Consider the following 55142-nt stretch of genomic DNA (forward strand, 5'->3'; position numbering starts at 1 on the left):
CTATCCTCGCGGTCTGCTGCCGGAGAAAAGCGCACGAGGTGTACCGAGGTTGTGGCTCCCGAGTCACCCGGGCAGGCACGCAATCGCTAGAGCTGACTGCGCAGTATGTTCACCAGTACAGGTGCGAAGGGCTCCAGCTTGCCTTGTTTGGGCTGGCTCAGATCTTCGATCAGCATTGTCAGCAATTGTGCATCATCTTCCAGCGCCAGTGCCTGCTGATCATCGCCATAGTGGGTCCAAATCAGGCTATCCACCAGCTGTTTACGCTTGGCAACCAGCACCTTGTTGCTTTGCTCCGTATCACCCAGATTGAGTACCCGGATCGCCTCTTTGGCTCTTTCCGTCAACCCCTCAACCCGACCACTCCATTTAAAGCGCAACTCGGTTTCGCACTCAGGCATCAGCGGGGTCAACGGCAGAGGCTGCGAGCCATGGGCGGCATCGCACTGTTTCGGTGTTTTGCAACTGGCTACCAGATTGCTGAAATCCATGGTGCGCTTAGGGGCGAGATCCCTAGCCTCAACATGCTCGTTCATGGTGTCTTCACTGGTGCCGCTGATGGCTTGGCAACAGTAGGCGCAGAGATGGAATTGCTCAGTAGTGCAAGCCTCCCGGATCTGCTGGCGAATTGCCTGACCCTCTTCATCGTTGGGTAGGTCGTGATATCGAGCATGAGGATTTTGACGTTTGAATGCCGCCAGACTTGCAGGTTCTTGTCCCTTATAAATCTTGCGCACGGCGCAGCTCCTCTTTGCGCAGCAGCAGGCTTGCCTTGGTCAGTTCCAGATTGTTGGCAGGCAGGTCAGCTTTCAGCTCGGCCAGCAAGGCATTGGCCTTATCGAAACGCCGATCTTGAATCAGATCGAGCAAGTCGTTGAGTCGGCTTGCCACTCGCTCATTGCGAATAGCGGTATCCATCACCTCCAGCAGCACCGAGTTCGCATCCTGACCATATTGGGACGGCACTTCGGTGAGTTCACCGTTATCAAGCGAATAGACCAGTACATCCTTGCAATCGCTGATCACCAGAGGGGAGTGGGTGGTCAGCACAAACTGACAGTTGGGGAAGGTATCAGTGAGCCGCTGGATGATAGTACGTGCCCACTGGGGATGCAGGTGCATGTCCACCTCGTCGATCAGCACCACCCCATCGCCGTGCAGCGGATTTTCCAGCTCCGGATTCATCATTGCGAGGCGGCGGGCAATATCGCCCACCAGTGCCATCAGGGATTTCTCCCCTTGCGACAGTTGCAACACATTGAGGGTCTGACCCTCCTTGTCGATGGACATATGCAGACGCGGCTTACGGCGGACCTTCAGATTTTTAAATCCGGGCATAAAGTTGGCGATAGCTGTGCGCACCGCCGTCAACTGACGATCTCTGGCTGATGCCTGTGTCTGTTGCAACTTTTGCCAAAGATCAGGACCGAGTAAATCTTGAAGTTCATTAAGAACTTCAGTAGGGATTACCGACTCGTTTTCGCTATCTTCCCGCTCGCGAAACCACTCAAAGAAACGACGAAAGTCGACTCCTTGACTCAGCGAATTGTCATAACCATCGAGTTGGCGAAATGAATGTTTCTCTTTGATCTTGAGGGGAATATCCAGCACCACCCGCTCGACAGGATAGAAGGCGATCAGGGGCACGCTGACATTTTCCTGCTCTGTCAATCGTGCTCGATACTCATCGGCCAGCTTGCTGGCATCAACCAATATGGATTGCTCGTTGCTCTTGCGGCCTGCACGGGTCCTGGTGAGTGACCAACGGTATTCGCGTTGCTGATCGTGTAGTTGAAGAGAGACCACAGCGGTATTGGCGCCATTGAGGATGACCTCTTCCGGGATGGGGCTGCCGCTGCCTTTGTCGCTACGCATACGGGCAACAAACCAGCTGAGCGAGGTCGCCAACGATTTGAGTACCGAGGTCTTGCCTGCGCCATTGTTGCCGATCAGCACAGTCACATTCGAGTTGACGCGCTCTGTGGGGGCAAACTCGATGGCAAGACGCTCAAAACGCCCCAGATTTTCGAGGGTGAGTTGTTTGATTTCCATGCTCTATTCCTAATTCTGCTGCCAACACGACCTTATCTCGCCGGCACTTGGCTTACAACCCGTCGAATGTTGCCGATGGCTGCCCATCATACGAGCGGGTTAGTCCGTTGTGCGAGTCTTGCTGGTCCCACGCTTACCTTTTTTGCCGCTGGCGGTGGCCCGCTCGGTTTGAATGCGGGCCAGCAGGGCGGCAGTTTCTCGTGCGTCCGATTACGCTTCGCTAATCGAACCTACACCGCGGATGTTTTAGTTGCCCGTTTGCGCGGCTTGGTAGTGGCCCGCTCGGCTTGAATGCGGGCCAGCAGGGCGGCGGCACTATTGTCGCCACTGATCAAGTCCGGGTTGGCTGCGCGCCAGTCGGCGGTCAGCTCGCCACGAAATGCCTTGGCCAGAATGGCCTGGGTCAAGTTATCGACCCGCTCTTTGGCCGCCTTGGCCTGCTGCTCGATGGTATCGGCATAAGCAAAGAGTTGTTCTACGCGACGGACAATTTCGGTTCCTGATTACCCATGACCCTCAGCCAGCTTCAAGAGCCGATATGGCATCGGAGGGCTTGCCATGACTGCATGCCCCAATTCAACCAACATGCTCTTGAGGTCAAAACGATGATTAAACCGGAAGCAGTATTCCGCAAGATGCCTTGGTAAATGCTTCGCTCCGAGCTTATGACAACTGCCCCGCAGCGAGTTCTTCACATTCTGCGTATTCCGGCGAAGTTGAACAGCCATTCCGGCCAACGTGAACACCCTGATCCTTAACGCGCTCACGTCACCCCGTTTCTAACTCGAGTGTTCAGATTGGGTCAACTCACTTCTCCTCTTTCTCATCGATTCTCCCTTCAGTGACAGCCGGTGAGCGTTGTGCATCAGCCGGTCCAGGATCGCATCTGCCAGGGTGTTGTCCCCCAGGCTCGCGTACCACTCTTCCGTTGGCAGCTGACTGACTGACCACTACCGTCGAGTATTTCCCGTACCGATCATCCATGATCTCCAGCAGGGTGTTGCGCTGCTCGGCATTCACTGCTTCCAGTCCCCAGTCATCGAGGATCAGCAGCTCTACATCAAACACAAAGGAGCGAAGCAGTGCAAAGAAAGGGCAGCTGTCCATGGTAACGCTCCATTTCTGAATACTTGAAATAAGTATAGAGATGCCACCAATACGCTTCGGGAACAGCGCCATGAACGAAGCAGCCGCAGGCTGCTTCGTTTTCAGTTAACTGCCTAAAAAATCAGCGACGCTGCTTTTGATAACCGCTTACTGCTAATGCGACATAGTCCTTGCATGATTTTGATTAAACTGGCAGGTTTAGAACATGAATCAATATTCACCGCAATAGCATCGGATATAGTTGTGATTCAGACCGTCTACGGTGTGGTAGTGAGACAAGATGCTCAAGAAGGTAAGTGATCCAGAATCTTGTTGCAGAACTGCAAGTATCTGCCTTTATCGAAACACGGCTCGAATCCGAAACCAAACTGTTTGGTACTGCCAAAGGTTAGAACCGCAACCGGTCAAAGGTGCAGCTGCGGATCAGTACTAGGCAAACACGCAATTTGAATCTGAAAGTTCTCAAGTGGGACAGGCGCTTCAACATCTCCTCACAGCAGCAACCACAGGAGGATTTGATGACCCAGCAGGCCGAAAGCAGTGAGCAGATGGAGCAATCCCTGATCGACATCGCTGTCGAGAGTTGGCGTTTCTCGCGTCTGTTCGGAAAGGTCGTCAGCAAACTCGATGCGGGTGAGTCGGGTCGTTACGTCAATCAGCTCCGCTACTTCCAGAAGAAGGTCGAGGAGAGCCTCGACTCGAGTGGCCTCAAGCTGGTCAACGTCGAGGGGCATCCCTACGACGCTGGCATGGCGGCATCGGCATTGAACCTCGGGGACTTCGGCCCTGACGACGTGTTGCTCGTCGATCAGATGGTGGAGCCAATCATCATGGGGCCGAACGGCCTGCGCAAACAAGGCACGGTAATGCTCAGGAAGGTGGAAGCATGAAGTACGTCGGTATCGACCTAGGCACGACCAACAGTGCCATCTGCTCCTTCGACGGCGAGTCGATCCGGCTCTACAAGAGTCCAGAACAGCACGACGTCACGCCGTCGGCCATCTTCATCGACCGGCGCGGCAACAAGTACGTCGGTTCGCGCGCCTACAACAATGCCGCCCGCAATCCAGACAATGCGGCGGTGCTGTTCAAGCGGCTCATGGGTACGAGCACGCCGGTCAAGCTGCCGGCGGTGAACCTCACCATGACACCAGAGGAATGTTCTGCCGAGGTGCTGCGTGCGCTGTACGGCTACCTGCCGGAAGAGATCCGGGGCGATGGCGACACCGGCACTGTCATTACGGTTCCAGCCGCGTTCAACCAGATGCAGAAGGACTCGACGATGGCTGCCGCTGATGCGGCTGGGCTCGGGCGAGTGGCCTTGATGCAAGAACCTGTGGCCGCCGTGATGAGCGTCATGCGGCAGCGAAAGAATGACGGCGTGTTTGTCGTTTATGACCTCGGCGGTGGAACGCTCGACATCGCAATTGCAGAGAGTATTTCCGGTCGCGTCACACTTCTCGCGCACGGTGGTATCGCCATGTGCGGCGGCCGCGACTTCGATCGGATTCTGTTCGACAACATCGTGAAGCCGTGGCTGCTGGAAAACTTTGATCTTCCGGAAGACTTGACGACCAACCCACAGTTCAAGTCTCTCCTGCGTATGGCCACATGGGCGACAGAGAAGGCAAAGATCGAGTTGTCGCAGAAGGAAGAAGCCGTTGTCAGTCTGCCCGAGACCGAACTCGGTGTCCGCGATCAGTCTGGTGAGGAGATCTATATCGATATCACCATTGATCGCAAACGATACGACGGTCTGATCGGGCCGAAGGTGGAAGAGTCCATCGTGTCCGCCCGCGAAACCCTCGAAAAGGCTGGATTGAGCCCACACGACGTCGAGCGTGTTGTCTTTGTGGGAGGCCCAACCCACTACAAGCCTTTGCGTGACAAGGTGGCCTTCGAGCTCGGTATCGCGCCGTCCACCGATGTGAATCCAATGACCGCCGTTGCGGAAGGCGCAGCGGTCTTCGCCGAGTCCATCGATTGGGCGTCGCAAAGCCGTGGACGTAAGAGCGCCCGAGGAGCCATCAGCGCCGGTGGCGCGCTTGATCTGTCGTTCAACTACATCGCGCGCACGCCGGACTCGAAGGCAAAGATCGTCGCCAAACTGGGAAGTTCTGCTCCGGCCGGAGTCGAGTTTCAGATCGACAGTCTGGACACCGGGTGGTCCTCCGGACGCATCGCACTGAAGGATGGCGCAGGTATCGAACTCAACCTGACCAAGCCTGGCGATAACACCTTCAAGGTGTTCGTGTTCGATTCCAACGGTGGGCCCGTGTCACTGCGCGAAGACAAGATTGTCATTGCACGCACCGCCGCTAGCATCGATGCAATCCCGGCATCGCATTCCGTCGGCGTGGAAGCGCGCGACAAGGTGGGCGGTCGCTTGAGCTTGGATTATCTCGTTCGTGAGGGCGATCAGCTGCCCAAGAAAGGCAAGAAGACCTTCAAGGCAGGCGAGTCTCTCAAGGCTGGAAGTGCCGGGTCGATCAAGTTCAAGTTGTGGGAGGGCGATATCTCCGACCCCATCAACGACAACCGCTTCATCGGCATGTTCGAGATCAAGGGAACGGATTTCGACGACGGCGTCATTGCCGCCGGTGCCGAGCTGATTTGCGAGTACGAAGTGCTCGACTCCGGCAACATCGTTCTGGAGGTTTCAGTCCCTTCAATCAGCGGTTCGTTCCAGAGCGGGCGTAACTTCTACTCGAGCCAGGAAGGCAAGGTCGACTACACCAACCAAGCGAAGAACATCCAGGAACAGTCGGACCACACCTTGCAGCGGCTCGACGAGATGGCGTCCAAGGTCGATGACCCACGTCTTGAGCAGGCCCGCGAGAAGCTTGAGCAAGCGAGCACCATCAAAGCTGACGAGGCCGACCCCGAGACGGCCAAGCAGGCGATGGATCACGTCCAGGAGGCCAAGCGGCTGCTGGCGCTGACCCGCAAGGAGCATCTGAAGGACATTCGCCAGCTGGAACTGGACAAGGCAGTCGATTTCTTCGACAAGGTCGTGCGCCAGCATGCCAGACCCACCGAAGCCTCGTCTTTCGACAACTTGGTCAAGACGGCGCAGCGCGCGATTGACAACAACAGTGGCGACTTCGAGTCGCACCTGGATGATCTGCGCGGTCGCAACTTCATGATCCTGTGGCGTCAGGACTGGTTCGTCATCGAGCGCTTCAAGTGGCTGGCCGAGGATACCTACCTCTTCCCAGATGCCCGCGAGCATGCCCAGCTGGTGGCTGCGGGAGCGGAGGCGTTGAAGGCCAATGACATCGACAAGCTTCGTGCTGTAGTAGCCCATCTCGACTCCATCCGCATCGGTTCTGCGGGTGAGGACGACATGCTTGCTGGCGCGAACATCGTGCGGAGTTGACCCATGGCACTCGATGCGTGGCTTCCCATCGGTTTCAAGTTGCCCGACGGTGCGAAGGCGCGCGTCGCCCTGTTTGAAGGGGCGGACTGGCAGATTCTTGAGACCCAGGGTGGTGGGCGGGCGCTCGTTGTACGCGAGGCGCTGGCTCAGCATTGGGTAGATGCCGGGCTGATCGATGATGAGACCTTCAACGTCTTCCAGTTCGGCGATCAGCAGCTTCGGTCCATCTCGTGTGGTCCGAGCCAGACGCTGTGCCCGGTCAGCGAGGCGAGATCACCCGATACCAAGGCTGAGGCGCTCGCCTTTGCTCTTGCATTGAAGGCAACACGCGATATCGATGCGGATTCGGCGCTCCAGGATGCGCTCTACGTTGAGAAGATCACGCGGCTGCTGCCAACCTACAGCATCAGCTCCAGAACTGGCGATGATGTCGTGCTCGGCTACTGGCTGACGGGCGGCACCAGCATTCCGGCCACGTCCTTCCGCCGTCTCCGCCAGACCATGAGCTGGCTGGGCGCGAGCCACCTTAAGGATGTCGTGCAGGCGGCGGGCTTCGACGTCGCGGAAATCATCCCGTTGGAGCGCAAGCCAGCGGCTCCTGCCAAAAAAACGGAGGCTGCTCCTGCCGAGAAAGTGGAGGAAGTCGAACGCGCCGAGCCGGAGCCCAACAAGGTCTTCGAACTCGCCGGGCGTCCCGAACTGGCGACCTTCTTCAACGAGCACATCGTCGACATCATTCTGCACCGCGACCGCTACAAAGCGCTCGGTATTGAATTCCCATCAGCCGTGATCCTGTACGGCCCTCCAGGTACCGGCAAGACCTTCGCGGTCGAGCGACTGGTTGATTTCCTCGGCTGGCCGAGCTTCCAGATCGACGCATCCAGCGTGGCCAGCCCTTACATCCACGAGACCAGCAAGAAGGTCGCACAGGTGTTCGACAAGGCGATGGAAAACGCGCCATCAGTTCTCGTGATCGACGAGATGGAGGCGTTTCTTGCTGACCGCGAAATGGGATCGGGCCATCACCGCGTCGAAGAGGTGGCCGAGTTCCTGCGGCGTATCCCGGAGGCCGTGAAGAACGAGGTACTGATCATCGCGATGACGAACCGGATCGACATGATCGACCCCGCCATCCAGCGCCGGGGACGCTTCGATCACGTCATCAAGGTGGACTTTGCAAGCGAGATCGAGGTGCAGTCGCTCCTGGACAAGCTGTTGTCTGCTTTGCCAAAGGAGTCGGATGTGGACTCCAAGCCGCTGGCGCAAGATCTCGCTGGAAGACCGTTGTCTGACGTCGCTTTCGTTGTGCGGGAAGGTGCAAGGCTCGCAGTACGCTCGGGCAAGGACAGGCTGGACCAGGCCAGCCTGCTGGCTGCCTTGCGCACGACACCTGCACGGGAACGTGAAGGCAGCGAAAAGCGGAGCATAGGATTTATCTAAGGGAGATACTGGTGGCAGCGGAGGAAGAAAACAACAAGAAAAATGAAGGCAAAGGCTTCGCTGGCCTTTCCTCGCTCGTGTCCGACGTAGACACGACACCGCCGCCCCCTGCGCCTAAGACGGAATCAGCCGGCTCTACGACGTCCACCGGACGCCCAGCCGCGCAGACTGCTCAACCGCAACCGCAGCAGCCGACTCAGCGTCAGACGTATCAAGAGCCTCCACAACCGTCGTCTGGCTCGTCTGGCGGCAAGTGGTTGCTGGGCATAGCTGCCGTCGTTGGCCTGCTTTGGCTCATCGGCCAGTCCAACAAGCCTACAAGTTCACCGGCTACAGCCTACTCACCGCCCGCGCAGAGTGCAGCGCCGAGCTATTCGCCGCCTGCTCAACCGCAAGCCCCCTCCGTGCCACAAGAGTCAAAGCCGCCAGTTGGCCAGGACTTGGTATTTTCAATGGCTCAGATTCGGTATTGCCTAGCCGAAGATATCCGCATAGAGGGCGCGAAGGCCGCCCTCAACAACTACAGCGACTCCGATGTCGATCGGTTCAACGCCATGGTGGCTGACTACAACAGCCGTTGCAGCTCATTTAAGTATCAGACTAACAATCGAGGGCGCAATGATTTGAATAGTGCCCAACGAGACATTGAGCCGTACCGGAGCCAACTTCAGGCAGAAGGCAGGCGCCGATTCACTCGCCGCCCATCCACGGGTTCCCTGTCGGCACCAGCACAAGCGCGTCCTGCTGCGGATGAGACGGTACGTGCCGTTCAGCAGAAGCTCAATGAGCTTGGCTACAGCGCCGGCCTCGCCGATGGGCTGATGGGAAGGGGCACTCGTGCCGCCATCATCGCTTTTCAGCAAGACAGAGGTTTGGCCGCCACGGGTGCCGCAGATCAAGCGTTGCTTCTCCAGCTTCAGCAAGCTCCTAGCCGCTCGTCACGCCCACAGCCAGATAGCCGTCCAGCCACCACATCTGTGCAGTTGTCAGCTGCAGAATCTGCATCGCTAGAAGCGGCATGCTCGACTGACAAATATGTGAATGGGCCGGCTGCTTATCGTGCATGTGTTGAAAGGCAGAAGGCAGCTTTGGCCGCAGGTGTAAGACGACCGAATTTAAGCGCCCTGTCCTCCGCCGAGCAGCAATCTATTGAGGCGGCATGCTCTACAGACAAGTACGTCAACGGACCTGCTGCTTATAACGAGTGCCTAGCGAATCAACTTGCAGCAATGTCCGGTCAGGGAGCTAGACGTCCTGATTTGTCCCGACTCTCATCCTCTGAGAGGCAATCGATTGAAGCTGCGTGCTCAACGGATAAGTACGTCAACGGACCAGCGGCTTACAACAGATGCCTCAACAATCAACTCGTGGCGTTGGAACGACAGGGTGGGCGACCAGATTTGTCAAGACTTTCAACTACGGAGAGAAATTCAATCGAGGCCGCCTGCTCAACAGATAAGTATGTCAATGGTCCGGCCGCGTACAACCGCTGTCTGTCTCAGCAGTTGGCAAGACTACGTAATTAGCGGACGGGCACAGTCATGGGCATGGCAATTTGTTTTAAATGTGGTTCAGAGAAGTCAGGCGCATTGCTCGCCTGCGGTGCATGCGGAACCACTCCTCGATTAAACAGCGAGCTGGCTTTGTCACTCGTGCTTACTGATCACCTTTCGTCGAAAACGCAGCTGGCACATTACAGCCACGAGCTTCGCAATCATTTAAAGCTTTCCGTGCCATCTGATGCATTGGCTCAGGCGCAAGAAGCCTTGAAGGACCCGCAGCTCATGACGATGCTCGGCGCTCAACCAGCATCAAGCGCCTCGGCGGCGCCAGTGCCAACAGCGGCGTCCTCCCGCCCAACCGCTGTGCCTCCTGTGCAATCGGCCAGGAATACCCCATCTCCGCGAGCACGAGCTCAACGCACACTGAAGACGACCGCGCTCCATCAGACGCCCTTCGCGATTCTCGGCGTGACCACTCGCGACGACCGCAGGCGAATCGTTGAATTGGCTGAAGAGAAGTCTTTGGAGCTGGACCACGATGTCTGCCAGAAGGCACGGTCTGATCTAACGAATCCACGCACCAGGTTAAGCGCGGAGATTGCATGGCTCCCCGGCGTTTCTCCACGAAAGGCATCCCAACTCGTTGAAGGTCTGCTCCATGATGCTATGGCGGTCAGGGAGGAATCTGGCCTGCCCACGCTTGCACACTTGAATTTGCTCGCCGCCGCCTTCGAGGCGGTGGATAGCGAGCACGATGCGGAAGACCTGGCCAGTTTCATTCAGGAGGTTGCTTACCTCGTGGATGAGATCGATCCCGAAGATGTCCTGCGCGACATTAATGAAGACCGCGCTGTCTCCGGCTTCCCGGAGGTCCGGGCACTCGATCAAATTGAAGCCGAACTGGCGGAACGTAAACGGTACTACCGCAGCGCCATCAAGGACGCCCTCGACAGGCTGCCATCGACGACGCTTGTGCAGGTCATGACGGACACGGTGGAGGGGGTTGCGTTGGGCGGCGAGGATCACGCGCCCGAACTGATCGATGACCTCGTCGACAGCTACGAAGTGGAAACCCAAGGCTTCCTGCTGAAGGAAGCTGAGAACGTCCACAAGCTGATCAAAGCCGCCCGTGAATCGGCGAACTCGGGTGAAGCTGCCGTCAAGCCGTATGTGGACAAGCTTGATGCCGTTGCGCGCAATTGGGACAAGGTCGCCCAGCCTATCCAGCTGAGTGCCAAAGCGCGCGGCATCGATCATGAAGCAAGCCGTGACCTGGCCTACGAAATACGTAGCCTCGCCATCGACCTGTTCAACACGCATGACATGTTGACGCAGTCCCAACGGCTGATTGGCCTGCTTCAAGAGTTGTTTGCCGAGCTACCTGAAGTGTCTGAGCGCGTTGAGCAAGATGCGGATGCGCTTGCCGAGATCTTCCATGAGCGGAAGCAAGCGGTAGCACGCAGAGACGAATGGGCGCGTGAGATCACCTACCGCGCTGAAATTGGTGTGATGTTCAAGGACACCCTGAGCATTTCGCCCGATGGCATCTCGTGGAAAGGACAGAGTTTTTCTCTGGACTCGATCACCCGAGTTCGCTGGGGTGGCGTGCGCCACTCCGTCAACGGCGTGCCGACAGGGACGACCTACACCATTGCCTTCGGAGACAAACGCTCCGAGGCGGTTGTCGAGCTAAAGAAAGAGGACATCTACAGCAAGTTCATTGACAAGCTCTGGCGAGCCGTGTGCGTCCGCCTGCTGGGTGAGATGCTGGAAGCGCTGAAGGATGGGCGGGACCTGTACTTCGGCGACGCACTCCTTCACGACGATGGCATCACCTTGGTGAAGCACAAATTCCTAGGTGCCAATGAAAGGGTGCGGTGCACGTGGGGGCAGGTGCAGATATGGAATGCTGATGGATCGTTCTGCATCGGGTCCAAGGACGACAAGAAAACCAATGTCGGCATTTCCTACATTCACGTCGCAAACACGCACATCATGGAGCAGCTCATTCGCATGGCTTTCAAGAAGCCCGGACTGCGCCGACTGAGCGAACTGCTGCAATGACGTAATCCATTCGACTTTGGGGGCAGCTTATATGGGATTTTTATCAAACCTCTTCGGGGGCAACAAAGAAGACAAGGCGTTACGAGAGGCGCTTGCGCACATCCATCGCATCCTGAATGACGAAAAGTTCCAGTTGGAGCTCGTTCATCCAATGATGAAGGCGATGCTGGAATCTGCGCCTGCCTACGACAAGAGCCCAAACGGGTCTGGGCCATTTGGCTTTACTGAGACGAACCCGATCCCGGTTAACGGGCCTATCGGTCAACTGGCATATCTGTCCAGACTCGAAACGCAGTCGGGGCAGCGCATCCTTTTTCATCGCCTCGGGGCCATCGATAAAGTGGACGTGTTCGAGGCCGTGACATTCGACGGAAGCGGATGGTTCATCTTTTTCGTTGACCTCTACCATCCACGGCGCTCGCGCCTTACCCCAGACGGCTTCCGATTCACGAAGGATGTCGCGCAGTTCTCCGGCTTCCACAAGTTCTGCGAGAATTTCCCATACGATTTCGTCGAGAAGAAGGCGTCTGAGCGGGAGTCTGGCTTGAGCATGGCGTACATCGCCATCAGCAAGGTGTCTGACCAAATCCAGAATCGTGTTTTCAACAGGCCATTGGCCCACAAGGCCAAGCTCGACCTCGTGAAAAGCCGCTTGTCGAGCTTCCAGACCCAATAGGCGGTGGTGATGAAGAAGACCCTGCTGGCCACGCTTGCCGCATTGATCACCCTTCAGGCCGGGCCAGTTCTGGCTGAAAACTATGAGGTGAGTCTGACCCGCAAGGGCAGCAACGTTTACAAGATCGACGGCAAAGACATCATCATCCAGACGCGCTACTGCTACGTCTATGCCTACTCTGAAGAGGCCATTTTCAAAGCGTCCGGCTACGGCGGAGAGCTGATCTTCTTCGACAGTAAGGACAAGTGCGATGTGAAGGCGGTTTTTGGCCTGTCGAAGCAGAAGCCTGGTAAGTACGTGGTGACGGTCAGTCGTGAAGATGATGATTGGTACGAGGTCCTCGGAACAGATTCGTACATCAAGACATCGACCTGTCTCTCCCTTGCGCTTGGCGAAGAAGCCTATCTGACAATGTCGGCGTCCGGTTTCGGACAACTTCGCTTCGAAGACGGAGACGACTGTATGGTCGAAGGCGTCTATACGAAGCTGCGGCTTTGAAGAGGACATGAAGAGCCGTGGCTGCTGACGACAAACAGAATGGAAACGCCAAGGGCTTCTCAGGCCTTTCGACACTTGTTTCGGATGTCGACGAAGGCAGTCCAGCCCGCCAGCCTACGTCGCAAGTAACTCCGCCGCCCAGCTCCGCTCCGGTTCCCGAATCGCCGCCCAGACAGGTCGAGGAAGCCCAGGCTGCCTCGACTGTTCTACAGCCGCCCAAATCAAAGAACGACGGCTCATCAGACGTGGCGACCGGCAAATGGATGGTCGGTATCGGCTTGGGCATCGGGCTTCTGCTCATTGCCTTCGTCAACTCGACCAAGAACGAGCCCACCCGCTCGGCGACGGCACCAGTTGCTCAAGCCCCCGTCACTGCGGTCCCGACATATTCACTGCCAACGGTTGCGCCAGTCACGCAGAGTCGGCAGGCTGCCCAAGAGACAGTTATCCAGCAACGAGCGGCTACAGTGTCGGTGAACGTGCTTGGTCAGCAGGTCCTGTTTTCGAATCCAAGTGGCTATTGCACGCCGGGTGAGTCGGCGCGCGAAGTCGAGCTCATGGACTTGGCAAAGCGTTCCCTCGCAGAAGGTTCGCGCCTCGTGCATGCAGCAGTCCTTTGTTCCGAGCTGGAGGACTACAGGATGGGGCGAAGGGAAATGCTGGATCACTGGCTGCAAATCCAACTTATCGGCCCGAAGGGGAATTTCCAGCGAATCGAGATGCCGCGAGAGGCATTCCTTTCCGGCCTTTCCAAGTCGACTCCTCGGGTGAATTCTGCCGAGCTCAATCGACGGCTGAAAGCGTCGTTCGAGAATAGCGACGTCGCGCTAACAGACATGAAGTTTGAACCGATTGGGCGGGACGGGAACGCGGTCTATTTTTCCATGCGGATGAACATGAGCGTCGGGGAAAGCAGCCGCCCAATTTCGGGAATCAGCGCAATCACGCTCCTGAACTCCCTGCCGCTCTCGATCAATGTTTATGAAGGAACCGGTTCGCCACAGAGCCGGGGCCAACTGCAAGCTATCCAGCAGGAGTTGCTGAACAGCCTCCTAACCGAGAACTGATGATGAACAAAGCAAGAACAATATTCTCCGCCCTGTGTTTCTGCTTGTTGGCTGCGGTCGCCTTGCCGGTCGCCGCACAGACTCCGGGCTATACCAAGCTCAACGTCAAGGGACGAGTTCAGATTGAAGTGCCAAGCGACTGGACGATCAGTGATGCGGAACAGCGCAGGCGTGTAAAGGAGTTTGCGGAGAAAGTCACCGGAGTTGCCATTGATCACGTGGCGTCGCTTTCGGTGCAGTCCTATCCAGCACCCTCACGGGTGTTTGTCCGGGTGTCGTTCATTCCAATGGAGCCGCCACTTACTCAAGCGGACGTTAGGCAGGAAGTTCAGGCCAATAAGCAACAGGTATTGAAAGATTTGGCGGATGTCTGGCGCGAGGAGTCCCCAACGATGTGGGCGGGGATGGCGAAGTACGGAATGAAGGAGGTCGGACGCCCCAGCTTTGCCGTTGAACCAATTGGAGGCCAGACCGCCCTGATCATTCGCTACGGACGCACATCATCGGCCAACTCGGCAGAGACGATGAGGGTAGCTCAGTACCACGTGCCTCTGGGCGCCGAGAAAGCATTGATCACGCTTTCGTACATTGAAGGGGATCAGCAGGCAATCTCTGCCCACAATCGATTGAAGAACAGCATCGTGATTCGATAAGAAGAACAGGAACAGGAACAGCCAATGGCCTACGAAGATCCCAATGCACCGTCGCCAAGCTTCGACGGGTTCACCCAGGAGCCAAAATCATCCGTTGATCAGAGCAAAAGTTTTCTTGGGGGGCAACATCACCCATGGAGACGATTGTTCGCACGGACGGTGGACATTTGCACTGCAGGGTTTCTGTTGTTGCTTCTGTTGATATTCGCGTTGAGCGCAACGATGCCAGGACAGGCGGCGGGCTTCGCCAAGGCAATAGAGAATCCCATCATTGCCGGTGTCGTGCTGTATCTGGTGTGGGTGCCTGTGGAATCAGTGTTTCTCTCGTTGTTCGGAACGACGCCAGCGAAATGGCTGTTCGGTATCAGGGTGGCCCATCCGAGCGGGGCCCTGCTGTCCTTTCCAGAGGCGCTAAACCGATCTTTTCTCGTCTTTCTCCAGGGTGTAGGGCTTGGCATTCCATTCGTCGCATTATTCACGCAACTGTTCGCGTATCGGCGTCTCACGAAAACCGGCACGACGTTGTGGGATACATCCGCCGGTGCAGTGGTGCTCCACAAAAAATGGGGAGTGGTTCGTGCGCTTGTGTGTACCGCCGCAGTCTTTGGCGTGCTGATTTTGATTAGCGCATTGAACGCCGCAGGAAATCGATAACCACACTAGGAGAAGCCAATGGCTTACGAAGATCCGAACGCACCGTCATCTGCGCCGGCGCCCACAACGACGCCAGCAGCAGCCACGCCCGAGAAGAAGCCTGGTTCATGGGACTGGCTTTGGCCGTCCATTCTGGCCGTTATCATCGTCAAGCTGTTTGGCCTTGTCGGCGGGCTGGTTGCCTTTGGCAGCTATTACTGGCTGAAACCAAAGCTCGGAACATGGGGGGCTGTCGCCGCTTCCGGTGTCATTGGCGTTGTTGTCGCAATTGGCCTCTTGGCGATGATCCGCTGATAACTACTGGCTCGACTATGAGAGGAGGAGCATCACTTCCGCCTCGCGACGGGCTACGAGCCACAGCATGACCTTGCCACCACAATGAACCAATCGTCGCAGCTATGGCCCATTCTCGTTGGTTAATCGGCGGTTAGAGGGCTGTTTCGGTTGAAATCGAATTGCACTGTCAGTGCCAACAATAATTCTGTGATCTGGGTGGTATCACCTAACCAAGTGATCTTATCCAGTACCAGAGAGCCATCGAGTTTTCGTGGGTCACCCTGGTAGCGAAATCCTGACTCGATGGAGCGGAAAAAGGCAATGCGCGCGGCGACGTTGGGTGTTACCCCAGTCATGCTTTTTAGCCGTTTTGTCAATCAGCATCGAAAAATGACCAGGGATCAGCGTCCAAAATTGACCAGGGTTAGCTGGCTGATTTCATCCTCTGTTTGAAGCGGTAGGAGTCGTTTCCGGTCTCGATGATCTCGCAGTGATGGGTGATCCTATCCAGCATTGCCGTCGTCATCTTCTCATCCGTAAATACCTTGCCCCATTCGCTGAAAGCCAGGTTGGTGGTCAGGATCAGGCTGGTGCGCTCGTACAACTTGCTGATCAGGTGAAACAGCAGGGCGCCACCGCTTTCGGCAAACGGCAGGTAGCCCAGTTCGTCCAGGACCACCGCATCGACATTGACCAGCCGGTTGGCAAGCTGTCCGGCTTTGCCTGCCGCCTTCTCCTGCTCCAGTTGGTTGACCAGATCCACCACACCGTAGAAGCGCACTCGCTTGCCCCGGCGTACGGCGTTGCGCCCCAGAGCGATGACAAGGTGGGTTTTACCTGTCCCGGTTCCGTCGATCAGCACGATGCGCTTCTCAATCAGTCCGACATACTCCTGCGCCTCACGGCTAAAGCTGGAGGTGGTGATAAAGACCCCTTTGCGGGCCTTGTGCAGATCCAGCGCCCCCGCGAAGGACTGGATCTCGGGACGCCCCACGGTTTTGTCGGTGTAGCGCTTTGCCTGCAGGTAGATGGAGTCGAGCCCCAACCGGTCTTCCTTGATGATGCCATCGATGCCGCCATCGCTTTGGTAACGGGTGGTGCGGGCGGCATCCTGCTGGCTGCCGCCATAGCCCATGGCCACCATCAGATCGACCACCAGCTGTTCAAAGAAACGAGGGGAAAGGCCCAAGATCTCGGCAAGCAGGTCATCGGCAAGGGAGCGATTGATGGCAGATAGTGCCTGCTCAATCTGCTCTTGAGGGGTGCTGGCCTGCTCTGGTGTTGGCGTGTCTGTCGGGATCGCTATGGCTTGTTGCGTATTGCCTGCGCTCTCACTGGAGGCCAGGGTAAACGCCACGAACTCGTTGAATTGGGCCAGATAGCGGTTGTCGATAGTATGTCCCGAGACTAGCGCCGCCTTACCCCGTTCGGTGATAAGGCAAATGCCCCGCTTGGGTTGCTCGATGAGTCCTGCCTTGACCAGATAGGTCTTGGCCCAGCCAACCCGGCTGCGCAGCGTGGTTTGGCGACCACTGGGCAAGGTGTCAGCCAACTGCTCCGGAGTAAAGGCGTAGTGCTGGCAAACCCGCTCGAATACCTCACGTAGAGAGCGGGCGACACCATCGGCCAATACCTTGAGCACGGCAGGCATCATGGCTTCATAGCTGGGCAGGGTTTCTTTCATCGGGCAACCAGATCGAGATAAAACAGGGGCTTATCTTGTCACAGCGACCTACTTGGGGCCAGTTGGTATCGAAGTCACTGGGAGCAACCTCAAAAAAACAGCGTCACCAAAAAAAGGGAAGGTCATGAATTGGCCTTCCCCAAGACCCACCCACTTATCACGGACGAGTAGGTTTAAAAATGTTACCACAAGCGGATGTGTGGTCACGCCTTGCGGTCAGGATTGGCGTCCATGCTCGCCGCAGGGTAAATACAGATATAGACATAGCCATGGCTACCGAGGGTGTCGGCTTCGCAGGTAAAGCCGCCGTGCTGGATAGTGATGCAGTGCTGACGTTGAGCATCCAGCTCGCCGGTTAGCAGCTTGGCTTCCAGAGCCTTGATGATCTCCGGGAAAGCCAGGTCGAGCTTGGCTATCTGCGTCTCACTCCATTCACCGATCAGACTGGCCCGATCGGATAGAAAATCGAGCCGGTAGCGACTCTGTATCAGACGAGCGCCAAAGCGTGGCGTCACGGTATGGGGCAAACCCCACTGTGCAAAAATCCGAGTGGGGTGGTCTGGCGCTACGGGGTGTTGGTTGTTGGTGTGGGTGGTTGTCGTGGTCATGATTAGCGATACCTCAGTTGAATGTCGATGCAGGTGCCGGGCACGTTGTGGCGCTGGCGTAGTCTGGTCAGGTGCTCAGGGAGTTCGGTCAGGTTTGTCAGCCGCCCCCGGTAGAGCCGAGAAAGATTGATGTAGTCGGGATGGCTCACGGTGATGGTCACCTGATGCCCAGGTTGCCAACGAGCAAACAGGCGGGCTTTGGCTTGCTTGATGGTGGTGATGCCGGGAGCGGGTAGTGTCTGACGGTTTCGCAGGTGCAGTTTGTTGAGCTCGGGGGCATAGCGATGCACCTCGAGTCCGGTGATAAGACGGGTCATGTTCGGTGACTCCAATGATGCAAGGGGCCAGCCTTTGAGGGCTGGCCCTTTATGTTGTTTGTGGATGAGCGGAGACAGTAGGGCGTCAACGAGCGCAGTCAGCCATCTCATTGATAACCGGCTTGCAATTGAGCCGGTCTAGCAGGTGCCGCGAGCCGTATTGAGCCACCAGCCGGGCGATGGCCATTTGAGCGCAGGTCGCTCTGCTGGGCTTATTCTCAGGGATTGCGTAACGCGCAGTGAGCCAGCCGCCGAGCAATGCGATGCGGTAGCCGCTTGGGATGTGAGTGAGCGACGTACCGATGCCCCTCCCGTGAATGAGAAAGGGCACAGCTTGTCCGCCGATGTCGATATCCATGCGCTGCCCCTTGAGCTCGAAGGTAGTGAGCTCGCCGGTTTGCGGATGTTTGCCGGGCACCTTGATGGTGATGTGTTTGGCCATTTCATACCTCCGGCTTGCTTTCAACGTGGTGGGTCACAGTGTTGGCCTCGGGGTCGATACTGATAAACGCCGGGGCTTGTGGGTGGTAGTGGTATAGCCGCGCCAATTCAGCGCGAAACGCCTCGACGTTTGGCGCAATCACATGGCTGGTATCTCCCTCGGCATAGGTAAAGGTCTCCAGCTTCTCGGTATTAATCCAGATACCGAAGTACCAGGCGTCTTCCTCGGTATCGTATTGCTGCCAACCTTGAGCCAGTAGCGTCCGGTCGTAGTAGTAGCGGTCAGCCTGATGGCTACCCCGGTCGATGCGGCAGCCGGTCACTGTAAGTTCAAACGGGATACGCCCCGCCTTGTGGGCCTTCTTGACTCTGCGCAGCAGCTTGAGGGCTTTGGCTCTACTACGGCCATTACCGAGTGGTTGCGGCTGCCTGGCCCGCAATCCCAGGTGGGTCATTATCTTCGGCGCGGTGTTGTGGTTGAGCTGACCGATGGCAGGGGTGATCTGCCGAGCGGTCAGGGTCTTGTAATCACGCAGGTCGTGCATGGTTGGGCTTCCTTCAAATGCAAACAGCCCCTCGGAGTGAGGGGCTGTATGGGAGCATGGGTGTGTGCTGGTGGCCGTGGCTCAGGTGTGACTACTCCAATCCGGCTTGTCATTACTACCGTGGTTGACGTAGGCCCCGACAATTACCCGTTGCCACTCACCGACCGGCTGACCCGCTGCATTACAGGCGCAGCGAAAGCGGGCGAAGTTAATCTCTCGTGGCAGGTGCTCACGCATATCCCGTGGACTGACAAAGAGCGTGGTCTTGTGCAACACAGGGTTGGGGGCCACCAGCGGGCCACCAATACGTCGCCCCTCCACATCGTGGGCATAGGCAAAGCCCGGCAGCATCAACTGCTGACTGATGAGCTTGGCAAGCCCTGAGTGAGCACACATGGCCTCCGCTACGGAGGCCTGGCTAAAGCTGTCGTTGAATTCGATCATGGGTGTTTCTCCTTTTCCTCCGGTGAACGGTAAGCAGCTGCCAGCAGCGCAAACTGTTCGACCAGATAGCTGATACTGATGCCCAGTTCATCGCTCACCCCATCCCCTAGACGGTGATGCAGGTGTGCCATGTCATCGGCGACACGTTGGGCTAGGTGGGCCATTGAACTCGGTGGCGAGCTTGCCACTGTCAGGGTGATGTAGAGATCCATCACATCTCTCCCCAGGGTGCTTGCTCCCACAGTGACAGCCGGGTCAGCACGTCTTGCGCCAGCGCCTGCTGCAACTGCTGTATTACCTTCACCAGCCGTGGGGCCTGCTCAGGACTCCCGCTCCATTCGCTCGACTGGTACAGGGCGCAGCAGGTGAATTTGTAGAGGGCTACCAGTTCGGCATCGGTGAGTGGTGCCTGGTGGTAACGATGGGCAGGTTTAAGCGGCCCCAGCTTGTTCGAGCGGTGCTGATGTGGTTCCTTGTGGCCCTGCTGACGCCCAAGCTGATAGCGATGCCAAACAGCACGGCGATTGGCGAGCATCATCAACCGTACCAGCCGGTCAACCCGCCACGTCCAGGTGCTGGTCGTGTCTGCTGGCGGCTGCCACCAGAGGGTGCGCAGTAGCTCCAGGGTGTAGTGCGGTGGCATGGGGGCATTGCAAAAGCGATGTAGCTGCACGGCAAAGGCTAGGTAATCCTTGCGGTCAATCATGAAGGCAGACATTGAGTGACTCCTTGAAATGAACAAGGCCACCTGTAGTGAGGTGGCCTTGCTGGGGGGATCGGAATATCCGGATCATGGTGTTGGCGCGGATGATCCGGGTTTGGGGATGCTGGCGTTATTCGTGCGCCTGCTCTGCGTCTGGGTAAGCCGCATCAAACAGGATGGCGTAGAGCGCACAATCAATGCCGTTGACGGCATCGTGATGCAGGTAATAGGGCGGTGCGTCTCGGGAGCACTCGAAGTAGTCGCCAAAGCAGCTGAGGCATTCGCGGATCTCGATGGTGGATCCCCGCAGCAAGGCCTCTTCAAGCTGCCTGGCATAACCCTCGTCATCACGCGCCTTGGTGACGGCTTTTTCCAGTAATGCCAGCGCCTCCTCGTTGCAGGCAGTAGCCAGACGATGGCGCAGCTTGCTCAGGGTTTCCTCAAGGGAATAGGGGTTAGGTAATCGCATCGCTCATTTCTCTTTTGGAACGGACTAATGGCGCAGCTGATGCAGCAGCGCATCAATAGCCTCGATACTATCGGCCTGGGTGAGCAGGGAGCCGTTAGGCAGGTGAGCCACGATGGCGGGCTCGGTCTGCATCTCGACGTTGTCTGCCAGCCAACAGCGCAACTCGATGAGGATATCGAGGGCGGTGAGGTGGGTTTTGCCTGGGGTCTGGTTCATAGCTGACCTCTTTCGGCCATCGAGACTAAGCCCTCAGCACCGACCACCAGATGGTCAAGCAATCGCACATCGACCAGCGCCAAGGCTTCTTTGAGGGCCTGGGTAAAGACCCTGTCAGATTGACTGGGTTCCGGGTCACCGCTGGGGTGATTGTGCACCGCGATGATGGCCCCACTGTTGAGCAGTATGGCCCGCTTGACCACTTCCCGTGGGTAGATACTGGCGCTGTCCAAGGTGCCGCGAAACAGCTCCTCAAAGGCCAGTACACGATGTTGGGAGTCGAGGAACAGTGCACCAAACACTTCGTGCTCCCGGTCCTGCAGCAGGGTCTGCAGCCGCTCAGCGGCCTCTGTGGTACTGGTGATGGCGGAGCCTTTGGCAAGACGCTTGCGAGCAATCTGATTGGCGATACGCAACAGGTCTTGCTCGGTCACGGGTTCGGTGACGACATAGGTGCCGGGGCATTCCCCGGCTTTCAGCTTGTGGTAACGCATAGTGGAATTCTCCAAATAAACAAAACCCCGACACGCATGAAGCATGTCGGGGTTAAAGGTAGAGCGGTTGTTGGTTCACTTTGAGGGGTGTTCAGTTGGCCTTGGTGGCGGCGTCTGCTCCTGCTCCGGCTGTAGGGGCACGCTTCACCGGCATCAGCGCTCCGGGGACCAGTACGTTGAGCGGGATAGCGAGTGCAATACTCAGCCGTTCCGCTAGTTCATAGGCGGGACCAATGGTGTCGTAGTCAGCTACCCAGGTCGCCAGGGCAAGACCGCTGGCCTCCATCGCTCGCAGGTAGACGCTGTAGCCCTGAACCGCCAGGCTACTGCCGCGCACCACCTGAGTTTCCCCCTCTCGATTGATGGCTTCCAGCTCAACGGCTATCGGTTGTTTGGACATCGTGTGTCTCCTCTTGCGGTAAGGGGTCACTCTCCACGCGATAACCGTGATTAGTGCAGGTACGCTGCAGGTCAGCCAGGAAACTTGCCAACACACGGGGTTGCTCGGTGAGAGAAACCGGTCCTGCCTGGCTGCGCCAAAAACAGTGACGAGTGGGGTCCACGCAAATTTCATCTATCGGCTGGCTCATCGTGCGCCAATCCTCGGCATTGGTGAGGGAGAGCAGTTGCCACTGCACCCCAGACCAGCGCAGGTGCAGCGTAACGGTGCGGGCATGGGGGCTATCAGGAGTGATGTGTAGTAACCAGCGCTGGCCACGGTGGCGCGGTTGTATCTTGGCCTTGGCGGCGACCAGTCCCAGCCACTGGCGCGAGGTGTGGGAGAGCGGCAGTTCGTTAGTCATCACACACCTCCTACTCCCCGCTGACCGTGACGGTGAAATATCCCAACTGGGCGTAGCTAATGAAATTGCTCTGCCACAGGGCGAACAGTTCCCGCGCTTCCACGCAGGGCAGTGGTCTCCAGCCCTGCAGATAGTGCTCGTCGCAAGAGAGGTTGAAGTCGAGCTCCTTGCAGAGCTCGGCATCCTGGCCCAGTCCCTGATAACTGAAGTCGGTGATGTAATCGAAGACCCAGCCGTGCAATCCCCGAATAAGCCGCAGCTCTACCGGATGGACGCCACCCGTCTCGGCACTGTAGCCGGGGCTGCGAAAGTTGAAGGTCAGGGTCGAGAGGTCGGTGAGGTCGAACTGTTGTTCCCGCACGACTTTGCGCAGTAAGTCAGGCAGCTCGGGCGAAATCGGCAGGGCCATCCCTGCCAAGTGAAATGGCATGGTCATCTTGGTGTGTCCTTTCGTATCGAATGTGAGACGCGTTAATCCCTGAACCAGCGCCAGGCGCGGTAGAGGCTGTAGGTGGCAGCCAAGGGCGCCGCCAGCGAGGTGGCCGAACTCCCCAGCAACGCACCGACTGCAGCGGTCACCACAGTCGTTGCTGATGGATTCAGTGCCGTGCTGGTGGCCATGCAAGGCAGGGCCGCAAGGGTAGGCTGCCGAGCCACAGAGTGAAGCGCCTGATGTGCGATACACCCCGTGGCAATCAGCTGGTTAATCTGCTTGCTGTAGTGAAAGCCCTCGATACACCAGAGCACGAAGTGCTCGCAGTTGTTAAAGAGCGTGCTGTAGTGCGCCTCTCCAAGACGGGAGTAAGCGCGGTCGATACTCTCCTCCCGGTTGAACGCTCGTGCGCTATGGTGCTGGATGCGATAACCCCGCCCTTGGCTAAACTCGGCAAGCGTGGTGATAGCTATCTGACCGGAATGTATTCCGGCACTGACCCCCTGGTAGTGGATAACCTGATGGTCTCCCAGATAGATACCGTGGTGCTGGTAACCGGTGCGGGGTGAAACGAGGTGGTCCCCCGGTTGTGGTAATGGCATGAACCGTTCCTTAAATAAAATGCGGCATAAAACAGAGGGCACCCGAAGGTGCCCTGATGGTGGTGAATGTGTGGAGGCTGGTGGTCAGGACTGCTTGCGCAGCGTTAAGCTGTTGGCATCCCATACCCAGCGCTGACGAGGATTGCCGGGCAGGTCGAGGGTGAAACCGTTGGGGGCGGGGGTCAGCTTGCCTTCGTCGCTGCAGGTACCAAAGGGCTGTGAAAGCATGGTCAGCGCCCCCGTCTGAGCGACCGCGAACTGATAGAGTACCGGGCATGCCACACCGCCACTGTGCAGCTCAAACAAGACCGCCTGCCCATTGGCCAGCGGCAATCGGTGCGTGAGCGTGATGGCGTCATATTCATCGGTGCGCAGCAGTACCTCACCCCCATACCGGATCTCGATGTTGTAATCGTCATTTTTCACGATGGTAAATGACGCGGTACTTGATGCGGCTGACGAGGGTGCAAAGGAGGGTTCGAAGTAACGGCTACCATCCGAGTAGGTCAGCATCATGCCGTTCAGTGAAACCGGCTGGCTGACACTGGGGATGAGCCTTGGCTCATCTTCATCCAGCGGCATCAACATGATGCGTTCCCCTTTCGAGGTCTCTATCCAAAACTGCATGCTGGCGAAATTGAGGGTGCCCTCAACGTTGGCCGGTACCCGTTTAGTGACCGTTGGCACAGTGAACTGGGGCGCCGCCCAGGTCGGTAAAGCAAACAGCGATAACCATGTGCACCACAGTGCCAGTCTGATTTTTTCTGTCATGTCACTCTCCAAACGAGTTATTCAATGGTGTAAGAGGCATTGCCCAGATTGGTGAAGAGGATGACCTCCCTCAATCGGCACGGCTCGGTCATGACCAGCCGCCAGCTTTCGGTGTAATTGAGCTTGAGTGGGAAATGGGTCCCCCCAAGCTGACCACCGATGTCATTGCGCAGCATCACCCGGCAGTCAGAGGGGGCTATACAATTTCCTTGGTGAAAGCGAGGCTCGTCACATTTTGAGAGAGCGCAGCGCCCCTTCTTTGGCGGCTAACATTTTGATGAATTCAGGGGCCCACTTCCTTCCCGTAACAATATCAATAATCGTCCTGTCGCTCATCTTAGGTACGTTATAAATGAGCTTGATGATAAGGCCACCCAAGCTATTGCCATTTATAGTTGTAAGCGTTTTCCAAAGTCCCATATTACCAACCTTCATGATTCAATTTTGACCATTAACATGTGCATCCGATAATCAACTATCTCTGCAAATCAACCAGTAAAGTAATCCGGCTAAAATCGGGTCAATTATAAGTCCGAGAATGAACCAGCCCCAGAATGAGCGTCCGTTACCAGCCGCAACAAATCCCAGTAATAAAGCAAGTCCAACCCAGATCAGGACTAATGGCATGAGGAGTCTCCTGTAATGTGTAAATGGCAAAAGAAAGCCGGGCCGATAAGGCGAATCTATCGGGTAGGCGAGACATTCGAGTAATGTCAGTGGGAGTGCTGGATCGATAACCAGACTCAGTCAACAAAGTGGCCAGAGGTGAGATCGTGTCGAACTCCTTTCGATGTTGGGGTGACTACTTCACTAAATTAGATCTAATGAGGTGATCCTCATCCCAAAGGGTCCTTAATGTCAATAAGTCCATGGCCAACCATACAGGTTGACTGGAGGACTTATGACAGACATCAACTTTGACGATCTAGCCAAAAGCGTCGGTAAAGCGATTGGACGGCAACGCCAACAAGCGGGACTGACCCAGGATCAAGTCGCAGAGCACCTGGATATCGGGATGGAAGCGGTCTCTCGGATGGAGCGGGGAAAAGTGGTGCCTACCGTGGTGCGGTTGGCAGAGCTCGCCCAGCTGTTTGAGTGTGAGCTTGCAGACTTCCTGCGTGAGACCAGCAACCGCCCCACCGAACAAGGCATTGTGCTCAGCCAACAGTTGGCTAAGCTCGATACAGAGGACAGAGCGCTGGTGCTGGAGGTGGTAGATAAGCTGGTGGCGCGACTGGCGCCTTAACAGCTCGCAGTGCGCATCTGTGACTGACTGACACCCGATGCCAGGGTCAATAACTTGGGAGGCCGTAATGGCGCTCCCAAGCAGCTTCACAGCGATATGTGTTTACTCTCCCTTGATAATATCTATCTGAGATCCTTTTCAATCGAGCCACCAAGACGATTCACAGTACATGTTTACTTGAAGCGCATGTCAGAAATGTCAGCAGGAGTAGCACATTTACTGTATTCGTTCGGGCTGACCCTCACCCGTTTTCTGAACACCAGCGAGAAGTAAAGTTGATCGTCATTGTCCACCAGCTGGCCTATGATGGCATTGACAGAGGGGGAGTCTGCAGCAGTTTGGTTCGCAGAGAGTAGGCGTTGAGATATGAAGACCCCTTGGGAAACGTCAGTCACCTGCTGGCCGATCTGCAAGGCAATGGCTAGTTGAACGAGTGTCTTAATAAATTTGGCAAACGCGGGTTTACGCAGCTAGTTGTGAGAAAGGTTTTTATGGAGGTCAGATGAGCATCTGTGAACTGCAAGCCATTGAAATGCTAGGGCAAGCTGGTGATGGCATCGACCCTATCGCCGACGAGGGCGCATAACAGGGCGATGAGCAGCATCTAGGGAGTAATAGCTCGTTTTCGTATGCAAAAACAACAATGGTGAGCAATGCGTTCGAGCTCGACGGGGGCAAGGAGTTGATTGAGGTAGCAGTAGGCGGCCATAATGGTCATGGCTTCAGGCGTGTCGGTTTTGTTTGGTGATAAACCAGATCAAAAAGCATTGTTTTTATATATATTTCAATTCTTTGCGGCTAGAAATCCTGTGCGTGATGTCAAGATGGCGTAAAGAAAACTGGGCCGGTCAGGACTAAACGCCGAAACACTCGGAATAGAGGCTCAATCAAGACTCGTCAATTGAACGACTTCTTCATCGAAATAAACAGGGTCATGCAGGAAGGAGGCCTATTTGCGACAACTCCAACCGCTCAGATGAGATACCAGATTGACGTCAAATGGGGCATCGACGATGCCCCTCCGACCTGTATTAAACTTTCGGATGACTAATGTAATTGCCAACTCGCAAGAAGGTTTCATGCTTGTTTGGCGAGTAGACGCACAACACACCTTGCTTGTTGGCTGCAATGTGCTGCCAAGTGCCTTCTTCGAGAACCAACTCCGCAAAGGATTCCCCTGTCTGACTCACGTAGAGCATTTCGCGGCCCCAATGTGTCCAAAATAGGCACAGGTCCTGCAGATGGGTGCAGTCATTGATGCTGATATCCTTGGACTGAAGATTCCATTCGTAGCCATTCTTGTCTGACTTCATCACACAACCCGAATAGAAACATAACAGGCTAGTGCCCATACGTGTGATGAGCGGCGAATCGTAGTTGTCGTCGTCATTGGTCCAAGTGCAGTTTCGCCAGCCTTTTCCAAGAATATAATAGCTGACGAATGAGGATGCGTTGTTCTTCTTTTTCGACTTCGTATAGAACCAGTCGTACTTGCAGAATACGAGCAAGGAGTTTCCGTCGGGCAATAGCTGGAGACTATCCACCACGATCCCCTCAGAAAAGTTAGGTGTGTCCTCCCAGCGCTGCCATTGATCATCTAGGTTCGCTGTGCAGAATACGGCTACCTTGTCGTAGCTGTTGGTCTTGGTCGAATCGAAGATAATGCCTTTTTCAATGTAGGAGTACTCCTTGCTTTCCTTGAAGCGCCAGAGCCACAGGCCGTTGAAATAGACGACATCTTCGGTGCGGGTAAAGTGATAGCTCGGTACGTCTGGAAAGTGACTCTGTTTCCAGTTCTGTGCATCACTGGAGTAATAGAAACCATCACCGTAGCCCGCCATGGCGATCCACATACCGTTCACGAAATCCAATTTGCTGATGTACGGTGAATCTTCGGCGGCGCTAAGGAGCACGGTGTGCCAGTGCTCACGATCAAGGCTGCGATAGACCCGACTATCATTATCGACGATCAGCCAGATGGTGCCGTCTGTCTTGATGAACTGAATTTTCTCTGGATCACAGGGCGGGTGTTCTACCAAATTCCACTCAATGCTGAAAAGATGATCACATCCATCTTTATTAATGGTGACCGATTGTTTTGCTAGTTTATCCTGTTGTTGCTGCTCTAGCCGTGCGGCGTACTCTTTTGCCTTGAGTTCAACCACAGATTCGTCGAATCGACCGTCCTTGAATAAGGACAGCTGCTTGGCAACATAGCTGCAGGCTTCAGAGAAGGAAGTCAGAGTGTTGTCCAGCTGGCGTTCTAAGTGACAGAACTGGTCGTGCCAGTCTTCGTTAGTAGCGGAGTTGTCCAGATCAAAATCTGTGTAGCCGGACTCATCATTGTACGTAATCGAGGGAATGCTCCAACGACTCATGATGCGATTCCCTTGGTGCAGCGTGTTCGAATGCGCAGAGATGAACTCACTGATCTTTTTCCGCATTTCGTTAAGCGAGGAAAGACAAGAACTACGACCAATGGCATATGCTGTTCCGCCGACTTTACTACTGACTTTACTCAGGAACGAGTCATCACCCCAAGTTTCCATGAAAAACGAATAATCCGAGGATTTCATTGCCACCGTCGTTAGTTCGAGAGAAAGACGTACTGAGTCGACGCTGATCTTGTCCAATTGGGTGCTTATCTCGGAAAAGGTTTTTACGAAGCGCAACTCGCGGTAGTGCACGATGTTCTTCCAGCCATGAGTATGCTGCTGCAGCTTCTCCGCAGCATCAAGTATGCTCTCCTCATCCTGCCCGGTGAGCATCGTCATCAGACGGGGGAACTGTTCCTTGAGCTGCGTAGGCTTGAGCACACTAAAGATACGTTGTACATGAGGGCTTTCTATCGGTTTCAGGCACAGCGTCAACAAGAAGAATGCATCGAGTAGCCAAGTGTAGGCCCTGTCATCGCTCTTGAGCAGACTTTGCAAAATCTGCTGATAGTGTTGCGTCTTGAGAGGGTTGTCTGCCAGTACGGAGATTTCAGCTATTACCTGCGGGCACCCAGCCTTGTGCGCCAATAATTCGAGAAACTCCCGGCCTTGTCTGTTCAATGACGCTGAGTTTTCGATGCTCAGAGCTAACAACAAGAGATAATTGTATCGGGCGTCAACATCGTCAGTGCTGTCGAAGAAGGTGTGGGAGTGGATGTCTGGCAATGACGACACCAGTGCAACCGGTTCGCTGTTTGCATTATCGGCGACTTCATCAGGCAGGGCGTTCAGCCCATTCTGATCCTTGTAAATCTCCAAGGTCAGCAGACTACCGCCGATGATTTCCTCGATCAGTTCGCGCACCTTGTACTGCGGGTTAAGGCCGGAAAACACCTTGTCGAAGAATTTGGAAATGATGAGTCCGCGTTTCTCGTCACTATCGCAGAGTTCGCCGTCCGAGATCATATCGTTGATACGCTCATACTCGTCGGAGAGGTAATACAGCGAATTAAACGCCAGACCTGGGATATTTATCTGGATAAAGTCCGAATCGGCAACGTGCTCTTCAAACGACAGCTCGATGTCAGAGCGATAGCGTTCAATGCCACAGACTTCGATCTGATCTATCAAGTCGATGATGAAACTCAACAACTCGACTTCTTCATCGTAGTCCACGTCCAGCTTTCCCAGCGTAACAAGCAGATGATTGATGTCTTTAGTAGTCAGCATTATGCCGGAATGACTGCGTATAAAGTCATACGTCAGGTGCAGTACCAGCAGCGCTTTGGGCATCGACTTGAAGCGGCGCTTGTTCGCCTCGATATTCAAGGACCATTGATGAAAATGGGTGTTGTTCTCAACCCGAATAAGACGACTATTGAGCTTGTCAACCGCCTGGAAGAGGAATTCACGAGTCTCGATAATGTAACCGTTCATCGTGCTCAGATTGTTGCGAATTACTGCAATGCTCTGGGCGCTGATCAGGTTCTGCTGCTGGAGTTGCTGGAGGTAATGCCAAGCACATCTCTGCATATGCAAGGTGTCACGCTGGTTGTGCAACTGGTTTTGGCTGTTCTTGCCACTGATCGCGCCTGCAAACCGCTTAAAAAAACCGCTCTCTGTTTGTTGCTTCAAGCGTTCTTCGCTACATGTGATCAGCCGTGAAGCATCCATTGCCAGTTGATGGGTGAGTGCTGCGTTGTTTCGGTGCTGGGCAACGAGAGCCTCGACCGCTTCCTGTTCCGAGGCATTCAGTTGCTGTTCGAACATGTTATGAGGAGCTGCTTCGATCGTTTCGTTCATTGATAATATCCCTTAAAGATTATCGATCAGATTCTTCAACTGTGTGCTTTGGTTTGCCATGGTCTGGACTTGGTCTGCGAAGTGACGTTCGGACAGATATAACCCCCTGTGGAACTCGGCATAGAAAGACTGCGACATCTGCAGATATTCCAGAGAGTCATGCATAATCATTGTGTTGCTAGCCACTAGCTCGGTGGCTTCCAGAGTCAGGCGGAAGTTTTTCTCAATGTGATTGTCGATGGCGATGCTCATAGCCATTGTGGTGATCAGACCACCGATGATGCCGCCGACCAATGCGCCAATCGGTCCGCCGAGAGCACCGACTGCAGCGCCCACCGAGCTGCCGACAACGGCTGCACCGGACTGCAAAAAGTTGTGCCCAGAACGAGTTTCGAGTTCTTCGCGGGTGATCTTACCTGCCGCGAACAGCACGATGTTCTGAACCACATCCACCGCACACACTGCTGCAGTAGCCACGCCGTTGTTGGCGAAAGTTCGTTTGAAGGCCGTACCTGCAAACATTGCTGGCAATTTCCGTGCGGTCATGCTGACCGCTGCAGTGGCGACACCCGCTTTCAGCGCACTATCTCCAGCGGCGATAGCCGTATCTTGCAGAATTTGGAAAGTGGCTTGTTCCGCAGTGATCTCCCCATCTCGTACACGTTTTATCGATTGGAAGGTGTTGATACTGCCAGCGATAACAGTGGTTATGACCGCAGCTGATTTCGCTGCGCGCAGGCTTTGCTGGACAGTAGACTTATTCAGATAACCGTTCTGCATGTTTTCATGCAGCTCCTTGCCGGTCTTATTCCCGCCACCTAAATGTTCGGCATCCCGCTTGCTTAGTGGGGTCGACTGAACACCATCTACGTCAAGATTACCTGTAGTCTTTTCACGTACCCTTTCGGCAGCTTTGGATACCCCTGGACGAGTTTGCTGGTTTCGCAGCATGTCACGTTCCGCTGCGTCCTTGATCTGCTCTATCTGGTCTGCAGGGCCGATAAAAGCATCGCTGTCCTGATATTGATGGATACCATCTTTGGTGGACCTGAATGCCTTTTGGGTTGCCTCGCCATCTTTGAAGTATTTCAGCTGAGCCCCGAGCAATTGTTCATCGCCTTTCATCACAACGATATCGTGGGTCGTATGGTTTTTTGTGAGTGGCGTATTGGTGAAGTTGTCGGTGAAGGCCCGAACGTCTTTGTCTTTAAGGATTGCGTCTAGGTTAAACGATTCCGCGTGCCAGGTCTCGGCTGCGAATCCGCCCTTTATCGCGCTGTTTTGTGCAGTTCCGGCAACTTTGTCGATAATAGCGTTCGCTTGATTGATCTCGTGCAGCATGTTGCCGATCTGCTCTGATGCTTTAGCAGGCCAGATCGGGCAGAGGCTGATTGAATTGTTCAATGCTCTTTTACGTTCGTTGTTCATAAAATTATCCCTAATCATCGAAATACAGAGGTCGATCGGTGCATGATCACGAGTGAGGTTGGTGACCTGGTTCTGAATAAAGAGTCCTTAAGTTGTTTAACTTCAGCCGGATTTCATCGACCCAGACCTGAGGTGCATAGACCCGAATGTTGTCGTTGAGCCCAAAAATCCACCACAAGGTTTCTCGATCCAGCGTTACCTGTGCGTGCAACCGCTTCCAAGCTTGGTTGGGGAGATCGCTAAGGCTCTGAACTGTGCTAAGCGGAGTCTCGTTGAGCAGGATGGCAATCTGCGGGTGTACGTCAGCAATCAATTCAGTCTGAACATCGGTTTGTCGATGGCTAAAAATCCCAGTGTCGATATAGTCATCGATGTCGAATGTGGCGTGTAAATCTGCAGCGTCATCTAGCACCCGGATCTCACATATGCGATGCAGGGCAAACTGTCGAAGATCGTCGTAGCCATCCACCGACGCCACCAGATAATTAATGGCATGTCGTGACACTAGCCCTGCAGGATGCAGACGGAAATGTTTGAGCTCATTTTTGCTACGGCTCTGGTAAGCCACTTCCAGTATTCGGTGTTCCAACAAGCCGGTTGAAACGTCTTCCCAGACCTGAGGCACAATGTCGGCAGGAATCAAGACTTTGCCACTAGGAATCGCTCTGACCCTCTTTGCCCAATCCGCCAAATCGTTATTGCCAAGAACGCGTAAAAAGTTTCGGGCGCGCCTGAATTGAGGGGCTAGCTGGTCCAGCACTGCTTGTGGGAGCAAAGTGGTCAGATGCCTTTCGGAGAAATAAAGCGCCAGCGCTGTAGGGGTATCCATGTCTTCCAGTTTCAGTGGCGCGTCGCGAGTGAAACTCCAGCGAAAGGGAAGCTCACTGTCATCGCACTGTAGTGAAAAGGGGATTGATAAACTATTCAAATCTCGCTGCACGGAGCGCAGCGTCACAGTAAAACCTTTATCTCGGAGCTTTTCCAAAAGTGTCGTTGTAGCAATACGCTGTGGCTCGGTGGGAATCAGCCGCAGTAATGCAAAATGGCGCAACAGCGTGTCTTTTGTTTGAGACATAGCAACTACCTTACATGGCCAAGACTGTTCTTGGCATCTCGTTTGGGGCCATTATATTCGCGATAGAAGGCCTAGTCTTTCTGTAGGACTACGAATGTTCCGGTCATTACTTCATAAGAGACTCCACTCTTGCTGTTATTGTCCTTATAGGGGCGACAAATGGTGTCGTCCAAGAGTCTTGCGAGTTCAGTTGCGTATTTCGACGAAGTTGAACAGCCATTCCGGCCAAGGTGAACACCCTGCACCGATGCTTAAGCCCATCAGGTATTTTAGGGGCTACCTTCCAGTGCCTCGAGTTGCGCGATGTGATCGTTAATCCGCCCAAGGGTACTGATGGCCATCGATTTTTAATCGACCAAACAGGTGGAATGTGCCGACAGCACCTTGGGAATGTCTCTGGGCATGGGAATCGTTAAAGGCTTGACGCTGGTTGTGGGGACCCTGATGCCACCCATATTGCGCAGCGAATTAGGTCACCTACTCACAACTGTCAGTGGCCAGATTGGTGTATTTGTCGCATTGATCGGTGTAGGCCTAGTCACCTAGGCTGGGCATCAGAAAGAAAGTGCCTTGGACACAACTACCCAAGAATTCAACCTGAAGAAAGGGTTGTTGATGGCAGTGATGTGCGGAATTTTTCCCTCGGGATTTGCCTTCGGTCTGAAAGCAGCAGCCACCATTCGGTAGGCATCGCTGGCACTGGATATCAACCAGCTCTACTGTCAACGCCGTCTTGCCGAGCTACGGCATCATTATGGGCAGTGGGGCCATCGTCAACATGGCCTAGTGCTTCATTCGGCTGGCAACGCGCTCCCGAACTGTCACTGCGCAATGATCTAGCCCAGCCAGCGTGGAGGTTGCTGCTCAATGGCTTGCTGGCCGCGGTCGGTGGCATCATGTGGTATCTGCAGTTCTTCTTTTATGCCTAGGGTGAAGCCAGCATTCCAGACTATCTGTCCTTCGTGAACTGGATGTCGCACACGAGCGGTTATGTGTTGTGTGGCGGTATCGTGGGGCTGTTGATGACGAAATGGAAAGGGGTTGGTACCCATCCGGTTCGTTTCCTCTGTAGTTATCGTCGGTGCCGCCAATCTGGTCGGCATGGGCATGGCATAAGGAGTGACAAGATGATCCGCAAGGCATTCCTGATGTCGGTGCACCTAGGCTGCGAGTAACTGTTCACCGGGGACATATTGACAGCTGTATCTTCTTGTAGGTCGTAGATGAATCATCCATTTCATCGTGCCAATAAGCCGGTAAGGCAGAAAATTCCTCTGCCACTTTGGGGCTGACAGTCCTCTGAGGCGAAAGTCAACCCAGTCCCGGTGAACGGTTACGGCTGCGAGGTGGAATACCGTCGCCGTCACGATGAACTCTGGCCCGAGCTGGCAGCAACCCTGAAGGCGCACGGGGCCAGCAACTACAGCATCTTTCTCCACCCGGAGAGCTGTCAGCTGTTTGGTTACGTCGAGATTGAAGATGAGGGACGCTGGCGCGAGGTGGCCAGCACGGCCATCTGCCAGCAGTGGTGGGCTTACATGCAGGAGATAATGCCATCGCATCCTGACAACAGCCCGATCAGCACAGAACTGACATCACTCTTCTATCTCCCCTAATACAGGCTGTTGTCTGAAGCAATAATAAACAGGGGTGGGCATAATGATTATGCCCGCTCCTTGTGTTTAGGCTAGGTGTATTTTGGGTACCCTTGGTCTGCCAAGGCGAGGTTGGGACGATGGTGTCTCCATGCGTCCGAAGGTCCGGCGTCTGGCTGGCAATATCGCCAATATTTGCGTATCCAGCTTGGTCAGATAACTCAGCGCATTAATCAGGTTTATGCGCTTGGTTGTATCGCTGTAGTGAACCATCCCAATCCCATCAGTGCCCCATCCCCGATATTCCTCCCGCCTGACTTGGCAGTTGTAATAGACCCCGCTATTGTCGGTTATATCCTCCCACCGCTCCCCCAGCGCTCTACTCAGCGAGATATCTCGTTGGTGAATAGCCCCATTAAAAATGAACGTAATATGGGTGTGAAAACGTCTATCAACACCGTACTCCAGTTTCCAGATATAGCCTACCAATGCAGGATAATTGTTCTGTACTCGACGAAGGTAACCATTCCGGTCATTCGTCACGAGGTCTAACGTGAGCTGGTCGTAGTAGTCTTCGTGATAGCCGATATCCAATCGGATGACTAATAGCTTGGCATGCTGGTCGAATAGGCTATTAACATACGTCGCTATACTGAGCTGATTGCGGTTCTTAGCGCGTTTGAGGTTATTGAGGCGCTTACGGTGCGCCTTACTCTTGAATTCTCTTAGAAACGCATACAGAACGTTATTGATATCCCTGGCTAATTCGTCACCGACATCACTATCGAGATATCGCTCATGGATGAGGTGCAATCCATAAACCTCTCGCATATGCGTTAGGAATAGCGCTACCGTTGGATGCGCTGAAGATACCTCCTCATGACAATAAAAATAATCACACACGGTATCCAACGCATTAAACAGTTGGGTTGATAGCCTACGGTCAATGCAAGTGATGCGTGACTTACCAGGGGCTGAATCAACAGCCCTGACAATAGGGAACGTTGTATTTTGGAGCAGGTCTGTTATGGATAGGATATCTAATAGCCTGACTGAATTAAACATGATGGCCTCGCTTAGGCAGGAGTAACCCTACGCTGTGTGATAGACACACGCGCATATAGGGGCGATTAGTGGAGTGGTATTGGCTAACTATGCTGGTGGTAGCATGACCACCACATGGGAGTGGTGTAATGGTACGCGATAGTGGTAATGGTTATTGGTTGTATATGGGGTGGCTGTACATAGCGTAGGAATAGTATTGAATAGAAGTAATGTTTAATGAATGGTAGTGATATCAAATAATAAATATACCTAAACGTGATACGCATGCCTTACCTACGAAAACGCCAAAAACATATATAAGAAGGCATGGCTATTTCCCTAACCCATGAGCCTATCAAGGCATGATTTATAACACTGGAAGTTATGGAGCTCACTAGGGATGGAAAAAATGTATTCAAGACTGGCTGCGATGAATAAGCCAGCTATCAACATCGTGTTCAAACCAACCAATAGAGGACTGACCTATCTTGAAGGGTTTGGGGAATGTCTCGTCATAACGAGGGGACTTGGGATTAAGCCAGTCATAGATAGTAGACCTAGACATGCCAATCTTGTTGATGAGGTCTTTGATGCGCAGGACTTTGATGGTGTTGTTCATGGTGTACTCCTGATGATGTAGTGGGTTGTTTCATCAGAAGAGCGGGCCAGTGAAAAAAAAGATGGTAGTTCAGCGAGCTGAGTGGTCATGATGCCAAATACAAGTATGTGCCTTCATATTGGTAGCTTTCTATGGTTTGGAATGGTCACCCTCTCGGTGCACATAGGTAGCGATAGCCGGAGTAGTAGCCATAGGTAGGAGCATGCACATAGCCCATGGAGAATGAGTGAAAATTCAGATGAGCTTCGCTTTGCCATGCAAAGTCACTTCCCATGTTAAGTGTGATCATGGTTATGTACCGTGATTTTTAGCTAAGTGTGCGAATCGGACATCTAGAAGTCCGCCATTTTACTTCTTTGCATTTTTATCGTGATATTCAGCCGGAGTTATGGTTATTTGATAGACAAGTAATTCATCATCATAGCTAGTGACGTAAAAGGAGAATACTCATGACTGACGAAATTGATGTGATAGCAAAAGAAGAAAGGAGGAAGGTAGATAAGGGAGAAACAGAAGAAATAATTAAAAAGTTTTCAATTTATGAGTATAGCGATTCCCTACTGAAAGCAGCTCAAAGAAATAGAACTTATGCCCATATTGCAGCTACGATAAGTAGAGGTCTTATGCTCAAAACATCTGAAATTGATGACTATAGACTTCATTTTATAAAATCTTTTGGGGTGAATCGGCGCCATTACCTGAAAAGAAGTCGGATTGTTTCGGGTGACGCTGATTTCTTTGAACGAATTTTTATGTTGCTTAGATATATTGGGACTATTCGAAAATACAGTTACTACCATTTACCTATGATTGGTCGGCGGATTTTTGAAATAAGTAATTTGGAAGATGAGCAGAGTGTTAGCAAGGCATTCGAATTAATAAAAGATAGAATGGTAAGTCAAAAGGATTTATTGCCTGTGTATAGTGCGGCACAGAAGAAAGAGATTAGAAAGATACTTAGAAAGCTAATTTTGTCAAATATTAATGCATTTATTTCAGATGAAGACTTTGGGAGGCGTTTCAATGTGCATCCTGCAGTGCCATACTTTATTAAAGCTATAAAGTTTCATAGACTGTCAATTGATGGTGATATTGATTTCAATGAATATTACTCAGATGATGTTATTGGTGGGTTGGTAAGCTTTCTTAACGTTGTCTTTGACTCGAACAGCTATAAAGAAAGTGTAAGGGTGAGAGTGTTTAATGTTGAGCAAAATATTAAATCCATCTTTGGCTACGTAAAAGAAAAAGAGGAAGGAAAAGCTCATTATGTGGTCAGATTTAGTTTGGGTTTCAAACCAGAGATAGAGAATATGTATGCTGAAGATGATGACATCCATATCGAGTCTAGTAATGTAGCTACACCGTCTGAAAAAAAAGACTTGGATAAAGATCCATTGAAAATGTCTTCCCAAACCGAAGGCTTCAAATACAAGCTAGAAGAGTTAGTCGATGGGCGGCGCAAGCTCTTTATAAACTGCTCGAGAAACCCATTATTTAGGCATGTGGATGGATATATTTGGAAGTTGGACTATTGCTCTATCAGAGGATACTACATGCATGTTTTTTTGTTTTTAGGTCGAGGCTGGGAGCATAAACTTGACATAAGAGAGACGATGGGGCAACTCTGGAAAAGCACTATCATAAAGGACGGTAAAGGGGATGTTTTTGCTTATCCTGGAGATAGGTATGAGTTTAATTTAATGGATGGTGACAATAGTTGCCATGCTTTATATGAAGAGTTAGAGGCTCTATTTAGGCAGGATATTTTAGCCCATGTAGACACAACCCGTTCAAATGGTAAAAAAGCACGTTCTTTTGGCAAGGGATCGCAACGCAAGCCAGTAAGGAATAGATCTAAATATAAATTTTCGCAACAGCCTAAGGATTAAGATAAATCCACAAAATTGAGCCGTGGATTACTCACGCCAGCTAAAAAAACAAAATTCGCAACTTTTTGCGTTATACTTTCATGGCTTGAGCGAAGTATTGCTCGAATCTGTGCTTTCTGACATGCCAGAGGCGATAAGGGCGAGTATGCCAAGTGGCAAAGGGTCTATCAGGATCACCGGCAGCAGACCACCTGACAGGCAAGGCTAATGGCCAGGGAAGGCGCCGCATCAGCTTTGTGCTCATCAGGTGGCTGCGTAGCATAACGGAGCAGACAACAAGATGGCACTAGCTGTACAGGCTGGGTAAAAATACATGGAGGGTAAACCCGGTGTACCCTCCATAGGCACAGTCTACAAATCACTGAAGAAAGTGCTGTGCTCCCCTACCCCACTTGTAGATGCACAATATTGTCTGGCGGTTGTTCTGATGGGTTTAAAATCCCTCCCCACAACTCCAGCGCCATTTTTTGTTCCGGTAACCGAACCGTATGAACATAGTGAGCCATTACACCAGGTAGAGCATGGCCTAAAATTTGTTCCACGACATGAGGGGCAATCCCAGCCTCGTTTAGGCGGGTCGCCAAGCTCCTTCGCAGATCGTGCCATGTCCAAGGGGCGCTATGCCCGAGCCGCTTCCAAATCCCCCTTCCCCACTGACTTACCGCTTCTGGTCGCTTGAGTTCCCCTAGCAAGTATGGGGATGACTGTGCGGCGGCGGCTTTCAGCAAGGCGTCTATCGTCGGCCGAATAAAATCAGGTATTGGTCTCACGATTTTATTACCTGTTTTTGAGTTAGACGCAGGTACTGTCCATGTACCTTCGGCTAGATTCCATTCTTCGGGTGCTGATAGCCGAGCTTCTTGAGTTCTTGCACCGAACGACAATAGAATCTTGGCCAAATTTCCGTAGTAGCAATATGGACCTAGCTTCTCAGCCCAATCCCATAGTGTTCGCAGTTCTTCTAGCGTCAGAACCCTATCTCGCTTACTTGCTTTTTGCCCAACATCAGCGACGGTCAAGTCATCCAATGCATTACTCACTGCAAACTGTCTGACACGGCAAAACTTCAGAGCATGCTTACAGTTTTGGAAACAATACCCACTAGCCACAGGTGCTACCTTCGAGTATTCGTCAAAGACGCTCAACCAGTGACGAGTATCACAATCTGACAAAGGAAGATCTCCGATACGGGGATAGACCCACTTAGCAAATTGCTGGCGATGCTTCTCACTGTTCGACCTTTTCTTATCGGCGTGATGGCAGAGCCAATACTCGAGTGCATCTTTAACCGTGACAGGCTTAAGCCTTTCATCTTTCCCGATCCTAGTCATCAAGGCGGGATCATTGCCCTCTTCCAACCAAGCTCGACATTGCGCCGCCTTTTTCCTTGCCTCGGAAAGCGACAGCCCCCCCTCTTGGCCGGTATAGGATCCCAGAGTCAGATTTTTTGCCTTGCCTAAAATTCGATAGCGGTACACAAAGCTGACTTTTCCGCTATTCCTCCACAGAACAGATAGCCCATCTCTGTCTGCAACCTTTCTGGGTGTATCATCATCGTGACCACGCAGCATTGCTTTGAGTTTTGAATCTGAGATTGCCATTTTGAACCCACATTTGAACCCACACTTGTCTTATATATCCTAAGATGGCTTTAGACAAGAAAGGTAATTTTAAAGATAAAAATCAGATAGATAGACTACACTTGGGGGCGACATCAAACAGCATTAGACAGATAGTGTGATAATACGGCATGAACTGATTGCTGGCCGCGAGCCGCGACGGCGGTTCAAGGCAGATGCGAAAGGCGTCAGGTAGCAATACCTGGCGCCTTTCCTTTATGCTTTCCCCTCCATTTCACCATGACGACCCCGATGAACCGCACTCCCCTGCTGCTGATGGTACTGGTCACCCTGCTGGCCGCTGCCGGCTGGCTCTTCTCGAAAGAGGCAATCCGCGAACTGCCCCCCGCCGCCTTTATCGGCAGCCGCTTTCTGCTGGCGGCGCTGCTTTTGCTGCCCTTGGCCTGGTTGCGCGAGCCACCGCCGACTCGCGCCCAACTGCTGCGCGCCGCCGGCTGCGGCACATTGCTCGGCGCCAGCCTGCTGCTGTGGGTCACCGCCATCAGCCAGAGCGATGCACTGGGCAGCGGCGCCTTTATCATGAGCGTCGCCACTCTGATGGCCCCGCTGGCCGCCTGGGGAGCCTTTCGGGCCAAGCCCGGCCGCCACTACTGGCTCACCCTGCCCATCGCCATCGCCGGTTTGCTGCTGCTCTCCAGCAGTACCCACTGGGGCGTGTCGCTCTCGCTGTTCTGGTTTCTGGCGGCTGCCACTACCCTCGGTATCCAGCTTGCCGTCCATCGCCACTTTGCCCAATCCATCGCCCCCACCTGGCTCACCTGCATCCAGCTGGCGATGACCGGCCTGCTCGGCACCCTGCTCTCACTGCTGACCGAACAGTGGCCCGAGGCTGGAGTCAGCCACGGCATCTGGGGCTGGTTTGTGGCGAGCGTCTTGATCGCCACCACATTGCGCTACTGGCTGCTCACCAATGCATTGAGCAAGATGACCACCGCCCACGCCGCCCTGATGATGCTGATGGAACCGGTCTGGACTCTGCTGCTGAGCACCTTCTTCTACAACGAACCCCTCGGCAGCGCCAAACTGGCCGGTGCCGGACTGGTGCTCGGCGCCCTGGTGCTTTACCAACTGCCCCTGCTGCTACGTAGTCGCACGCTGAAACCGGCACGCTAGCTGCCCACTGCAAACGCCTCTATGCGGATGAAACAACCAACGAAAAGGGGCCTGCAGTTGCCTGCCCCTTTTGTTGCATTGCCACAGCGAACTGCTTGGGCCATGTTCTCGGCTCGACCTCATGCGTCTGATCCCTTCTTGAACATCCCCTGGCCGCCAGTTAGCGACTGGAAAGCGCGAGCTTGATCCCGAGCCCGACAAACAGGGTGCCGATGCCCCGGTTGAGCCAGCGGCCGAGACGCTGTGACAGCCGTACCCTGTGGCTGGCATAGACGGTGGTAAAGACCAGCAAGTGACACCAGATGATGCCGCCCAGATTGAAGATGCAGCCAAGCAGAATAAAGGCGAGCGCCTTGTCGGGGGCATCCGGCGCGATGAACTGGGGCACGAAGGCGAGGAAAAAGAGCGCGACCTTGGGGTTGAGCACATTGGTCAGCACACCCTGCCGGTAAATCTGGCCATAGGATAGGGCGGGCAAGGTGATCCCTCTCTCCATTGCACCCGTAACCTGCTGGCGCAGCAGGGAGAACCCCAGATAGATGAGGTAGATGGCGCCAGCCAGCTTGATAAGGGCAAACAGCTCGGCCGAGGCACTGAGCAGGGCCGACAGACCGAGGGCCGCAGCCAACACATGCACCATGACACCGGTGCCGATGCCAAGGGTCGCGACCGAACCGGCACGCCACCCTTGCGAACCGCTGCGCAGCATAACCAGCAGGGAGTCGGGCCCCGGCATGATATTTAGCAGCAGCCCCGAGACCATAAACAGTGCAAGATCATGAATACCGAACATCCCTCCTCCCATCGTAAAGAAAAACCAAACAAAGAGGGCTCCGCAGAGCCCTCTTTCCTTTCACTCTGCGGCAGCTGACGTATCATCAGCTGTCCCGCCAGCCATCAGGGCCGCAGCGCCTTGTCCGCCCGGGAGATGCCGCAGACGCCGGAGCGCACCACTTCGATGATCTCGTTGGTCTGGGCGGCAGTCTTGATAAAGGCATCCAGCTTCTCGCTGGTACCCACCAGCTGCACCGTGTACTGCTCGGGGGTGACGTCGACGATCTGGCCACGGAAGATATCCGCCAACCGTTTCAGCTCGTCACGGGCCCCACCGGCGGCACGCGCCTTGACCAGCGCGATCTCCCGCTCGATATGCTCCCCTTCACTCAGGTCGCACACCTTGAGCACATCCACCAGCTTGTGCAGCTGTTTCTGGATCTGCTCCAGCACCCGCTCGTCACCCATGGTGACTATGGTCATACGCGACAGGGTGGGATCCTCGGTCGGCGCCACCGTCAGGGTCTCGATGTTGTAGCCGCGCTGGGAGAAGAGACCCACCACGCGGCTCAGGGCGCCGGATTCGTTCTCCAGCAGAACGGAAATTATATGTCTCATCAGGTTCTCTCCGTCTTGCTCAGCCACATCTCATCCATGGCGCCAAACTTGATCTGCATCGGATAGACGTGCTCATCCGGGTCGACCGAGATATCCATGAACACCAGCCGATCCTTCATGGCGAAGGCCTTCTCCATGGCGCTCTCCAGCTCGGCCGGATCACTCACCGCGATGCCGACATGGCCGTAGGCTTCCGCCAGTTTAACGAAGTCCGGCAGGGACTCCATGTAAGAGTGGCTGTGACGACCACCGTAGAACATCTTCTGCCACTGCTTGACCATGCCCAGCGCACGGTTGTTGATGGAGATGATCTTGATGGGCACCCCGTACTGCATGCAGGTAGAGAGCTCCTGAATGTTCATCTGCACCGAGCCATCCCCGGTGACGCAGCAGACCACCGCATCCGGATTGGCAAACTGGGCCCCCATGGCGGCCGGAATGCCGAAGCCCATGGTGCCGAGGCCCCCTGAGTTGATCCACTGGCGCGGTTTGGCAAACGGGTAGTAGAGGGCAGCAAACATCTGGTGCTGGCCCACGTCGGAGGCAACGAACGCCTGACCCTGAGTCACTTTGTAGAGGGTCTCGATAACCTGTTGCGGCTTGATCTGGGTGGCCGACTTTTCGTAGGCCAGACAGTGACGGGAGCGCCACTGGTTGATCTGGCTCCACCAGTCCGCCAGCGCCTCCTTGTCGTTATCGAAGCCACACTCGCGGATCACTTCCAGCATCTGCTCCAGCACGGTTTCCACCGAGCCGACGATGGGCACATGGGCCTGCACCGTTTTGGAGATGGAGGTGGGGTCGATATCGATATGAACCACGGTCGCATTGGGGCAGAACTTGGCCACGTTGTTGGTGACGCGGTCATCGAAGCGGGCTCCCACGGCGAAGATGAGATCCGCGTTGTGCATGGTCTTGTTGGCTTCGAAGGTGCCGTGCATCCCCAGCATGCCGATAAATTGCGGATGGACACCGGAGAAAGCCCCCAGCCCCATCAGGGTGGTAGTCACCGGCAGATTCAGCAGCTCCGCCAGCTTGGTCACCAGATGGTCCGCATTGGCGTTGATGGCGCCGCCGCCCACGTACATCACTGGGCGCTGGGCATCCACCAGCAGCTTGGCTGCCCGCTTGATCTGCCCTTTATGGCCAGACTTGGTCGGGTTGTAGGAGCGCAGGGAGACCGTCTCGGGATACTGGTAGGGGAATTTTTCTTTCGGGTTCTGCACATCTTTGGGCAGATCCACCACCACCGGCCCCGGGCGGCCGCTGGCGGCAATGTAGTAGGCCTTCTTGATGGCCTCGGGAATATCGCTCGCCTTCTTGCACAGGAAGCTGTGCTTCACCACCGGGCGGGAGATACCGATCATGTCGGTCTCCTGGAACGCATCCTCACCGATCATGCTGGTCGGCACCTGGCCGGAGAGGATCACCAGCGGAATGGAATCCATATAGGCGGTGGCAATACCGGTAATGCAGTTGGTCGCTCCCGGGCCTGACGTTACCAGCACAGTCCCCACCTTGCCGGTGGAACGGGCGTAACCGTCAGCCATGTGAACCGCGGCTTGCTCGTGCCGCACCAAGACATGCTCCATCTTGCCGTTTTCGAAGAGAGCGTCATAGATGTCGAGCACTGAGCCACCAGGGTAGCCGAAGACGTGCTCAACTCCCTGATCTTCCAGCGCTCTAACCACCATCTGGGCGCCTGATAACATCTCCATGATAAAGCCCTCCAGGCTTTGCTCCGTTTAGCGAATCCCGCCGACGATGCCGTGCTTCCCGGCACGGCCCGATCCGTTTCTTGTTGTTATCTGAATGCAGATCGGCCCAATTCAGCCCCGTCGACAGTAGAAAAAAAGGATTTTTCCGTCATTCACCCGAAAATAGGGTGAAAAACCAACTTAACCCGCTTCATAACGCTTGTCCACGGCTTTATCTGACCAGAACAGTCATACATTTCAACCGGCTATTAACATTCAATGACTTGCCGCAGCGACCATGAGACAAAAGGGAAGGAAGTCGGGAAATGGCCAGCGGATCATTCTGCAGAGGGGAAAAACAGCCACAAAAAAGCCCACCGCTCAGCGGTGGGCTTGATGCCGGATGATGATTCAGTTGTCCTGATCCGGCTCCGCCAGCCAGATCTGCTGATCCGGATCGGTCTCTTCACTGACCGAAATGCTGACACCCATATCGAGCAACTCGTGCAGGGTGAGATTGTCAGCCAGGTTCATGACTTCGCCGTTTTCATTGGTAAAGCGCATTTGCTCCGTCCTCTCCTTGGTGGGATCGCCTTTCAGTCTAGTCAACAACGCTCACTTGCGATAACCAGCAACTGGATAAACAGTCGCCCCCATCCAGCTCGCTCAGGCGATCACTTACCTCCTCCGGAAACAGAGTGCGCGCCCAGAGCCGCCGTGACAGAGAGGCTACGCTCTCGTCGGCTCCCGCCGCCAGCCAGCGGGCCAGCTCCCCCGCTACATCGGGGTAACAGACCGCCCCCGGCGAGGCGCTGTCGAGCCAGGTACGCACCAGATTGGCATCGAGCACATCCATCAGGGTCGCCAGCCCCATCATCTCGAGCGTCTTGCCATTGGTCAGCTGCTCGAACTGACCACCGAGGGGTTTAACCAGCAGCTTCTTGCCGAGGGTGAGCGCCTCGGAAGCCAGCTCGAAACCCGCGTTGGAGATGACCCCGCGACAACCGGCCAGTACGGCGATAAACCCGTGCCGCGATGGCGGTTCGAAGCGCAGGTTGCGCCATTGGCTCGGGGTGCGAATGGCGGGGTGAAAGCAGACGAAGCGCTGCTGACCAAATCGCGACAACAGGGCGGCGATCGCCTCGGTCTGCTCGAATGGCAGATAGACCAGGATCTCGCCGTTATCCGGCGCAGCGGCGATAGGGTCGATCACCGGCGGCAACAAGGGGTGACCGAAGTGAAACCAGTGCAGCCCGAGCGGCTGATCCACCGGGGCAAAGTGGCGCATCAGCTGGCGGCTGACCCCATCCTCCCCCCAGCGCGGGATGGGCCAGTTGAAGCTGGCCTGATGGCTGACGGTGAGGCTCGGCTTGCCATAGCGGCGGGCAGCGTGGGCGGTGAGTGGCTCAAAATCGCTCACCACCAGATCGTATTCGCTGCAATCGAGAGCCCGCAGATCCCGCCAGAAGGTGAGCGGCGAGGCGGCTTGCAGGGTGCGCCACGGAGAAACTCGCCCCTCGTGGCTGACAAAAGTGAGGCCGGGAAAGGCGCGGTAGGCGCCGAACTCCTCCATGTCGAAGTAGCGGTCGGCAGGGCGGCCGCTGAAGAGATAATCCACCTCGACCCCTGCCGTGCGCAGCGCCCGCGCTAGGGTGCGACTGCGACTGATATGACCGTTGCCGGTGCCTTGCACCCCAAACAGTATCCTCATGAGTGGCTCCAGCCAAGCGCCAGCACGGCGCAACCGCCACCCAGCAGGGCACCGGCAACCAGATCACTCAGGTAGTGCACCCCGAGCAGCAACCGGGATGCCCCCACCAGCGCCGCCCAGCCAAACAGCAGGGGCGCCCAGAGCGGAAAGCCGGTGGCCAGTATGGTGGCCATCAGAAAAGCGGCAGCGGTGTGACCGGAGGGGAGGCTGTAACGATCGGAAGGAGTGATAAAGACCGGCAAGCCGACCGGCCGTTGCCGTTTCAGGCTGTTTTTCAGCAGCAGATAGAGGGGCAGTTCGATGGCGAAGGCGAGCAGCGCCAGTCGCACCAGCTCCCGCTCTGCCTCCCCCTGCCACCAGAGCAGGGCGGCCAGCACGGCGTAAAGCGGGCCATCGCCGGTGCGGGAAATGAGACGACTCACCCTCGCCTGCTGCCGGTTGTAGCCGTGAAGCAGGCAGACCCGGCACACCTGCAGGTCCCATTGCTGGATCTTGTTCATATCCCCTCCTTCCCTGAATTCTGCTTGCAGAGTAAGAAAGCGGGATGACGTTACGTTGAACAAGGGATAACAGATTTATGAAAAAAGGGCCGAATGGCCCTTTTTAATCTCGATGTTGCGGCAAAATCAGTGGCTGCCGCGCAGACCGGTCTCCATCAGACGGCAGTTGTGGTCCGCCAGACGGGCCATGAAGTGCTCATCCACTTTCAGGCCAAACACCTGCTCGTAGAGATCTTTCATCACGAACGGCTGCCACATCATGCTGAGGAAGGAGATCTTCAGCATGTCGGGATCCAGGTTGTCACCCAGCTCACCGTTGGACTTCATGGTTTCCAGCAGGGCATCGAACTGCGGCAGCTGACGTTCCAGCAGGCGGTTCAGCACAAAATCCCGGCCCGGGCTCTTCTCGGTCGACAATGCGCTGGAGATGGCAGAGGTCAGCTCGCTGTTGGGCGCCATCACCTGATAGTAGGTGTTGAGCAGCTCGTTGAGGCTGTGATTGCTGTGTTCATCTTGCCAGGCATGGTCGAGGGGCTCGGCGACATCGCCCAGCACCGCCTTGTAAAGACCCTCTTTACTGCCGAAGTAGTAGTGGATCATTGCCAGATTGGAGCCAGCAAGCTCCGCGATTTCGCGTGTAGTCACCTTGCTATAGGGAGTATTGAGAAAACGCTCACGGGCGGCAGCAAGCAACTTGTCACGAATGTCAGAACGTCCGACCGGACGACCAGGTCTACGTTTTTCCATTTAACACCTCAGATAATTCAGCCAATGCTGATAAGTCGATCTGGTTGTGCAGAGAATAGAGCACAGCAGGAATGACCAGATAATCGGTCATGGGCCGAATATGGGACAAGGAAATTTGCAATCCTTTACAATCCGATTAAATACGTCAGCAGATTGCCCCTGACCTTCCGTGTTGACACAGCATAAAAATCTCGATATTGGTAAAAGCGTTATCGACTGGAAGGAATAACAACGTCATGCGTATCGCCACCCCGCTACTACTAATCTCCCTAATCGCGTTAACTCGCGCGGGATCCTTGTAGCCGGGCTAAGGCATAGCCGGAATTTACAAAAACCCGTGCACCCTGCACGGGTTTTTTTATGCCGCCGCAGGATGCACGTTACCGAACTTAGGAAGAGGGAAGTCACATGTCAGATCGGGTCATCATATTCGACACCACCTTGCGTGATGGTGAGCAGGCCCTGGCGGCCAGTTTGACAGTCAAGGAGAAGCTGCAGATCGCCCAGGCACTGGAACGGCTCGGTGTCGACGTCATGGAGGTGGGCTTCCCGGTCTCTTCTCCCGGCGATTTTCAATCGGTGCAGACCATCGCCCGCCACATCAAAAACAGCCGGGTCTGCGCCCTCGCCCGCGCCCTGCCCAAGGATATCGATGCCGCCGGTGAAGCCTTGCGGGTCGCCGAGGCGTTTCGCATCCACACCTTTATCTCCACCTCCTCCATCCACGTGGAGAGCAAGCTGAAAAAGAGCTTCGAGGATGTGCTGGAGATGGGGGTCGGCGCCATCAAGCACGCCCTGCGCTACACCGATGATGTGGAGTTCTCCTGCGAGGATGCGGGCCGCACGCCGATCGATAATCTCTGCCGCATGGTGGAGGCTGCCATCAAGGCGGGGGCCCGCACCATCAATATCCCTGATACCGTGGGCTACACGGTACCGACCGAGTTCTCCGGCATCATCCACACCCTGTTCAACCGGGTCCCCAATATCGACAAGGCCATCATCTCGGTCCACTGCCATGACGATCTGGGGCTCTCGGTAGCCAACTCCATCGGCGCAGTGCAGATGGGGGCCCGCCAGATCGAGTGCACCATCAACGGCATCGGCGAGCGGGCGGGCAACTGCTCGCTGGAAGAGGTGGCGATGATCCTCAAAACCCGCGCCGACCTGCTCGGGGTGCAAACCAATATCCGCCACAACGAAATTCATCGCACCAGCACACTGGTCAGCCAGCTGTGCAACATGCCGGTGCAGCCCAACAAGGCGATCGTCGGGGCCAACGCCTTCTCCCACAGCTCCGGCATCCATCAGGATGGGGTGCTCAAGGCGAAAAACACTTACGAAATCATCACCCCCGAGAGCATTGGCCTGACCCAGAACAACCTCAACATGACCTCCCGCTCCGGCCGCCACGTTATCAAGCACCGGATGGAGTCTATGGGTTATGCCGAGAGCAGCTACGACCTCGACCACCTCTACGGCAAGTTCCTGACCCTGGCCGACAAGAAGGGGCAGGTGTTCGACTACGACCTCGAAGCGCTGGCCTTCTTCAGCCAGATCCACGAAGAGCCGGAGCACTTCAAGCTGGAGTACCTCGGGGTCCAGAGCGGCAGTTCGGTGCTGGCCACCGCCTCGGTCAAATTGAAGGTGGGGCAGGATCTGATCTGTGAAGCGGCCACCGGCAATGGCCCGGTGGATGCGGTCTACCAGTGCATCAACCGCATCACCGGCTATGAGATCCGCATCGACAAATATGCCCTCAAGAGCAAGGGCGAAGGGGAAGATGCCCTCGGTCAGGTCGATATCGTCGCCGAGTACAAAGGGCGCAAATTCCACGGCATGGGGCTGGCCACCGACATCATCGAATCCTCGGCCCACGCCCTGCTCCATGTGATCAACAGTATCTGGCGCGCCGATCAGGTGGCCGAGCAGATGGAACGCAATAACAGCATCAAATCAGAAACCGTCTGAACAGGGCTCGGAACCAAACAGACGGGATGGAATGACAGCATCAAATCGGAAACCGTCTGAGCAGGACTCGCAGCCACACAGACGGCATGGAATGACAACATCAGGACGGGGAACGTCTGAACCGGGAACCGCGCGCAGCGTCGGGAAAAACGGGCAGAGGGATCTCAAAGACAATATCAGGATGGAGAGTGTATGAGCAGTTATCGGATCGCAGTATTGCCGGGTGACGGCATTGGCCCGGAAGTGATGGCCGAGGCCGTCAAGGTGCTGGAAAAGGTGCAGGCCAGGTTCGGCTTTGCCTTCGAATATGATCGCCACGACGTGGGCGGCATCGCCATCGACAACCACGGCACCCCGCTGCCGCAGAGCACCATCGCTGGCTGTGAAGCGGCCGACGCCGTGCTGTTCGGCTCGGTGGGCGGCCCGAAATGGGAACATCTGCCCCCCAACGATCAGCCTGAGCGTGGCGCCCTGCTGCCCCTGCGCGCCCACTTCAAGCTGTTCTGCAACCTGCGTCCGGCCCGTATCTATACCGGTCTGGAACAGTTCTCCCCGCTGCGTGCCGACATCTCCGATCGCGGTTTTGACATCGCCTGCGTGCGCGAGCTGACCGGCGGCATCTACTTCGGTCAGCCCAAGGGGCGTGAAGGGGAAGGCCCCACCGAGAAGGCATTCGACACCGAGGTATACCATCGCTTCGAGATCGAGCGCATCGCCAAGATAGCCTTCGAATCCGCCCGCGTGCGCAAGGCCAAGGTCACCTCCATCGACAAGGCCAACGTGCTCGCCTCCTCCATCCTGTGGCGCGAAGTGGTGACGCAAGTGGCCAAGGATTATCCCGATGTTGAACTGAATCATATGTATATCGACAACGCCACCATGCAGCTCATCAAGGATCCGTCCCAGTTCGACGTGCTGCTCTGCTCCAACCTGTTCGGTGACATCCTCTCCGACGAGTGCGCCATGATCACCGGCTCCATGGGGCTGCTCCCCTCCGCCAGCCTCAACGAATCAGGCTTCGGTCTGTTCGAGCCGGCCGGTGGCTCGGCCCCGGATATCGCCGGCAAGGGCATCGCCAACCCCATCGCCCAGATCCTCTCCGCCGCCCTGATGCTGCGGTATAGCCTCGGCCAGGAAGCCGCCGCCCAGGCCATCGAGCAGGCCGTGGCCCAGACCCTGGCCGAGGGTTACTTCACCGCCGACCTGCATCAGGCCAGCGCCCGCCATCCGGTGCAGAGCACGTCCGAGATGGGCAGCCAGATCGCCGCCCGGATCTGAGCCGCATAACAAATAACAAGGAAGAGAGAAGCAATGGCCAAGACCCTCTATCAGAAAGTATTCGACGCCCACGTGGTACGGGAAGTGGAAGGGGAGACGCCCCTCATCTACATCGACCGCCATCTGGTGCATGAAGTGACCAGCCCGCAGGCATTTGACGGCCTGCGCGCCATGAACCGCCAGCTGCGCCGCCCGGATCTGACCTGGGCCACCATGGATCACAATGTCTCCACCACCACCAAGGACATCGCCGCCTCCGGCGAGATGGCCCGCATCCAGATGGAGACGCTGGCCGACAACTGCAAAGAGTTCGGGGTTCGCCTCTACGATCTCAACCACAAATATCAGGGCATAGTCCATGTGATGGGCCCCGAGCTCGGTATTACCCTGCCCGGCACCACCATCGTCTGCGGTGACTCCCACACTGCCACCCACGGCGCCTTCGGCTCACTGGCGTTCGGCATCGGCACTTCCGAAGTGGAACATGTGATGGCGACCCAGACCCTGAAACAGGGCCGGGCCAGGACCATGCGCATTTCGGTCAACGGCAAGCTGGCCGAGGGTATCAGTGCCAAGGACGTAGTGCTGGCCATCATCGGTCAGGTTGGCCATGCCGGTGGTACCGGCTACGTGGTGGAATTCGCTGGCGAGGCCATTGCGGGCCTCTCCATGGAAGGGCGGATGACGGTGTGCAACATGGCCATCGAGCTGGGTGCCAAGGCGGGCATGATAGCCCCCGACCAGACCACCATCGACTACATCCGTGGCAAGGAGTTCGCCCCCAAAGGCGAGGCGCTTGAGCGGGCCATCGCCTACTGGCAGAGCCTCAAGAGCGATGCCGATGCCAAGTTTGATGCTGAAGTGGTGCTGGACGCCGCCGATATCGCTCCCCAGGTCACCTGGGGGACCAACCCGGGCCAGGTGATCGCCGTCAATGAACCGATTCCGTCACCGGAATCCTTCAGCGATCTGATGGAGCAGCAGTCCGCCCGCAAGGCACTCGCCTATATGGACTTGCAACCGGGCCAGAAGCTCTCCGACGTTGCCATCGACAAAGTATTTATCGGGTCGTGCACCAACAGCCGCATCGAGGATCTGCGCGCCGCCGCCGCCATCGCTCGCGGTCGCAAGGTAGCCGCTGGCGTGCAGGCGCTGGTGGTGCCTGGCTCCGAGCAGGTGAAGGCACAGGCCGAAGCCGAGGGGCTGGACAAGATCTTCATCGAGGCCGGTTTTGAGTGGCGCCTGCCCGGCTGCTCCATGTGTCTGGCGATGAACAACGACCGGCTGCAACCGGGGGAGCGCTGCGCCTCCACCAGCAACCGCAACTTCGAAGGGCGTCAGGGCCGCGCCGGCCGCACCCATCTGGTGAGCCCGGCCATGGCCGCCGCTGCCGCCGTCACCGGCCGCTTCGCCGACATTCGCGCACTGTAAGAGGACATTTAGATGACAGGATTCAAACAGCATAAAGGGATCGTCGTCCCCCTCGACAGCGCCAACGTCGACACCGACGCCATTATTCCGAAGCAGTTTTTACAGAAGGTAAACCGCATCGGTTTTGGCAAGCACCTGTTCCACGACTGGCGCTTCCTCGACGATGCCGGCCAGCAGCCCAACCCCGAGTTTGTACTGAACCAGCCACAATTCGCCGGTGCCAGCATTCTGCTGGCCCGCGAGAACTTCGGCTGCGGGTCTAGTCGCGAGCACGCCCCCTGGGCGCTGGCCGACTACGGCTTCAAGACCATCATAGCCCCGAGCTTTGCCGACATTTTCTACGGCAACGCCATCAACAATGGCATGGTGCCGGTGCGCCTGAAGGAGGAGGAGGTCGATGCCCTGTTCCAGCTGGTGGCCGCCAAACCGGGCATCCAGATTGAAGTGGATCTGGAGGCCAATCAGGTGCGCGCCGGTGAGCTCAGTTTCGGTTTCGAGATCGACGAGTTCCGCCGTTACTGCCTGCTCAACGGGCTGGATGCAATCGGTCTGACCCTGCAGCACGAGGCCGCCATCAGCGCCTTTGAGGCGAAGCAGCCGAGCTGGATTTAACGCGCCAGTTGCAAAAAAACGAGTAGAATCAACAGGGAGCTTCGGCTCCCTGTTTTACTGTCCGCTACGCTTCCCACTTTGGGCCACCGGAACTGGCCCGTGTCACAGGAAAGGATGATGAAGAGACCGACGGCAATTCCTCTGCTCTGTGCCCTGCTGCTTGCCCTGCCTGCGGGGGCCAGCCAAACCAGCTTCAACAACAGCCTCGGCCAGATCAGCGTCGGCTGGCAGGATAGCGAAGGCAAACCCCAGCAGCTCACCTACCGGCTCGAACAGGGCAAGTTGCCGCCTCTCATCGCCTATCGCCCGGCCAGAATGCAGGAGGAGGTGTTGCAGGTGTTGCTGCGGGAGGTGCGCCAGAACTACCCCGAGGTGCAGTTCACCCTCGCCCGTCCCTCGCTGGAGCTGCATCTGAAAAGCCGCAATCAGGACAAGGCGCGCGAGGCGATGGCCTTTCTGCAGTCCAAGCGGAGCAAAGAGGAGCAGGCGTGGCTGACCAAACACTACTTCCAGTACTTCAACACCCCGGACGGGCAGTTGGCGGTGAAGCAGGATCATGTGCGCATCGCGCTGGAGAGCCGCAGCGGGCTGGCTCCACTGGCGGATCAACTCAAGCAGCAGGGCAGCACCGAAACAGAAGCGCGCCAGAAGACCGTGGCCCATATGCTCACCTTTATCCAGAGCATCCCCTATCAGCAGCTCGATAGCCTGAATGGAAGACAGGGCAAGGGATTTCTATCTCCCCGTCAGGTGCTGGAGCAAAACCGGGGTGATTGCGACAGCAAGGTAACCCTGATGGCAGCCATGCTGGCCCAGCTCTTTCCCGAGCTGAAACAGGCTATGGTGTTCGTCCCCGGCCATGCCCTGCTGGCCGTTGACCTGCCCGCCAAGCCGGGGGATGTGACCCTCAACTGGCAGGGGCAGAACTACCTGCTGCTCGAACCTACCGGCCCCGCCACCTTGCCTGCAGGCCAAATAGCATCGACCAGCAAAACGCTGGTCGATAGCAAGCAGTTGAGTGTGCAGCCGGTTCAGGAGAAAGGCTAACTCCCTCTGCCGATGGAGAGAGAGGATTAACCCTGAGGCAAAAACTCCACCGCCAGCAGCAACCCGCTCTCCTCCTCCAGCACTCGGATAATACGGGCATGGGCTTCAAAGGGAGGCAACAGGTTGTTGTTGGTGGCAAGACTGATCCGGATGGGCTGATTGATGTCGAGCTGGTGTTCAGAGACCGCAATCCCCATGCCGTTGGCACTGAGATCCCGGCAGATCCCCTCCAGCACCAGCTGCTGCTGATAGACGGTGACCGGAGCATTGATGACCATGCGCGCAAAGGCACGCCTTTCCTTGGTATTGGTAAGCACGCGAACATCCTCTGTTGGGTGGGCGTCATCTCATGGGTATTGCACAATTGTGCTGGTCTACCCAAAAGAACGTTAATACAATGCGGTTCGTTTCTCAAACGGGGTGCGGTTTACCGCTGAGATTATACCCGTGTACCTGATCCAGATAATGCTGGCGGAGGAATTTGAGGCATGGCGCTCATTTTTTGCGCCCTCACCCGCTGGCACCTCGTTATTAACAAGTAATAGGGAGTGCCACCCATGAAGACCCTGCTGCTGGTCACCACCGGCCTGCTGTCGGCCAATGTGTTCGCCGCCGACACCCTCACCGTCTACACCTACAGCTCCTTCACTGCAGAATGGGGGCCGGGGCCCAAGATCAAACAGGCCTTCGAGAAAGAGTGCGACTGCACCCTCAATCTGGTTCCCCTCGAAGATGGGGTCGCCATCCTCAACCGGCTGCGACTGGAGGGCAACCACAGCAAGGCCGATCTGGTGCTGGGGCTTGACGATGCCCTCATCAGCGAAGCCAAACAGAGCGGCCTGTTCGCCCCCCATCCCGCCAAGCTGGATGGCATCAAGGTGCCGGGTGGCTGGCAGGATGACACCTTCGTCCCCTACGACTACGGCTACTTTGCCTTTGTTTATGACAAGGACAAACTCAAGCAACCACCCAAGAGCCTGAAAGAGCTGGTGGAGCGTCCCGACCTCAAAGTGATCTATCAGGATCCCCGCACCTCCACCCCGGGGCAGGGGCTGATGCTGTGGATGAAGTCTGTCTACGGCGACAAGGCGCCTGCCGCCTGGGCCGAGCTTGCCAAAAAAACGGTCACCGTCACCAAGGGGTGGTCAGAGGCTTATGGCATGTTCCTCGATGGCGAAGCGGACATGGTGCTCTCCTACACCACCTCTCCGGCCTATCACCTGATTGCCGAGAACAAGCCCCAGTATCAGGCTGCCGCCTTCGAAGAGGGTCACTACCGTCAGGTAGAAGTGGCTGCCAAGCTGAAGAGCGCCAAACAGGAGAAGCTGGCTGACCAGTTCCTGCAATTTATGGTGAGCCCCGCCTTCCAGAACGAGATCCCGACCGGCAACTGGATGTATCCCGTTATCGACACACCGCTGCCCAAGGGCTTCGAGCAGATGATCACCGTAGCCAAGCCGCTCGCCTTCAGCAGCGATGAGGTGGCCGCCAATCGCAAAGGGTGGATCCGCGAGTGGCTGCAAGCCGTCACCCAGTGAACCGTTATCTGAAACCACAGGCTCGTCCCCTCTGGTGGTTGCCGGGCAGTGCCGCCACCCTGTTGATCCTGCTGTTATCCCTCGGGCCGCTCGCAGCCCTGCTGTGGCAGGCCGGTTCGCTGGCACCCCGCACCCTGCTCGCAGATCCTTATCTGCGTCATGTGCTGGGCTTCAGTCTGGGGCAGGCACTGCTCTCCACCCTGCTCAGTCTCGGGCTGGCCATTCCGGTGGCCCGCGCGCTGGCGCGGCGGCGATTCCTTGGCCGAACCCTGCTGATCAAGCTATTTGGTCTCTCGCTGGTACTGCCGGTCATCATCGCCATCTTCGGTATCGTGGCGGTACACGGCAAACAGGGGTGGCTGCCGCAACTGTTGCGCTCATTGGGGCTGGAGCCCGGCAACTACCTCTACGGTCTGTTTGGTATCCTGCTGGCCCACGTCTTCTTCAATATGCCGCTGGCGGCACGCCTGATGCTACAGAGCATAGAGAGCATTCCCGAATCGAGCTGGCGCCTTGCCAGCCAGCTCGGCATGCGCTCATCCCATATCTTCCGGCTGCTGGAGTGGCCGCTTATTCGCGGCATATTGCCGGGACTGGCCAGCCTAATCTTTATGCTCTGCTTCACCAGCTTCACCACAGTGCTGGCGCTGGGAGGCGGGCCGAAATCCACCACGCTGGAGGTGGCCGTCTATCAGGCGCTGCGCTTTGACTTCGATCTCGCCACCGCAGGCGGACTGGCGCTGGTGCAGCTGATCCTGACCGCCGCCCTGCTCGCCCTGCAGCACAAGCTGCAGAGTACCCCGGTCAGCAGGGTGACACCCCGTCGTCCCTGTCTGCGGCCGGATCGCCATCAACCGGGCACGGCCTTGGTGGATCTCTTCTCGCTCTGTATCGGCCTCGCCATCTTTCTGCCACCGCTGCTGGCCATAGTCGTCGCTGGCCTCCACCCCGGCCTGCTGACGGCGCTCACTTCCGCCAAGCTGTGGCAGGCGAGCGGCCAGTCGCTGTTGATTGCATTGGCAGCCGGTGCCTTGGCCACCCTGCTCGGTGGCGCACTGCTGCTCACCAGCCGTCATCTGCGGGTACGGGCTCGCAAGCGACGGGCTGCCGCCCTGTGGGAAGCCAGCGGCTCGGTGATCCTGATGATCCCGGCCGTGGTGCTCTCTACCGGCCTGTTCATCCTGTTTATGCCCTTTGCCGACGTGTTCGCCCTCGGCCCCTGGCTGGTGGTGCTGGTCAACGCCCTGATGGCGCTACCCTATGTGCTGCGCACCCTCTCCGCCCCCATGCAGCTGGTGGTACGCCAGTATGACCGGCTGGCGGACAGTCTGGGGGTACGTGGCCTGCATCGCCTGCGGCTGGTGGAGTGGCCACTGCTGCGCCGTCCACTGGCACTGGCGATGGCGTTATCGATGATCCTCTCGTTGGGG

Annotated in this window: 60 protein-coding genes, 4 pseudogenes and 1 riboswitch (1 of these 65 running past the window's edge); of the genes and pseudogenes, 24 read left to right on the forward strand and 40 right to left on the reverse strand. The window is 55.8% G+C overall.

The window, feature by feature from the left end; translation table 11 throughout:
- Positions 1-86 precede the first annotated feature (86 nt).
- From ACTG19_RS09055 to ACTG19_RS09075, 5 genes and pseudogenes are all read right to left on the reverse strand, one after another.
- On the reverse strand, positions 87-737 hold the full coding sequence (locus ACTG19_RS09055) for a hypothetical protein (RefSeq protein WP_042649078.1): 651 nt from the start codon (positions 735-737) through the stop codon (positions 87-89).
- Positions 721-2052, reverse strand: coding sequence for an AAA family ATPase (locus ACTG19_RS09060; protein ID WP_439989011.1), 1332 nt, complete (start codon positions 2050-2052; stop codon positions 721-723). The genes ACTG19_RS09055 and ACTG19_RS09060 overlap by 17 nt, the downstream gene beginning before the upstream one ends.
- Before the next feature lie 230 nt (positions 2053-2282).
- A complete protein-coding gene (locus ACTG19_RS09065; RefSeq protein ID WP_439989012.1) occupies positions 2283-2459 on the reverse strand; it encodes a hypothetical protein in 177 nt (58 codons plus the stop codon).
- Between the two features lie 96 nt (positions 2460-2555).
- Positions 2556-2750, reverse strand: a pseudogene (locus ACTG19_RS09070) (IS1595 family transposase); the annotation flags it as partial.
- 81 nt (positions 2751-2831) lie between these two features.
- Positions 2832-3111, reverse strand: a pseudogene (locus ACTG19_RS09075) (ATP-binding protein); the annotation flags it as partial.
- Between the two features lie 566 nt (positions 3112-3677).
- On the opposite strand from ACTG19_RS09075, the gene ACTG19_RS09080 reads away from it, so the two are divergent.
- From ACTG19_RS09080 to ACTG19_RS09130, 11 genes are read left to right on the forward strand one after another with little or no spacing between them, the layout of a single operon-like run.
- Entirely contained in the window at positions 3678-4049 is a 372-nt protein-coding gene (locus ACTG19_RS09080) for a hypothetical protein (RefSeq protein WP_439989014.1), read from the forward strand.
- Complete coding sequence (locus ACTG19_RS09085; RefSeq protein WP_134696664.1) at positions 4046-6538, forward strand: Hsp70 family protein; 2493 nt, start codon at positions 4046-4048, stop codon at positions 6536-6538. The genes ACTG19_RS09080 and ACTG19_RS09085 overlap by 4 nt, the downstream gene beginning before the upstream one ends.
- A 3-nt stretch (positions 6539-6541) precedes the next feature.
- Positions 6542-7978, forward strand: a complete 1437-nt coding sequence (locus ACTG19_RS09090; protein ID WP_134696666.1) for an ATP-binding protein — start codon at positions 6542-6544, stop codon at positions 7976-7978.
- A gap of 11 nt (positions 7979-7989) precedes the next feature.
- On the forward strand, positions 7990-9504 hold the full coding sequence (locus ACTG19_RS09095) for a peptidoglycan-binding domain-containing protein (RefSeq protein ID WP_199415345.1): 1515 nt from the start codon (positions 7990-7992) through the stop codon (positions 9502-9504).
- A 15-nt stretch (positions 9505-9519) separates the two neighbouring features.
- Positions 9520-11544, forward strand: a complete 2025-nt coding sequence (locus tag ACTG19_RS09100; protein WP_199415344.1) for a hypothetical protein — start codon at positions 9520-9522, stop codon at positions 11542-11544.
- 31 nt (positions 11545-11575) lie between these two features.
- The gene (locus tag ACTG19_RS09105; RefSeq protein ID WP_439989015.1) at positions 11576-12220 is read left to right on the forward strand and encodes a hypothetical protein; all 645 of its coding nucleotides are present in this window, start codon (positions 11576-11578) and stop codon (positions 12218-12220) included.
- A gap of 9 nt (positions 12221-12229) precedes the next feature.
- Positions 12230-12718 (forward strand): hypothetical protein, encoded by a 489-nt coding sequence (locus ACTG19_RS09110; RefSeq protein ID WP_134696670.1) that lies wholly within the window; start codon positions 12230-12232, stop codon positions 12716-12718.
- 17 nt (positions 12719-12735) lie between these two features.
- Entirely contained in the window at positions 12736-13785 is a 1050-nt protein-coding gene (locus tag ACTG19_RS09115; protein WP_134696671.1) for a hypothetical protein, read from the forward strand.
- Positions 13785-14438 carry a hypothetical protein gene (locus ACTG19_RS09120; RefSeq protein WP_042047766.1) on the forward strand — a complete coding sequence of 218 codons (654 nt, stop codon included), beginning with the start codon at positions 13785-13787 and terminating at the stop codon, positions 14436-14438. Before ACTG19_RS09115 ends, ACTG19_RS09120 begins: the two co-directional genes overlap by 1 nt.
- A 24-nt stretch (positions 14439-14462) precedes the next feature.
- Positions 14463-15092 (forward strand): RDD family protein, encoded by a 630-nt coding sequence (locus ACTG19_RS09125; RefSeq protein ID WP_134696673.1) that lies wholly within the window; start codon positions 14463-14465, stop codon positions 15090-15092.
- A gap of 18 nt (positions 15093-15110) precedes the next feature.
- Entirely contained in the window at positions 15111-15386 is a 276-nt protein-coding gene (locus tag ACTG19_RS09130; RefSeq protein ID WP_199415342.1) for a hypothetical protein, read from the forward strand.
- Positions 15387-15508: 122 nt separating this feature from the next.
- On the opposite strand, the gene ACTG19_RS09135 is transcribed toward ACTG19_RS09130, so the two are convergent.
- From ACTG19_RS09135 to ACTG19_RS09235, 21 genes and pseudogenes are all read right to left on the reverse strand, one after another.
- On the reverse strand, positions 15509-15745 hold the full coding sequence (locus ACTG19_RS09135) for a DndE family protein (RefSeq protein ID WP_265177115.1): 237 nt from the start codon (positions 15743-15745) through the stop codon (positions 15509-15511).
- A gap of 47 nt (positions 15746-15792) precedes the next feature.
- Positions 15793-16725, reverse strand: coding sequence for an ATP-binding protein (locus tag ACTG19_RS09140; RefSeq protein ID WP_439989597.1), 933 nt, complete (start codon positions 16723-16725; stop codon positions 15793-15795).
- 63 nt (positions 16726-16788) lie between these two features.
- Positions 16789-17052 (reverse strand): annotated as a pseudogene (locus ACTG19_RS09145) (winged helix-turn-helix domain-containing protein); the annotation flags it as partial.
- Positions 17053-17255: 203 nt separating this feature from the next.
- Positions 17256-17660: a type IV toxin-antitoxin system YeeU family antitoxin gene (locus ACTG19_RS09150; RefSeq protein WP_080988641.1), complete on the reverse strand. Its 405-nt coding sequence runs from the start codon at positions 17658-17660 to the stop codon at positions 17256-17258.
- Positions 17661-17662: 2 nt separating this feature from the next.
- Positions 17663-17977, reverse strand: coding sequence for a hypothetical protein (locus ACTG19_RS09155; protein ID WP_021137999.1), 315 nt, complete (start codon positions 17975-17977; stop codon positions 17663-17665).
- A gap of 85 nt (positions 17978-18062) precedes the next feature.
- Positions 18063-18419 carry a hypothetical protein gene (locus tag ACTG19_RS09160; protein ID WP_021137998.1) on the reverse strand — a complete coding sequence of 119 codons (357 nt, stop codon included), beginning with the start codon at positions 18417-18419 and terminating at the stop codon, positions 18063-18065.
- A gap of 1 nt (position 18420) precedes the next feature.
- Positions 18421-18963, reverse strand: coding sequence for a hypothetical protein (locus tag ACTG19_RS09165; protein ID WP_439989016.1), 543 nt, complete (start codon positions 18961-18963; stop codon positions 18421-18423).
- 81 nt (positions 18964-19044) lie between these two features.
- A complete protein-coding gene (locus ACTG19_RS09170; protein ID WP_043170869.1) occupies positions 19045-19407 on the reverse strand; it encodes a hypothetical protein in 363 nt (120 codons plus the stop codon).
- Positions 19404-19619 (reverse strand): hypothetical protein, encoded by a 216-nt coding sequence (locus ACTG19_RS09175; RefSeq protein ID WP_029303599.1) that lies wholly within the window; start codon positions 19617-19619, stop codon positions 19404-19406. The genes ACTG19_RS09170 and ACTG19_RS09175 overlap by 4 nt, the downstream gene beginning before the upstream one ends.
- On the reverse strand, positions 19619-20125 hold the full coding sequence (locus ACTG19_RS09180) for a hypothetical protein (protein ID WP_077098445.1): 507 nt from the start codon (positions 20123-20125) through the stop codon (positions 19619-19621). Before ACTG19_RS09180 ends, ACTG19_RS09175 begins: the two co-directional genes overlap by 1 nt.
- Positions 20126-20240: 115 nt before the next feature.
- Positions 20241-20579, reverse strand: coding sequence for a hypothetical protein (locus tag ACTG19_RS09185; RefSeq protein WP_174218935.1), 339 nt, complete (start codon positions 20577-20579; stop codon positions 20241-20243).
- A gap of 24 nt (positions 20580-20603) precedes the next feature.
- Positions 20604-20795 (reverse strand): hypothetical protein, encoded by a 192-nt coding sequence (locus tag ACTG19_RS09190; protein WP_077098430.1) that lies wholly within the window; start codon positions 20793-20795, stop codon positions 20604-20606.
- Complete coding sequence (radC, locus tag ACTG19_RS09195) at positions 20792-21289, reverse strand: RadC family protein (protein ID WP_042045083.1); 498 nt, start codon at positions 21287-21289, stop codon at positions 20792-20794. Before radC ends, ACTG19_RS09190 begins: the two co-directional genes overlap by 4 nt.
- 91 nt (positions 21290-21380) lie before the next feature.
- A complete protein-coding gene (locus ACTG19_RS09200; protein WP_201983870.1) occupies positions 21381-21689 on the reverse strand; it encodes a hypothetical protein in 309 nt (102 codons plus the stop codon).
- Positions 21664-22092 carry a hypothetical protein gene (locus ACTG19_RS09205; RefSeq protein WP_049636782.1) on the reverse strand — a complete coding sequence of 143 codons (429 nt, stop codon included), beginning with the start codon at positions 22090-22092 and terminating at the stop codon, positions 21664-21666. The genes ACTG19_RS09200 and ACTG19_RS09205 overlap by 26 nt, the downstream gene beginning before the upstream one ends.
- A gap of 10 nt (positions 22093-22102) precedes the next feature.
- The gene (locus ACTG19_RS09210; RefSeq protein WP_270820755.1) at positions 22103-22528 is read right to left on the reverse strand and encodes a DUF2787 family protein; all 426 of its coding nucleotides are present in this window, start codon (positions 22526-22528) and stop codon (positions 22103-22105) included.
- A gap of 35 nt (positions 22529-22563) precedes the next feature.
- On the reverse strand, positions 22564-23127 hold the full coding sequence (locus ACTG19_RS09215) for a lecithin retinol acyltransferase family protein (RefSeq protein ID WP_201983868.1): 564 nt from the start codon (positions 23125-23127) through the stop codon (positions 22564-22566).
- A gap of 84 nt (positions 23128-23211) precedes the next feature.
- Entirely contained in the window at positions 23212-23898 is a 687-nt protein-coding gene (locus ACTG19_RS09220; protein ID WP_234923786.1) for a hypothetical protein, read from the reverse strand.
- 17 nt (positions 23899-23915) lie between these two features.
- The gene (locus tag ACTG19_RS09225) at positions 23916-24074 is read right to left on the reverse strand and encodes a hypothetical protein (RefSeq protein WP_270804091.1); all 159 of its coding nucleotides are present in this window, start codon (positions 24072-24074) and stop codon (positions 23916-23918) included.
- A 52-nt stretch (positions 24075-24126) separates the two neighbouring features.
- The gene (locus ACTG19_RS09230; protein WP_043851829.1) at positions 24127-24318 is read right to left on the reverse strand and encodes a hypothetical protein; all 192 of its coding nucleotides are present in this window, start codon (positions 24316-24318) and stop codon (positions 24127-24129) included.
- A 51-nt stretch (positions 24319-24369) separates the two neighbouring features.
- A complete protein-coding gene (locus ACTG19_RS09235) occupies positions 24370-24525 on the reverse strand; it encodes a hypothetical protein (RefSeq protein ID WP_113721835.1) in 156 nt (51 codons plus the stop codon).
- Between the two features lie 274 nt (positions 24526-24799).
- On the opposite strand from ACTG19_RS09235, the gene ACTG19_RS09240 reads away from it, so the two are divergent.
- On the forward strand, positions 24800-25144 hold the full coding sequence (locus ACTG19_RS09240; protein WP_043851830.1) for a helix-turn-helix domain-containing protein: 345 nt from the start codon (positions 24800-24802) through the stop codon (positions 25142-25144).
- Between the two features lie 1031 nt (positions 25145-26175).
- Here ACTG19_RS09240 and ACTG19_RS09245 read toward each other — a convergent pair.
- The 3 genes from ACTG19_RS09245 to ACTG19_RS09255 are packed head-to-tail and all read right to left on the reverse strand — an operon-like array spanning position 26176 to position 31885.
- Positions 26176-29382, reverse strand: coding sequence for a hypothetical protein (locus ACTG19_RS09245; protein ID WP_439989017.1), 3207 nt, complete (start codon positions 29380-29382; stop codon positions 26176-26178).
- A 12-nt stretch (positions 29383-29394) separates the two neighbouring features.
- A complete protein-coding gene (locus ACTG19_RS09250; protein WP_439975004.1) occupies positions 29395-30810 on the reverse strand; it encodes a hypothetical protein in 1416 nt (471 codons plus the stop codon).
- A 46-nt stretch (positions 30811-30856) separates the two neighbouring features.
- The gene (locus ACTG19_RS09255; RefSeq protein WP_047439749.1) at positions 30857-31885 is read right to left on the reverse strand and encodes a helix-turn-helix transcriptional regulator; all 1029 of its coding nucleotides are present in this window, start codon (positions 31883-31885) and stop codon (positions 30857-30859) included.
- A gap of 390 nt (positions 31886-32275) precedes the next feature.
- Between ACTG19_RS09255 and ACTG19_RS09260 the strand changes: the two are divergent.
- From ACTG19_RS09260 to rhaM, 3 genes and pseudogenes are all read left to right on the forward strand, one after another.
- Positions 32276-32572 (forward strand): annotated as a pseudogene (locus ACTG19_RS09260) (L-rhamnose/proton symporter RhaT).
- Positions 32573-32856: 284 nt separating this feature from the next.
- Positions 32857-33060, forward strand: a complete 204-nt coding sequence (locus ACTG19_RS09265) for an L-rhamnose/proton symporter RhaT (RefSeq protein ID WP_331428943.1) — start codon at positions 32857-32859, stop codon at positions 33058-33060.
- Positions 33061-33231: 171 nt separating this feature from the next.
- Positions 33232-33501 (forward strand): L-rhamnose mutarotase, encoded by a 270-nt coding sequence (gene rhaM, locus ACTG19_RS09270; RefSeq protein ID WP_231560942.1) that lies wholly within the window; start codon positions 33232-33234, stop codon positions 33499-33501.
- Between the two features lie 66 nt (positions 33502-33567).
- Here the strand turns inward: rhaM and ACTG19_RS09275 are convergent, their stop codons facing one another.
- Together ACTG19_RS09275 and ACTG19_RS09280 are read right to left on the reverse strand one after the other, a co-directional pair.
- The gene (locus ACTG19_RS09275; protein ID WP_439989018.1) at positions 33568-34545 is read right to left on the reverse strand and encodes a YagK/YfjJ domain-containing protein; all 978 of its coding nucleotides are present in this window, start codon (positions 34543-34545) and stop codon (positions 33568-33570) included.
- A gap of 394 nt (positions 34546-34939) precedes the next feature.
- Positions 34940-35143 carry a helix-turn-helix transcriptional regulator gene (locus ACTG19_RS09280; RefSeq protein ID WP_034165687.1) on the reverse strand — a complete coding sequence of 68 codons (204 nt, stop codon included), beginning with the start codon at positions 35141-35143 and terminating at the stop codon, positions 34940-34942.
- A gap of 449 nt (positions 35144-35592) precedes the next feature.
- Between ACTG19_RS09280 and ACTG19_RS09285 the strand changes: the two genes are divergently transcribed.
- Positions 35593-37035, forward strand: coding sequence for a hypothetical protein (locus tag ACTG19_RS09285; RefSeq protein ID WP_270820756.1), 1443 nt, complete (start codon positions 35593-35595; stop codon positions 37033-37035).
- Between the two features lie 383 nt (positions 37036-37418).
- Here the strand turns inward: ACTG19_RS09285 and ACTG19_RS09290 are convergent, their stop codons facing one another.
- Entirely contained in the window at positions 37419-38636 is a 1218-nt protein-coding gene (locus ACTG19_RS09290) for a tyrosine-type recombinase/integrase (RefSeq protein WP_077098358.1), read from the reverse strand.
- 270 nt (positions 38637-38906) lie between these two features.
- On the opposite strand from ACTG19_RS09290, the gene ACTG19_RS09295 reads away from it, so the two are divergent.
- Positions 38907-39788 (forward strand): DMT family transporter, encoded by an 882-nt coding sequence (locus ACTG19_RS09295; protein WP_113740510.1) that lies wholly within the window; start codon positions 38907-38909, stop codon positions 39786-39788.
- 160 nt (positions 39789-39948) lie between these two features.
- Here the strand turns inward: ACTG19_RS09295 and ACTG19_RS09300 are convergent, their stop codons facing one another.
- The 7 genes from ACTG19_RS09300 to ACTG19_RS09330 all read right to left on the reverse strand — a co-directional run bounded on the left by ACTG19_RS09300 (position 39949) and on the right by ACTG19_RS09330 (position 45835).
- Entirely contained in the window at positions 39949-40581 is a 633-nt protein-coding gene (locus ACTG19_RS09300) for a LysE family translocator (protein ID WP_439989019.1), read from the reverse strand.
- A gap of 104 nt (positions 40582-40685) precedes the next feature.
- Entirely contained in the window at positions 40686-41180 is a 495-nt protein-coding gene (ilvN, locus tag ACTG19_RS09305; protein WP_005311605.1) for an acetolactate synthase small subunit, read from the reverse strand.
- Entirely contained in the window at positions 41180-42898 is a 1719-nt protein-coding gene (locus ACTG19_RS09310; RefSeq protein WP_043823044.1) for an acetolactate synthase 3 large subunit, read from the reverse strand. The genes ilvN and ACTG19_RS09310 overlap by 1 nt, the downstream gene beginning before the upstream one ends.
- A 390-nt stretch (positions 42899-43288) precedes the next feature.
- Positions 43289-43441 carry a hypothetical protein gene (locus ACTG19_RS09315; protein WP_005341188.1) on the reverse strand — a complete coding sequence of 51 codons (153 nt, stop codon included), beginning with the start codon at positions 43439-43441 and terminating at the stop codon, positions 43289-43291.
- 37 nt (positions 43442-43478) lie between these two features.
- A complete protein-coding gene (locus ACTG19_RS09320) occupies positions 43479-44588 on the reverse strand; it encodes an MJ1255/VC2487 family glycosyltransferase (RefSeq protein ID WP_005358199.1) in 1110 nt (369 codons plus the stop codon).
- The gene (locus ACTG19_RS09325; protein ID WP_005339149.1) at positions 44585-45088 is read right to left on the reverse strand and encodes a phosphatase PAP2 family protein; all 504 of its coding nucleotides are present in this window, start codon (positions 45086-45088) and stop codon (positions 44585-44587) included. The genes ACTG19_RS09320 and ACTG19_RS09325 overlap by 4 nt, the downstream gene beginning before the upstream one ends.
- A gap of 126 nt (positions 45089-45214) precedes the next feature.
- Positions 45215-45835 carry a TetR/AcrR family transcriptional regulator gene (locus tag ACTG19_RS09330; RefSeq protein ID WP_005349170.1) on the reverse strand — a complete coding sequence of 207 codons (621 nt, stop codon included), beginning with the start codon at positions 45833-45835 and terminating at the stop codon, positions 45215-45217.
- A gap of 408 nt (positions 45836-46243) precedes the next feature.
- Between ACTG19_RS09330 and leuA the strand changes: the two genes are divergently transcribed.
- The 5 genes from leuA to ACTG19_RS09355 all read left to right on the forward strand — a co-directional run bounded on the left by leuA (position 46244) and on the right by ACTG19_RS09355 (position 52174).
- The gene (leuA, locus tag ACTG19_RS09335; protein ID WP_005341192.1) at positions 46244-47806 is read left to right on the forward strand and encodes a 2-isopropylmalate synthase; all 1563 of its coding nucleotides are present in this window, start codon (positions 46244-46246) and stop codon (positions 47804-47806) included.
- Positions 47807-47998: 192 nt separating this feature from the next.
- Complete coding sequence (leuB, locus tag ACTG19_RS09340) at positions 47999-49084, forward strand: 3-isopropylmalate dehydrogenase (RefSeq protein ID WP_288728110.1); 1086 nt, start codon at positions 47999-48001, stop codon at positions 49082-49084.
- A 33-nt stretch (positions 49085-49117) separates the two neighbouring features.
- On the forward strand, positions 49118-50515 hold the full coding sequence (gene leuC / locus ACTG19_RS09345; protein ID WP_439989020.1) for a 3-isopropylmalate dehydratase large subunit: 1398 nt from the start codon (positions 49118-49120) through the stop codon (positions 50513-50515).
- A gap of 12 nt (positions 50516-50527) precedes the next feature.
- Entirely contained in the window at positions 50528-51127 is a 600-nt protein-coding gene (leuD, locus tag ACTG19_RS09350) for a 3-isopropylmalate dehydratase small subunit (RefSeq protein WP_041210376.1), read from the forward strand.
- Positions 51128-51244: 117 nt separating this feature from the next.
- Entirely contained in the window at positions 51245-52174 is a 930-nt protein-coding gene (locus ACTG19_RS09355; RefSeq protein ID WP_005339158.1) for a hypothetical protein, read from the forward strand.
- 26 nt (positions 52175-52200) lie between these two features.
- On the opposite strand, the gene ACTG19_RS09360 is transcribed toward ACTG19_RS09355, so the two are convergent.
- The gene (locus ACTG19_RS09360) at positions 52201-52491 is read right to left on the reverse strand and encodes a PilZ domain-containing protein (RefSeq protein ID WP_005339160.1); all 291 of its coding nucleotides are present in this window, start codon (positions 52489-52491) and stop codon (positions 52201-52203) included.
- Positions 52492-52580: 89 nt separating this feature from the next.
- A riboswitch (TPP riboswitch) is annotated at positions 52581-52671 on the forward strand.
- Positions 52672-52731: 60 nt separating this feature from the next.
- Between ACTG19_RS09360 and thiB the strand changes: the two genes are divergently transcribed.
- Complete coding sequence (gene thiB / locus ACTG19_RS09365) at positions 52732-53712, forward strand: thiamine ABC transporter substrate binding subunit (protein WP_100654507.1); 981 nt, start codon at positions 52732-52734, stop codon at positions 53710-53712.
- Positions 53709-55142: the 5' portion of a thiamine/thiamine pyrophosphate ABC transporter permease gene (thiP, locus tag ACTG19_RS09370; protein ID WP_439989021.1), read on the forward strand. Its footprint extends 186 nt past the window's final position; 1434 of the gene's 1620 nt are visible here — the first part of the coding sequence; the start codon lies at positions 53709-53711; its stop codon lies beyond the right edge, outside the window. The genes thiB and thiP overlap by 4 nt, the downstream gene beginning before the upstream one ends.

The sequence above is a fragment of the Aeromonas sp. 3P genome (assembly GCF_051919745.1).
Classification (GTDB): Bacteria; Pseudomonadota; Gammaproteobacteria; order Enterobacterales; family Aeromonadaceae; genus Aeromonas; species Aeromonas veronii.

Excerpts from the sequence above, each read along its gene's own strand:
- ACTG19_RS09185 (WP_174218935.1), bottom strand. The coding sequence starts at position 20,579 with ATGCGATTACCTAACCCCTATTCCCTTGAGGAAACCCTGAGCAAGCTG.
- ACTG19_RS09060 (WP_439989011.1), bottom strand. The coding sequence starts at position 2,052 with ATGGAAATCAAACAACTCACCCTCGAAAATCTGGGGCGTTTTGAGCGT.
- leuA (WP_005341192.1), top strand. The coding sequence starts at position 46,244 with ATGTCAGATCGGGTCATCATATTCGACACCACCTTGCGTGATGGTGAG.
- ACTG19_RS09285 (WP_270820756.1), top strand. The coding sequence starts at position 35,593 with ATGACTGACGAAATTGATGTGATAGCAAAAGAAGAAAGGAGGAAGGTA.
- thiB (WP_100654507.1), top strand. The coding sequence starts at position 52,732 with ATGAAGACCCTGCTGCTGGTCACCACCGGCCTGCTGTCGGCCAATGTG.
- ACTG19_RS09320 (WP_005358199.1), bottom strand. The coding sequence starts at position 44,588 with ATGAGGATACTGTTTGGGGTGCAAGGCACCGGCAACGGTCATATCAGT.
- ACTG19_RS09125 (WP_134696673.1), top strand. The coding sequence starts at position 14,463 with ATGGCCTACGAAGATCCCAATGCACCGTCGCCAAGCTTCGACGGGTTC.
- ACTG19_RS09105 (WP_439989015.1), top strand. The coding sequence starts at position 11,576 with ATGGGATTTTTATCAAACCTCTTCGGGGGCAACAAAGAAGACAAGGCG.
- leuC (WP_439989020.1), top strand. The coding sequence starts at position 49,118 with ATGGCCAAGACCCTCTATCAGAAAGTATTCGACGCCCACGTGGTACGG.
- ACTG19_RS09180 (WP_077098445.1), bottom strand. The coding sequence starts at position 20,125 with ATGTCTGCCTTCATGATTGACCGCAAGGATTACCTAGCCTTTGCCGTG.
- leuB (WP_288728110.1), top strand. The coding sequence starts at position 47,999 with ATGAGCAGTTATCGGATCGCAGTATTGCCGGGTGACGGCATTGGCCCG.
- ACTG19_RS09245 (WP_439989017.1), bottom strand. The coding sequence starts at position 29,382 with ATGAACGAAACGATCGAAGCAGCTCCTCATAACATGTTCGAACAGCAA.
- ACTG19_RS09090 (WP_134696666.1), top strand. The coding sequence starts at position 6,542 with ATGGCACTCGATGCGTGGCTTCCCATCGGTTTCAAGTTGCCCGACGGT.
- ACTG19_RS09215 (WP_201983868.1), bottom strand. The coding sequence starts at position 23,127 with ATGCCATTACCACAACCGGGGGACCACCTCGTTTCACCCCGCACCGGT.
- ACTG19_RS09130 (WP_199415342.1), top strand. The coding sequence starts at position 15,111 with ATGGCTTACGAAGATCCGAACGCACCGTCATCTGCGCCGGCGCCCACA.
- ACTG19_RS09295 (WP_113740510.1), top strand. The coding sequence starts at position 38,907 with ATGAACCGCACTCCCCTGCTGCTGATGGTACTGGTCACCCTGCTGGCC.
- ACTG19_RS09210 (WP_270820755.1), bottom strand. The coding sequence starts at position 22,528 with ATGACCATGCCATTTCACTTGGCAGGGATGGCCCTGCCGATTTCGCCC.
- ACTG19_RS09250 (WP_439975004.1), bottom strand. The coding sequence starts at position 30,810 with ATGAACAACGAACGTAAAAGAGCATTGAACAATTCAATCAGCCTCTGC.
- ACTG19_RS09220 (WP_234923786.1), bottom strand. The coding sequence starts at position 23,898 with ATGACAGAAAAAATCAGACTGGCACTGTGGTGCACATGGTTATCGCTG.
- ACTG19_RS09230 (WP_043851829.1), bottom strand. The coding sequence starts at position 24,318 with ATGGGACTTTGGAAAACGCTTACAACTATAAATGGCAATAGCTTGGGT.
- leuD (WP_041210376.1), top strand. The coding sequence starts at position 50,528 with ATGACAGGATTCAAACAGCATAAAGGGATCGTCGTCCCCCTCGACAGC.
- ACTG19_RS09315 (WP_005341188.1), bottom strand. The coding sequence starts at position 43,441 with ATGCGCTTTACCAATGAAAACGGCGAAGTCATGAACCTGGCTGACAAT.
- ACTG19_RS09200 (WP_201983870.1), bottom strand. The coding sequence starts at position 21,689 with ATGTCCAAACAACCGATAGCCGTTGAGCTGGAAGCCATCAATCGAGAG.
- ACTG19_RS09085 (WP_134696664.1), top strand. The coding sequence starts at position 4,046 with ATGAAGTACGTCGGTATCGACCTAGGCACGACCAACAGTGCCATCTGC.
- ACTG19_RS09160 (WP_021137998.1), bottom strand. The coding sequence starts at position 18,419 with ATGGCCAAACACATCACCATCAAGGTGCCCGGCAAACATCCGCAAACC.
- ilvN (WP_005311605.1), bottom strand. The coding sequence starts at position 41,180 with ATGAGACATATAATTTCCGTTCTGCTGGAGAACGAATCCGGCGCCCTG.
- ACTG19_RS09150 (WP_080988641.1), bottom strand. The coding sequence starts at position 17,660 with ATGACCACGACAACCACCCACACCAACAACCAACACCCCGTAGCGCCA.
- ACTG19_RS09325 (WP_005339149.1), bottom strand. The coding sequence starts at position 45,088 with ATGAACAAGATCCAGCAATGGGACCTGCAGGTGTGCCGGGTCTGCCTG.
- ACTG19_RS09225 (WP_270804091.1), bottom strand. The coding sequence starts at position 24,074 with ATGCTGCGCAATGACATCGGTGGTCAGCTTGGGGGGACCCATTTCCCA.
- ACTG19_RS09240 (WP_043851830.1), top strand. The coding sequence starts at position 24,800 with ATGACAGACATCAACTTTGACGATCTAGCCAAAAGCGTCGGTAAAGCG.
- ACTG19_RS09310 (WP_043823044.1), bottom strand. The coding sequence starts at position 42,898 with ATGGAGATGTTATCAGGCGCCCAGATGGTGGTTAGAGCGCTGGAAGAT.
- ACTG19_RS09190 (WP_077098430.1), bottom strand. The coding sequence starts at position 20,795 with ATGAACCAGACCCCAGGCAAAACCCACCTCACCGCCCTCGATATCCTC.
- ACTG19_RS09100 (WP_199415344.1), top strand. The coding sequence starts at position 9,520 with ATGGGCATGGCAATTTGTTTTAAATGTGGTTCAGAGAAGTCAGGCGCA.
- ACTG19_RS09155 (WP_021137999.1), bottom strand. The coding sequence starts at position 17,977 with ATGACCCGTCTTATCACCGGACTCGAGGTGCATCGCTATGCCCCCGAG.
- ACTG19_RS09175 (WP_029303599.1), bottom strand. The coding sequence starts at position 19,619 with ATGGATCTCTACATCACCCTGACAGTGGCAAGCTCGCCACCGAGTTCA.
- ACTG19_RS09300 (WP_439989019.1), bottom strand. The coding sequence starts at position 40,581 with ATGTTCGGTATTCATGATCTTGCACTGTTTATGGTCTCGGGGCTGCTG.
- ACTG19_RS09165 (WP_439989016.1), bottom strand. The coding sequence starts at position 18,963 with ATGCACGACCTGCGTGATTACAAGACCCTGACCGCTCGGCAGATCACC.
- ACTG19_RS09080 (WP_439989014.1), top strand. The coding sequence starts at position 3,678 with ATGACCCAGCAGGCCGAAAGCAGTGAGCAGATGGAGCAATCCCTGATC.
- ACTG19_RS09120 (WP_042047766.1), top strand. The coding sequence starts at position 13,785 with ATGATGAACAAAGCAAGAACAATATTCTCCGCCCTGTGTTTCTGCTTG.
- ACTG19_RS09265 (WP_331428943.1), top strand. The coding sequence starts at position 32,857 with ATGTCGCACACGAGCGGTTATGTGTTGTGTGGCGGTATCGTGGGGCTG.
- ACTG19_RS09280 (WP_034165687.1), bottom strand. The coding sequence starts at position 35,143 with ATGAACAACACCATCAAAGTCCTGCGCATCAAAGACCTCATCAACAAG.
- ACTG19_RS09205 (WP_049636782.1), bottom strand. The coding sequence starts at position 22,092 with ATGACTAACGAACTGCCGCTCTCCCACACCTCGCGCCAGTGGCTGGGA.
- ACTG19_RS09355 (WP_005339158.1), top strand. The coding sequence starts at position 51,245 with ATGAAGAGACCGACGGCAATTCCTCTGCTCTGTGCCCTGCTGCTTGCC.
- ACTG19_RS09170 (WP_043170869.1), bottom strand. The coding sequence starts at position 19,407 with ATGATCGAATTCAACGACAGCTTTAGCCAGGCCTCCGTAGCGGAGGCC.
- ACTG19_RS09110 (WP_134696670.1), top strand. The coding sequence starts at position 12,230 with ATGAAGAAGACCCTGCTGGCCACGCTTGCCGCATTGATCACCCTTCAG.
- ACTG19_RS09330 (WP_005349170.1), bottom strand. The coding sequence starts at position 45,835 with ATGGAAAAACGTAGACCTGGTCGTCCGGTCGGACGTTCTGACATTCGT.
- ACTG19_RS09235 (WP_113721835.1), bottom strand. The coding sequence starts at position 24,525 with ATGCCATTAGTCCTGATCTGGGTTGGACTTGCTTTATTACTGGGATTT.
- ACTG19_RS09290 (WP_077098358.1), bottom strand. The coding sequence starts at position 38,636 with ATGGCAATCTCAGATTCAAAACTCAAAGCAATGCTGCGTGGTCACGAT.
- ACTG19_RS09275 (WP_439989018.1), bottom strand. The coding sequence starts at position 34,545 with ATGTTTAATTCAGTCAGGCTATTAGATATCCTATCCATAACAGACCTG.
- ACTG19_RS09255 (WP_047439749.1), bottom strand. The coding sequence starts at position 31,885 with ATGTCTCAAACAAAAGACACGCTGTTGCGCCATTTTGCATTACTGCGG.
- radC (WP_042045083.1), bottom strand. The coding sequence starts at position 21,289 with ATGCGTTACCACAAGCTGAAAGCCGGGGAATGCCCCGGCACCTATGTC.